This window comes from Paenibacillus sp. FSL M8-0212, assembly GCF_038004645.1.
In the GTDB taxonomy this organism is placed as follows: Bacteria; Bacillota; Bacilli; order Paenibacillales; family Paenibacillaceae; genus Paenibacillus.
In genome coordinates this window covers 1-57,671 of sequence record NZ_JBBORP010000001.1, presented here as the reverse complement: position 1 = coordinate 57,671, position 57,671 = coordinate 1, and the positions used below count along the sequence as shown (strand labels likewise).

Annotated in this window: 49 protein-coding genes and 1 pseudogene (1 of these 50 running past the window's edge); 43 read left to right on the top strand and 7 right to left on the bottom strand. The window is 46.7% G+C overall.

What is annotated here, in order from left to right; all coding sequences use genetic code 11:
- Positions 1-773, top strand: the 3' portion of a protein-coding gene (locus MKX68_RS00250; RefSeq protein ID WP_339784621.1) for a UxaA family hydrolase. Its footprint begins 742 nt before the window's first position; the window shows 773 of its 1,515 coding nt (coding positions 743-1,515); its start codon lies off the left edge, out of view; its stop codon occupies positions 771-773.
- 101 nt (positions 774-874) lie between these two features.
- On the opposite strand, the gene MKX68_RS00245 is transcribed toward MKX68_RS00250, so the two are convergent.
- The 3 genes from MKX68_RS00245 to MKX68_RS00235 all read right to left on the bottom strand — a co-directional run bounded on the left by MKX68_RS00245 (position 875) and on the right by MKX68_RS00235 (position 5,017).
- Positions 875-1,561, bottom strand: a complete 687-nt coding sequence (locus tag MKX68_RS00245; RefSeq protein WP_340908257.1) for an AlkZ-related protein — start codon at positions 1,559-1,561, stop codon at positions 875-877.
- A 33-nt stretch (positions 1,562-1,594) separates the two neighbouring features.
- Positions 1,595-2,551 carry a helix-turn-helix transcriptional regulator gene (locus MKX68_RS00240; RefSeq protein WP_338593769.1) on the bottom strand — a complete coding sequence of 319 codons (957 nt, stop codon included), beginning with the start codon at positions 2,549-2,551 and terminating at the stop codon, positions 1,595-1,597.
- Positions 2,552-2,989: 438 nt separating this feature from the next.
- Complete coding sequence (locus MKX68_RS00235) at positions 2,990-5,017, bottom strand: beta-galactosidase (RefSeq protein WP_340908255.1); 2,028 nt, start codon at positions 5,015-5,017, stop codon at positions 2,990-2,992.
- A gap of 128 nt (positions 5,018-5,145) precedes the next feature.
- Here MKX68_RS00235 and MKX68_RS00230 point away from each other — a divergent pair, with 128 nt between their 5' ends.
- From MKX68_RS00230 to coaD, 15 genes are all read left to right on the top strand, one after another.
- Positions 5,146-5,979, top strand: a complete 834-nt coding sequence (locus MKX68_RS00230; protein ID WP_340908253.1) for an AraC family transcriptional regulator — start codon at positions 5,146-5,148, stop codon at positions 5,977-5,979.
- Between the two features lie 143 nt (positions 5,980-6,122).
- Positions 6,123-6,911, top strand: a complete 789-nt coding sequence (locus MKX68_RS00225; RefSeq protein ID WP_340908250.1) for an alpha/beta hydrolase — start codon at positions 6,123-6,125, stop codon at positions 6,909-6,911.
- An 81-nt stretch (positions 6,912-6,992) separates the two neighbouring features.
- On the top strand, positions 6,993-7,658 hold the full coding sequence (locus MKX68_RS00220) for an SGNH/GDSL hydrolase family protein (RefSeq protein ID WP_339784611.1): 666 nt from the start codon (positions 6,993-6,995) through the stop codon (positions 7,656-7,658).
- Positions 7,659-7,670: 12 nt separating this feature from the next.
- Positions 7,671-8,552 (top strand): SMP-30/gluconolactonase/LRE family protein, encoded by an 882-nt coding sequence (locus tag MKX68_RS00215; RefSeq protein WP_340908248.1) that lies wholly within the window; start codon positions 7,671-7,673, stop codon positions 8,550-8,552.
- Between the two features lie 395 nt (positions 8,553-8,947).
- Positions 8,948-12,028, top strand: a complete 3,081-nt coding sequence (locus MKX68_RS00210; RefSeq protein ID WP_445671053.1) for a X2-like carbohydrate binding domain-containing protein — start codon at positions 8,948-8,950, stop codon at positions 12,026-12,028.
- Positions 12,029-12,299: 271 nt separating this feature from the next.
- Positions 12,300-13,847: a response regulator transcription factor gene (locus tag MKX68_RS00205; RefSeq protein ID WP_340908246.1), complete on the top strand. Its 1,548-nt coding sequence runs from the start codon at positions 12,300-12,302 to the stop codon at positions 13,845-13,847.
- An 18-nt stretch (positions 13,848-13,865) separates the two neighbouring features.
- Complete coding sequence (locus MKX68_RS00200; RefSeq protein ID WP_340908244.1) at positions 13,866-15,635, top strand: cache domain-containing sensor histidine kinase; 1,770 nt, start codon at positions 13,866-13,868, stop codon at positions 15,633-15,635.
- 350 nt (positions 15,636-15,985) lie between these two features.
- Entirely contained in the window at positions 15,986-17,269 is a 1,284-nt protein-coding gene (locus tag MKX68_RS00195) for an extracellular solute-binding protein (RefSeq protein WP_338594901.1), read from the top strand.
- Between the two features lie 141 nt (positions 17,270-17,410).
- Positions 17,411-18,301, top strand: coding sequence for a carbohydrate ABC transporter permease (locus MKX68_RS00190; RefSeq protein WP_036610887.1), 891 nt, complete (start codon positions 17,411-17,413; stop codon positions 18,299-18,301).
- Complete coding sequence (locus MKX68_RS00185; protein ID WP_062833750.1) at positions 18,294-19,124, top strand: carbohydrate ABC transporter permease; 831 nt, start codon at positions 18,294-18,296, stop codon at positions 19,122-19,124. The genes MKX68_RS00190 and MKX68_RS00185 overlap by 8 nt, the downstream gene beginning before the upstream one ends.
- A gap of 157 nt (positions 19,125-19,281) precedes the next feature.
- Positions 19,282-22,329, top strand: a complete 3,048-nt coding sequence (locus MKX68_RS00180; protein ID WP_340908242.1) for a glycoside hydrolase family 2 TIM barrel-domain containing protein — start codon at positions 19,282-19,284, stop codon at positions 22,327-22,329.
- A 171-nt stretch (positions 22,330-22,500) separates the two neighbouring features.
- Positions 22,501-22,806: a hypothetical protein gene (locus MKX68_RS00175; protein WP_127543817.1), complete on the top strand. Its 306-nt coding sequence runs from the start codon at positions 22,501-22,503 to the stop codon at positions 22,804-22,806.
- A 367-nt stretch (positions 22,807-23,173) separates the two neighbouring features.
- Positions 23,174-23,611, top strand: coding sequence for a hypothetical protein (locus MKX68_RS00170; RefSeq protein WP_340908239.1), 438 nt, complete (start codon positions 23,174-23,176; stop codon positions 23,609-23,611).
- A gap of 300 nt (positions 23,612-23,911) precedes the next feature.
- The gene (rsmD, locus tag MKX68_RS00165) at positions 23,912-24,520 is read left to right on the top strand and encodes a 16S rRNA (guanine(966)-N(2))-methyltransferase RsmD (protein ID WP_315936356.1); all 609 of its coding nucleotides are present in this window, start codon (positions 23,912-23,914) and stop codon (positions 24,518-24,520) included.
- A gap of 1 nt (position 24,521) precedes the next feature.
- Positions 24,522-25,028, top strand: a complete 507-nt coding sequence (gene coaD / locus MKX68_RS00160) for a pantetheine-phosphate adenylyltransferase (RefSeq protein ID WP_085981453.1) — start codon at positions 24,522-24,524, stop codon at positions 25,026-25,028.
- Here the strand turns inward: coaD and MKX68_RS00155 are convergent.
- Positions 25,006-26,343 carry a nucleoside recognition domain-containing protein gene (locus MKX68_RS00155; RefSeq protein ID WP_340908237.1) on the bottom strand — a complete coding sequence of 446 codons (1,338 nt, stop codon included), beginning with the start codon at positions 26,341-26,343 and terminating at the stop codon, positions 25,006-25,008. The two genes, coaD and MKX68_RS00155, sit on opposite strands and share 23 nt — an antisense overlap.
- A 314-nt stretch (positions 26,344-26,657) precedes the next feature.
- Between MKX68_RS00155 and MKX68_RS00150 the strand changes: the two genes are divergently transcribed.
- Positions 26,658-27,698, top strand: a complete 1,041-nt coding sequence (locus tag MKX68_RS00150; protein WP_091031961.1) for a SepM family pheromone-processing serine protease — start codon at positions 26,658-26,660, stop codon at positions 27,696-27,698.
- Between the two features lie 343 nt (positions 27,699-28,041).
- On the opposite strand, the gene MKX68_RS00145 is transcribed toward MKX68_RS00150, so the two are convergent.
- Together MKX68_RS00145 and hmpA are read right to left on the bottom strand one after the other, a co-directional pair.
- On the bottom strand, positions 28,042-29,274 hold the full coding sequence (locus MKX68_RS00145) for a nucleotidyltransferase (protein WP_340908235.1): 1,233 nt from the start codon (positions 29,272-29,274) through the stop codon (positions 28,042-28,044).
- A gap of 519 nt (positions 29,275-29,793) precedes the next feature.
- Positions 29,794-31,029, bottom strand: a complete 1,236-nt coding sequence (gene hmpA, locus MKX68_RS00140) for an NO-inducible flavohemoprotein (protein ID WP_340908233.1) — start codon at positions 31,027-31,029, stop codon at positions 29,794-29,796.
- A 460-nt stretch (positions 31,030-31,489) separates the two neighbouring features.
- Between hmpA and MKX68_RS00135 the strand changes: the two genes are divergently transcribed.
- The 21 genes from MKX68_RS00135 to MKX68_RS00035 all read left to right on the top strand — a co-directional run bounded on the left by MKX68_RS00135 (position 31,490) and on the right by MKX68_RS00035 (position 51,711).
- On the top strand, positions 31,490-31,996 hold the full coding sequence (locus tag MKX68_RS00135) for a YceD family protein (protein WP_338593788.1): 507 nt from the start codon (positions 31,490-31,492) through the stop codon (positions 31,994-31,996).
- A gap of 67 nt (positions 31,997-32,063) precedes the next feature.
- Positions 32,064-32,237, top strand: a complete 174-nt coding sequence (gene rpmF / locus MKX68_RS00130; protein WP_017689233.1) for a 50S ribosomal protein L32 — start codon at positions 32,064-32,066, stop codon at positions 32,235-32,237.
- 372 nt (positions 32,238-32,609) lie between these two features.
- Positions 32,610-33,158, top strand: coding sequence for a transcription factor FapR (gene fapR, locus MKX68_RS00125; protein ID WP_047842457.1), 549 nt, complete (start codon positions 32,610-32,612; stop codon positions 33,156-33,158).
- Positions 33,155-34,150 (top strand): phosphate acyltransferase PlsX, encoded by a 996-nt coding sequence (gene plsX, locus MKX68_RS00120; RefSeq protein ID WP_017689231.1) that lies wholly within the window; start codon positions 33,155-33,157, stop codon positions 34,148-34,150. The genes fapR and plsX overlap by 4 nt, the downstream gene beginning before the upstream one ends.
- An 8-nt stretch (positions 34,151-34,158) precedes the next feature.
- Positions 34,159-35,148, top strand: coding sequence for a beta-ketoacyl-ACP synthase III (locus tag MKX68_RS00115; RefSeq protein ID WP_338593790.1), 990 nt, complete (start codon positions 34,159-34,161; stop codon positions 35,146-35,148).
- Positions 35,149-35,173: 25 nt separating this feature from the next.
- The gene (gene fabD / locus MKX68_RS00110) at positions 35,174-36,115 is read left to right on the top strand and encodes an ACP S-malonyltransferase (protein WP_315936350.1); all 942 of its coding nucleotides are present in this window, start codon (positions 35,174-35,176) and stop codon (positions 36,113-36,115) included.
- A gap of 249 nt (positions 36,116-36,364) precedes the next feature.
- A complete protein-coding gene (fabG, locus tag MKX68_RS00105) occupies positions 36,365-37,114 on the top strand; it encodes a 3-oxoacyl-[acyl-carrier-protein] reductase (protein WP_017689228.1) in 750 nt (249 codons plus the stop codon).
- A gap of 152 nt (positions 37,115-37,266) precedes the next feature.
- Positions 37,267-37,500, top strand: coding sequence for an acyl carrier protein (acpP, locus tag MKX68_RS00100; protein WP_024630176.1), 234 nt, complete (start codon positions 37,267-37,269; stop codon positions 37,498-37,500).
- A gap of 177 nt (positions 37,501-37,677) precedes the next feature.
- On the top strand, positions 37,678-38,916 hold the full coding sequence (fabF, locus tag MKX68_RS00095) for a beta-ketoacyl-ACP synthase II (RefSeq protein ID WP_340908229.1): 1,239 nt from the start codon (positions 37,678-37,680) through the stop codon (positions 38,914-38,916).
- Between the two features lie 13 nt (positions 38,917-38,929).
- Positions 38,930-39,634, top strand: coding sequence for a ribonuclease III (gene rnc, locus MKX68_RS00090; protein ID WP_338593791.1), 705 nt, complete (start codon positions 38,930-38,932; stop codon positions 39,632-39,634).
- A gap of 410 nt (positions 39,635-40,044) precedes the next feature.
- On the top strand, positions 40,045-43,614 hold the full coding sequence (gene smc, locus MKX68_RS00085) for a chromosome segregation protein SMC (RefSeq protein WP_338593792.1): 3,570 nt from the start codon (positions 40,045-40,047) through the stop codon (positions 43,612-43,614).
- Between the two features lie 108 nt (positions 43,615-43,722).
- Positions 43,723-44,736, top strand: a complete 1,014-nt coding sequence (ftsY, locus tag MKX68_RS00080) for a signal recognition particle-docking protein FtsY (protein WP_091031943.1) — start codon at positions 43,723-43,725, stop codon at positions 44,734-44,736.
- A 147-nt stretch (positions 44,737-44,883) separates the two neighbouring features.
- On the top strand, positions 44,884-45,531 hold the full coding sequence (gene trhA, locus MKX68_RS00075; RefSeq protein WP_315936347.1) for a PAQR family membrane homeostasis protein TrhA: 648 nt from the start codon (positions 44,884-44,886) through the stop codon (positions 45,529-45,531).
- A 261-nt stretch (positions 45,532-45,792) separates the two neighbouring features.
- Entirely contained in the window at positions 45,793-46,143 is a 351-nt protein-coding gene (gene ylxM / locus MKX68_RS00070; protein WP_017689221.1) for a YlxM family DNA-binding protein, read from the top strand.
- A gap of 62 nt (positions 46,144-46,205) precedes the next feature.
- Entirely contained in the window at positions 46,206-47,582 is a 1,377-nt protein-coding gene (gene ffh, locus MKX68_RS00065) for a signal recognition particle protein (protein ID WP_062833767.1), read from the top strand.
- A 53-nt stretch (positions 47,583-47,635) separates the two neighbouring features.
- Positions 47,636-47,908, top strand: coding sequence for a 30S ribosomal protein S16 (gene rpsP, locus MKX68_RS00060; RefSeq protein WP_017689219.1), 273 nt, complete (start codon positions 47,636-47,638; stop codon positions 47,906-47,908).
- A gap of 23 nt (positions 47,909-47,931) precedes the next feature.
- Entirely contained in the window at positions 47,932-48,162 is a 231-nt protein-coding gene (locus MKX68_RS00055; protein WP_024630185.1) for a KH domain-containing protein, read from the top strand.
- A gap of 301 nt (positions 48,163-48,463) precedes the next feature.
- Positions 48,464-48,976, top strand: coding sequence for a ribosome maturation factor RimM (rimM, locus tag MKX68_RS00050; protein WP_091031941.1), 513 nt, complete (start codon positions 48,464-48,466; stop codon positions 48,974-48,976).
- A gap of 1 nt (position 48,977) precedes the next feature.
- Entirely contained in the window at positions 48,978-49,745 is a 768-nt protein-coding gene (gene trmD / locus MKX68_RS00045; protein ID WP_339309127.1) for a tRNA (guanosine(37)-N1)-methyltransferase TrmD, read from the top strand.
- A 187-nt stretch (positions 49,746-49,932) separates the two neighbouring features.
- Positions 49,933-50,307 carry a VOC family protein gene (locus tag MKX68_RS00040; RefSeq protein ID WP_289391993.1) on the top strand — a complete coding sequence of 125 codons (375 nt, stop codon included), beginning with the start codon at positions 49,933-49,935 and terminating at the stop codon, positions 50,305-50,307.
- Positions 50,308-50,463: 156 nt separating this feature from the next.
- On the top strand, positions 50,464-51,711 hold the full coding sequence (locus MKX68_RS00035) for a hypothetical protein (protein ID WP_340908223.1): 1,248 nt from the start codon (positions 50,464-50,466) through the stop codon (positions 51,709-51,711).
- A gap of 3 nt (positions 51,712-51,714) precedes the next feature.
- Here MKX68_RS00035 and MKX68_RS00030 read toward each other — a convergent pair whose 3' ends face one another.
- Positions 51,715-52,680 carry a polysaccharide deacetylase family protein gene (locus tag MKX68_RS00030; protein ID WP_339784587.1) on the bottom strand — a complete coding sequence of 322 codons (966 nt, stop codon included), beginning with the start codon at positions 52,678-52,680 and terminating at the stop codon, positions 51,715-51,717.
- A 350-nt stretch (positions 52,681-53,030) separates the two neighbouring features.
- On the opposite strand from MKX68_RS00030, the gene rplS reads away from it, so the two are divergent.
- The 5 genes and pseudogenes from rplS to MKX68_RS00005 all read left to right on the top strand — a co-directional run.
- Positions 53,031-53,372 carry a 50S ribosomal protein L19 gene (gene rplS / locus MKX68_RS00025; protein ID WP_024630190.1) on the top strand — a complete coding sequence of 114 codons (342 nt, stop codon included), beginning with the start codon at positions 53,031-53,033 and terminating at the stop codon, positions 53,370-53,372.
- 357 nt (positions 53,373-53,729) lie between these two features.
- Positions 53,730-54,350, top strand: a complete 621-nt coding sequence (gene lepB / locus MKX68_RS00020; RefSeq protein ID WP_017689211.1) for a signal peptidase I — start codon at positions 53,730-53,732, stop codon at positions 54,348-54,350.
- Between the two features lie 30 nt (positions 54,351-54,380).
- Complete coding sequence (ylqF, locus tag MKX68_RS00015) at positions 54,381-55,244, top strand: ribosome biogenesis GTPase YlqF (protein ID WP_062833774.1); 864 nt, start codon at positions 54,381-54,383, stop codon at positions 55,242-55,244.
- A gap of 463 nt (positions 55,245-55,707) precedes the next feature.
- Complete coding sequence (locus MKX68_RS00010; RefSeq protein WP_289391997.1) at positions 55,708-56,409, top strand: ribonuclease HII; 702 nt, start codon at positions 55,708-55,710, stop codon at positions 56,407-56,409.
- A gap of 30 nt (positions 56,410-56,439) precedes the next feature.
- Positions 56,440-57,671: pseudogene (locus MKX68_RS00005) on the top strand (hypothetical protein); the annotation flags it as partial.

Genomic DNA, 57,671 nt, shown 5'->3' with positions numbered 1-57,671 from the left:
AACTTGTGGAGATCGCTGAACATGAACAACGGCAGCCGCTTCCGCTCAGCAAACTCAAAATTGGTTTGAAGTGTGGCGGTTCCGATGGTTTATCTGGCATTACAGCCAATCCGCTGGTCGGTGCAGTTGCTGATATGCTGGTTGCTGCCGGGGGTACGGCTATTCTGACGGAAGTTCCGGAGATGTTTGGTGCGGAGACAATCTTAATGAACCGGGCTGCCAATGAGCAGGTATTTCATGATTTGGTGGACCTCGTGAACGGCTTCAAGCAATATTTTGTGAACCATGGCCAGAACATCTATGAGAATCCTTCCCCTGGTAATAAGGCTGGTGGCATCACAACGCTGGAGGAAAAGTCACTTGGATGTACGCAAAAGGGAGGACGTTCTTCCGTAGTTGACGTTCTACGCTATGGCAAACGTGTAACTCAAACCGGTCTGAACATTGTAGAAGCACCGGGGAATGACCTGGTATCTGTAACGGCACTGTCTGCAGCGGGTGCACATATTGTGCTCTTCACAACAGGGCGGGGGACTCCCTTCGGAGGTCCGGTACCTACCGTCAAGATTGCGACCCAATCCGATCTGGCTAATCGCAAAAAACACTGGATTGACTTCAACGCAGGCCAGTTGTTGGAGGGGCAGACGATGGATGAGGTCAAAGTACAGCTGTTCGGCCAGCTGATTGACATTGCTTCAGGACGGTCACATACACTCAGTGAGCAGCATGGATTCCGGGAGATTGCCATATTCAAGGATGGCGTGATTCTCTAAATTCATTCTGGCTGGATGTTGTTTATCGTCTACGATGCATTATAGGGTGAACCACAGCCAATTCCGGTTGAAATTTGCACTACAACCGGGATTGGCTTTATTTAGATTGCACGGATGCCAAGTGCTTTGAAGATGCTTGATAATGCGGCGGGTGAAGCATGTTGCTGTAGTTGCGCAGCCAACAGTTCACGCGCCTCTTCTACGCTGCCTTCGAATGGCTTAATGCCATGACGCTGCATCCAGTGATCTGCGGTCTCATATGCGGAGCTGTTCCATGCGACTTTGCCTTCGGCGAGTCCCTCTTTTTCTTTGGTTCCACTGATCACAATGGCTGCACAGCCCTGAAGGTCCAGAAGTCCACGGTCAAATGTTTTTTTGTCCTCTTTTGCCCCGAAATCAGCTTGTGATCGCAAGGCACGTCCATCGATGCCTTCCTGTTCTGCAACTAAGGCATGGAGTTTGAACGCTTCACGGGAGAGCAGACCCGCTTCATACTGTTCCTTGATGGTTTTGGAGTCGGCAAGCAGTCGGTGTACCCAAGGGAAGTACTCAGATGAGACAAGAAGCGCTTTCTTTTTAACAAATTTTCCATATGCAGCAATGCCCTCTTTAGCCAGGCGTGAACGCCATAACCAGGGATCGAGTTCATCATCCTTGTGCCAATGTTCTTTGGGGGTTAGCGATGACAGCGAAGGATAATCGGCAAATAGTGGTGCCAGAGGCAGCAGCCCTATAGACTGGATACGCTGTACTGCTTGTTCGTACGTTATAACGGCTTCATAAGTCATGATATCAGTAGGCTCCTTTTGTGTTTAGTCAAGCTACGACTTGGTTGAAGCAAGGTATCTCCGGCTCACTTCCTCGGCATGCTGACGAATCTCACTGCGAAGTTGGAGGGGTTCAATCACTTCAGCTTCACGTCCCAATCGGTAAAAGAATCGTACGGCCCAGTCCCATTCCCCTGGTGGACAAAGGAATGATAATTCCCAGAGGTCCGGGGCAATTTCAATCATCTTTTCACCAATATGCTCGTCCTGTTCAGCTTCAATCATTCCCCGGTAACTCAGTTGTGCCTTAACTAGTGTTGGCGGCTGTTCTGGAGGGATCGGCTTGCTCTGCTGTTGCTCCGCCTGTTCGTGAAACACCAGTGCATCCTGTGGTTCGATCGCCTTGACTTCGATAATTCGGTCAACCCGGAACAGACGTTGTTCACCATGTTCGATCGAATATGCTTCACAGTACCAGAAGCCGGAGGAAGCATATACCCGTGAGGGACAGATATGCAACCACCGCTGACGTGTTGCGGAGCGATATAACACACTAAGCCACCCGTGTTCGGGTATGCATGCCAGCAGTGCGTCCAGATGAGGAAGAATGTAATTGCGGTCTGGAATATGATGATGCAGCTGTTTGAGCATGGGATCAATTCGCGACATGATATCATCCGGAATGATGGCCTTAACTTTGTTCATCAGGGTCCAGCGTTTCTCATGAAAGGGTGTATCCGCGTAGCGACTTAGACCTTCAAGAGCGAATATGAGCGTCGCTGCTTCTACCGGGTCCAGCTGTAATGGGGGTAATACGTAACCCTCCATAAGTCTGAAACCGCCTCCCGGACCGGAAATGGCAATAATGGGCACATTCATCTCGGAGAGGGACTGAATATCCCGAAGAATCGTGCGACGGGAAACCTCAAATTTCTCGCCTAATGAGTGTGCCGTTTCGTGACCATGCTGTAATGCCATTACGATGGCAGCAAGCCGATTTGTTCTGTTCATGTCAGCCACTCCGTTTCGATCTGCGCCGCCGGAAAGTGATGTCGTAGTAATATTTCTATTGTAACAACGAATAAGTGACATCATGAGTGTCACCAATATTTCAACTGTTCATTATTTTATAATGGATCAGCATCAGGATTCACAAGCATGTTCCGGCAGGCTTTGTTAAAATGTGTTTCTCGTCCAATTCGCTTTGCATACTGATATTTCCTTCTATCAAAAAGACCACAGATCATGCCAAAAACCCGCATCCGGTGTAAACGGATACGGGAAGTAGCAGCTTTTGGCTTACAGAAGACGATAAAGGTCTGAAATCTATACCAATATGCTCGCTGAAGACAATAACAAGTATAAAAGGAATGAATATGTGACACTTTGTATCACGGGTATTTCCATCACATTGTTTCATTCCGAATGATTCCAATTAAGCGAAATCCCTTATTTCATTTCGAGCAATTGCACCCCACGGGCTTCAATCTCAACACTTCCCGAAAGCTCACGATTGGTGAGCAGATCATGTGCCTTAGCTGTTCCCAGATCATAGGATTGCGTGGTTGCGTTATGGTTCATGACAAACAGGTAGGGTTTGCCGTCTTTGGTTCGTGCGCTTACTTCAACACCTTCTGGTGTCTCGAGCAAGGACTCTACGTTCTTGGCTGCTGCAAGCTGTCCCAGCAAACCATCCAGGAAGCGCTCATCCGGGTCGGATGCAACGTACCAGGCGTCACCTTGACCAAAGGTATTACGTGTCACAACAGGCATGCCTTTATAAAAGTCGTCTCCATACTCCGCGATGACTTCGGCTCCTTCACTGTGCAGCAGGTCACACAACATGCCGCAGCCATACTCTCCTTCAAGATCTCCGTAGGCTTCTTTGAGGACTATGCTGTTCTTTTGCTCAGGCAGCAGGGCATCAATTTCTTCCACCCAGATTCCGAGCAGCTTACGTAACTCTCCCGGATATCCACCTGTAGTCACGAGATCGTTCTCGTTGACAATGCCGCTGAAGAAGGTTGTCAGGAATGTTCCGCCTGCTTCAACATACTTCTCCAGTTTGGCGGCAAACCCTGGTTTAACCATGTAAAGGACAGGCGCGAGAACGATGTCGTATTTGCTAATATCCGTATCCACACTGACGATATCTACCTGTATGTTGCGACGGAAGAAGGCTGCGTAGTATTTATGGATCTGATCCACATAGTTCAGGGCAACCGTAGGTCCGCTTGATTTTTCGATGGCCCACCAGTTATCCCAGTCGAACACAATCGCTACTTTGGATTCAACAGATGCATCCAGTGTGGTATCTCCAAGGATCTGCAATTCCTTGCCCAGCTCAGCGACTTCGCGGAATACACGTGTATTCTCGTGTCCAGCATGCTCAATAACTGCACCATGATACTTCTCACAGGCACCAATGGAGCGGCGAAGCTGGAAGAACATAATGGTATCGGCCCCGTGCGCAACAGATTGATAACTCCACAGACGCATGACACCTGGACGTTTCAGTGAGTTATATGGCTGCCAGTTCTGCTGACTTGGTGTTTGCTCCATAAGCATGAACGGTTGACCATCTTTCAGTCCGCGCATAAGGTCATGAGCCATTGCCGTGAAGCTGACGGGTGTTGCGAGACCGGGATAGCTGTCCCAGGATACAATATCCAAATATTTTGCCCATTTGAAATAATCCAATTGCTTGAAAAATCCCATCAGATTGGTAGTCACAACGGAGTCCGGAATGTGTTTTTTGATCGCATCGTACTCCAACCGATAACAGTCCAGCATGCTGTCTGAGTTGAAGCGGGAGTAGTCCAGCGAGATTCCTTGGAACGTTGAATTGTTGTTACCCCAATGTTCACTCAGGTTGCTCGGCAGTACAATCTCGTCCCAATCGTAGAAGGTATGCCCCCAGAAATTCGTGTTCCATGCTTTGTTGACCTGTTCCAGAGTCTGATAGCGTTCTTTCAGATATACGCGGAATGCTTTCTCACAGTTCTCACAGTAACACTCACCGCCATATTCATTGGAGATGTGCCATACGAGAACAGCGGGGTGATCCTTGTATCGTTCAGCTAGTTTATCTGCAATCTTCTCGGAATATTTGCGATAGGTCGGGCTGTTGGGACAGGAATTATGGCGCCCACCGAATTTGCGTTTGCGTCCATCGGCATCTACACGAAGCACGTCTGGATATTTCTTTGCCATCCAAGCCGGATGGGCAGCAGTGCTTGTTGCAAGGCATATATAGACACCATTTTCATATAAACGATTAATGAGTTGGTCGAGTTCTTCAAAATGGTAAGTAACTTCATCAGGCTGAATTAGTGCCCATGAAAATACGTTAATTGTGGCAATATCAATGCCTGCCAATTGGAACATGCGCAGGTCTTCAAGGTGGGTTTCGTGATCCCACTGTTCCGGGTTATAATCGCCCCCGTAGAACATTTTGGGCAGTTTGCTGCTAATCAATGTGTTCACCTCTTGTATAAGAATAATCCTATACTATATGATACATATGACTTTTAAAATATAATAAAAGTAATGACTCATATAAGAATACGGAACTCTATTTCAGCGTATACCCAAGGAGGCATCCCATGTTTATCTCCCCCCGACATCAACGATATTTCATGACATCACGTGATCACCCGCTGCCCCTTTATATTGAGAGCCTAGGTTATAACGGCAATCAGGAGAAGGTGTCCAGACCTGTGGGGTATCCCTGTTACCATTGGCTTCAGACAGTAAAGGGAGCCGGAGAATTCAAGTTTGCCGGGTCCACCGTCATACTGGGGGAAGCATCCGGTATTTTGTTACCGCCGAATGAACCGCATGAATATGTGCGCGCCCAAGGGGAGTGGGAGACATTCTATATTACATTTGGCGGTTCCCAGTGTCCTGCAATCTTGGAGTCACTTAGTCTGGGTGAAGCGGCGTTCTATCAGTGGGAGCAGAACAGTCCTTTCAATGATTACGGCCAGGAAGTGCTGGATTCAATCAGAAGTGATCAGGATTTATCGGGACTTGAAGCGTCAGCGGATATATACCGATTTCTGATTTTGCTGAAAAAACATGGCATGACGGGCAATCGTTCTTCCATCTCACATGCCGTGGAGAGACTCGCTCCGCTCATTGCATTCATGGAACAGCATTATGCGAATCCCGAGATTGGGCTCGAACATATGGCTGACCTCACGGGGATCTCATCCAGACATCTGAATACCTTGTTCAAGCAGTCCTTTGGCATGACAGCCTACAGTTATTTTATTTTGCTGCGCATTCGCAAAGCCAAGGAAATCATGACCGCAGAACATAGACCCACGATTAGGGAAACTGCAGTTAGGGTAGGGTTTCGAGATGCAAGCCATTTTGTTGCAACCTTTCGCAGGATTGAGGGGGTGACTCCTGAACAGTTCCGTAATTTGTACTAACATGTACCCAAATGAACAAAAAGTGATGCCAGGAAGGTATTGATGCCTTAGGGGCATTACCGTTATGATGGTATCGATTCCTGAGATTCGAAAACGTTTAAACGGACCCATGGTTCCGTTCTATTTGGAGAGGATGATTGAAGATGACAACAACGATACCTTTATGGGATCATGCTGCACCTTATGCAGCCCAGGGCCATGAAGACGAAATGCCACATTTGATTCCATTTATTCAGCCCGGTTCCGAGAGCGCTGTCATTGTGTGTCCAGGGGGCGGCTATGGATTTTTGGCTGATCACGAAGGTGCTCCAATAGCCGAATTGTTGAACCGTGCAGGCATTAGTGCGTATGTCCTGAAATATCGGGTGGCGCCTCACCAGCATCCTGCACCGATAACAGATGGTCAGCGTGCCATACGTTATGTTCGTGCTCATGCTGAGCGGTATGGCATCAACCCTGCCAAGATTGCAGTACTTGGTTTCTCCGCAGGCGGACATCTTACTGCAACACTGGGAACGCTGTATGACGAGGGACAACCGGATCATGAGGATCCGATTGAACGTCAAAGTTCACGCCCGGACCGAGTCATTCTCTGTTATCCGGTCATTACGATGGAGTCCTATGGACATGCCGGTTCTCGTGAGAATTTGCTTGGATCTGACGCGACTGCCGAGCAGATTAAGGCTTTTAGCGCGGAGCAGCAGGTGAGAGCGGATGCTCCCGAAGCGTTCATCTGGCACACCAGCGCTGACCAGGCAGTGCCTGTAGAGAATAGCTTGCGTTACGCACTTGCATTGGGCGAGCATGGCATTCCCTATGATTTGCACGTTTTTGAGAAAGGTTCACATGGTCTTGGGTTGGCTGAGGACAACCATGCGATTCGGGTATGGTCGGATCTGTGTCTCACATGGCTCAAGAATCAAGGCTGGTAATCACTGAATGATAACAAGTTAACGGTCCTGACTAATCAATTATTCTTATATTAGCGCTTTAGAGCGAAGGAGAAAATGAAGATGAAATTGCAGAAAAATGACAAGCTTCTGTTTATCGGAGATTCGATTACGGATTGTGGTCGGGAACATCCTGTAGGCGAAGGCAGTTCAGGTCTGGGCCATGGTTACGTAGCGCAAGTCTATGCGCTCTTGCGCTCCATCTATCCGGAATTGATGTTGCGTGTCCAGAATGTGGGTAATGGTGGAAATACGATTCGTGATCTGAAACAGCGCTGGGATCGTGATGTGCTGGACCTTAAACCGGACTGGCTGACGATCATGATCGGCATTAACGATGTATGGCGTCAGTTCGACAACCCATTGTCAACAGAATCACATGTGTTTCTTGAAGAATACGAATCGACATTGCGTGAACTGGTGGCTTCGGTTCGTCCCAACCTGAAAGGTCTGGTACTGATGACTCCTTATTATCTTGAGGCCAATCCGGAAGACCCGATGCGGGCAACGATGGATATCTACGGAGAAGCGGTACGCAGGGTAGCCAGTGAGTATGATGCGGTGTATGTGGATACACAGGCTGCATTTGCTCCATTTTGGGATCATTTCTATACGTCTGTGTTGACTTATGACCGGGTACATCCGGATGCAACGGGCCATATGGTACTGTCCAAAGCATTCTTGGATGCCATCGGATTCGAATGGTCAGGCGGCGTCAAATCTGAATAAGGACGTGATGGCATGAGCGACGTAACTGTAGCAGTACAAACCCCGGCATTACTGGGGGAAGGTCCAAGCTGGGATGCGGAGAACAATCGATTATTGTGGGTAGATATTGAAAGTTTTAAGGTGCATGTGTATGATCCGGCTACAGGGCAGGATCAGGCTTATGATGTCGGTGAACATGTCGGGGCTGTTGTTCCCTATCGTGGTGACGAAGTTGTGGTTGCTTTACGCAGTGGATTCTACACTTATAACTTACTTACGGGTGCGCGTCATGCCATTGAGGACCCCGAACAAGATAAGGATACCAATCGTTTTAATGATGGCAAGTGTGATGCGCAGGGCCGCTTCTGGGCAGGCACGATGAGCATGAATAATGAAAGCCAAGCCGGATCACTGTATTGTTTGGAGCAAGGACACCCCGTTCGCACAATGGTACAAGGTGTATCTACATCCAACGGCTTGGGCTGGAGTCCGGATCGGCAGACCATGTATTACATTGATACCCCGACACGTTCTATTGACCGGTTTGATTTTGATCTGACGGCAGGTACGATACAAAATCGGACAAGTGTCATTCACATACCGGAGGAATTTGGTTTTCCGGATGGGATGACGGTTGATGCTGAAGGTATGCTGTGGGTTGCGCATTGGGGCGGAGGAAGAGTCACTCGCTGGAACCCGCATACATCAGAACTGTTGCAACAGATCGAGGTGCCGGCAGATCAGGTAACATCCTGCTGTTTTGGTGGACCGGATCTCGAAGAGTTATACATTACAACAGCACGCATTGGGATTAAGGAAGAACGTCTGAAAGAGACACCGGATGCGGGCTCACTTTTTGTCATCAGACCGGGGGTTAAAGGGCAGGAGACTCACGCTTATGGTAGCCAGCAATAAACAGGTGCCAATCATGTAGTTAACCTTTATCTGGTTTGCCAAGTGAGAAACGATTCCATTTTTTTACACTTATATGAAATTTCGAAAGATGCTGTTCTAACAGCATCTTTTTTTTGTTGTTTAAACGATTTTGAACACTGAAAATATTTTACAAAAAACGGAATTTCGACAGAGGGGTTTGGGGATTGCCAGCGAATGTTATTTATTGAAAGTATTATCCAGATAAACGCGAATCAAGAACAATTATGTAAGCGCTTAACAGTATGGTTGTAAGGAGGTGAGGCTTCTTGTAATAAGAGATGCATTGATTCGTCTGGCACGCCATCATCAGCACGATGAGACAGCGGGGATAGACCGAAATGCAGTAACGAAGTAGAAGAGGAGGATAAGTTGATATGAGAACGTTTATGGGGAAATTGCGAATGATGAGTCTGACGGTTGCCGTAGTAACCGCTTCGCTGGGAGGACTTGTTGGAACGACAGCGGCGGCACCAAGTGAAGCCTATGAGTGGAAAAATGTAGTGACTGGTGCAGGTGGCGGATTTGTGCCGGGCATTATTTTCAACGAGTCGGAAAAGGATCTGATCTATGCCCGTACGGATATCGGGGGAGCCTATCGCTGGAATGCGGCCAACGAGAGTTGGATACCTCTAACGGATTTTGTCGGCTGGGATGACTGGAACAAGAATGGTGTGGACGCACTGGCTACGGACCCGGTTGATCCCGATCGGGTGTATATGGCCGTTGGGACGTATACGAATTCGTGGGACCAAAATAATGGCTCCATCTTGCGCTCTACGGACCGGGGAGATACATGGCAGACCACAACACTTCCGTTCAAAGTGGGCGGCAACATGCCGGGACGTTCAATGGGAGAACGCCTGACCGTGGACCCGAATGATAACAGTATTCTGTATTTCGGTGCACGAAGTGGTCATGGGTTATGGAAAAGTACCGATTACGGTGTGACCTGGAACGAAGTCACAAGCTTCCCGAATCCGGGAAATTATGTGCAAGATCCTTCGAATGAATATACCAGTGACATCGTAGGTCTGGCATGGGTTACGTTTGACAAAACAACAGGTTCGGCAGGGCAGGCAACCCAGACAATCTATGTGGGTGTTGCGGATAAAGATCAAAGTGTATATCGCAGCACAAATGGTGGCCTGACTTGGTCAGCTGTTGCTGGTCAACCTACAGGTTATATCCCGCATCATGGTGTGCTCGATTCAGACGGAAGCCTCTATATTACGTACAGCGATGGTGTTGGACCCTATGATGGGGAAAAAGGTGATGTGTGGAAACTGAATACGTCGACAGGTGTCTGGACCAACATCAGCCCTGTTCCAAGCAGCAGCACGGATAATTATTTTGGATATGGTGGATTGGCTGTTGATGCACAGAATCCCGGTACATTGATGGTTGCGACGTTGAATTCCTGGTGGCCGGATGCCACCTTGTTCCGCAGTACAGATGGCGGAGCGACGTGGACACGCATATGGGAATTTGAAGGGTATCCGAACCGCAAGTTACGTTATACACAGGATATTTCGGCAGCGCCATGGCTCACATTTGGCACCAATCCTGCCCCACCCGAAACAACCCCGAAACTGGGCTGGATGATCGGTGATCTGGAGATTGATCCGTTTGATTCCGATCGCATGATGTATGGAACGGGTGCTACGATCTATGGAACGAAGAACCTGACAGACTGGGATGATGATAAGAAAATCAATATTTCAGTGATGGCAAAAGGGGTTGAGGAGATTGCCGTACTGGATCTGATCAGCCCGCCAAGCGGTGCACATTTGATAAGCGGAGTGGGAGATGTCTCGGGATTCCGTCATAACAATCTGGATCAGGCGCCAGCAACCATATTTACGAGCCCGAACTATTCTTCCACAGAAAGTCTGGATTTTGCAGAGTTAAGTCCAAATACGATGGTTCGCGTAGGTAAAGCAGATTATGCTGCTGATCCAAATGCAAAATCCATTGGTTTGTCCAGTGACGGAGGTACTACGTGGTATAAGGCCAATGCAGAACCTGCTGGCACAACTGGAGGGGGTACCGTAGCCATCTCTGCGAATGGTAACCGACTCGTATGGAGCACATCAGATAAAGGTGTACATTATTCGACTGGCGGCAATTCATGGACGGCAAGTACGGGCATACCTGCACAGGCAAAAGTGATTTCGGATCGTGTCAATCCAAACAAATTCTATGGATTTGCAGCCGGTAAAATCTATGTGAGTGTGAATGGTGGTGCTTCCTTCACGGCATCACCTGCGACCGGACTTCCGATGGAAGGAAATTCTGATCTGGATGCCGTTCCAGGTGTTGAAGGGGAACTCTGGTTTGCAGGTGGAAGTGAGGAAGAAGGTCCTTACGGATTATGGCATTCCACAGATTCAGGAACGACATTCACGAAGCTTGCCAATGTAGAGGAAGCAGACAGTATCGGATTCGGTAAAGCGGCCCCTGGTCAGAGCGTTGTGGCGTTATACACGGTTGCACAGATCGATGGAACACGTGGATTCTTTCGCTCCGATGACGGTGGTGCCAATTGGGTTCGTATCAATGATGATCAGCATCAGTATGCTCGTGTAACTACAATTACGGGTGATCCTCGTTTGTATGGAAGAGTATATCTCGGAACAAATGGCCGGGGAATTTTGTATGCTGACCGTGTTGGAGGTAACAATGGCGGAGGAGACGGCGGGGGTACACCAGTGACCAACTCTGCGATTACACCGATTACAGCCGAATTTGATCGCAAAGCAGGCAATCAGGTTAATATTCCAGTCACGTTAACACTTAACGGCAATACACTTACATCCATTCGCAACGGGAATGCAACGCTGGTTTCAGGTACAGATTACACGTTAACAGGCAATGAGGTCGTATTAAGTAAAAACTACCTGGCTTCACTGCCAAATGGCACAGCGACGCTAACCTTTCAATTCAGCGCAGGCGCTCCTGCGACCTTGAATCTGCTCATTAAAGACACGACAGCTGCACCTGTTGGAACCATACGCATTGAGATGTTTAACAGCAACACTTCAGCGACGGGCAGCTCGATTAGTCCCAAATTCAAACTGACAAACACAGGTACTACAGCCTTGAATCTGTCTGATGTAAAGATCAGATACTACTACACGATAAACGGTGAACAGCCTCAGAACTTCTTCGCTGACTGGGCAACAGCTGGCAGTTCGAATGTAACAGGCACGTTCAGTGCGCTCAATCCAGTTCGGACTGGTGCTGACCACGTGCTTGAGATTGGATTCTCAGCTTCCGCTGGAACTCTGAATGCGGGACAAAGCACGGAAATCCACACTCGCATCTCCAAGAACAATTGGACCAACTATACGCAAACGGATGATTATTCTTTTGCAGGTAGTCAGACTTCCTATGCGGACTGGACCAAAGTTACCGGTTATGTCGCGGGAAGTCTCCAATGGGGAATTGAACCATAAGTGAGTGATTTAACGAAATAAAGGATTGAAATAGAGGTCCTGATTCGCCAAATGATCGAATGGCGAGTCGGGGCTTCTTATTTTGTCGAAATATAGTGTAAAATATAGATAGTTACCATTGCTTAAAGGATCGTTTTAGGATATAAAAAGATGTACAATCAATTTTAAATTAATGTAACCGCTAACACTGGAAAGTGTTTATAACCGATATATAATAGTTGGTATAGCCTGTACAGATATAGAGGAAAGATTAGACAAGGGGGTCGCGATCATGAACCGGTTGTGCAAGGTGCTGATTGTTGACGATGAGTTTCTGGTAAGGCAGGGCATAAAGCACCATATGAACTGGGAAGCGGAAGGATTTATCATTGTGGGAGAAGCTTCCAACGGTGAAGAAGGATTACAGCAGGTGAATCTGTTAAAACCGGATATTGTGATTACCGACATTGTCATGCCTGTCATGGATGGCGAAACGTTTGTCCGTACACTAAAAGCCAGTAATCCGCAGATTGAAGTTATTGTACTTAGCAGCTTCAGTGAATTCGAGTATGTACGTTCAACGCTTCAGCACGGGGCAGCCGATTATATACTGAAACCCAAGCTGGATACGAATGAATTATTGCAAGTCCTTCAACGCACAGCGGGTAAAATTCCCGAGCTACAGTTCGAACCTTCGCACGATGGCTGGAGGCTTGGGCAACTGATGGAGAAGATGCTGTCCGGATTTACACTGGATGAAGATAGCGAAATGCCGATGATTCGAGATACCTTTCCGTATGAATCCTTTCGCTTGCTGGTGTATAAACCCGTGGGTGCTGGAGGGAATCCACTGAAGATGGATCAGGAACAGATGGAATCCAAGCTCCGCAGTGATCTGCCTGAAGTAGAATGTGCAATGGTTCCCGCAGAGGGTACATTACCTGTGATGCTTCTTAATGTCGATCCTGCGAGAGATCAATGGATGCTTGAACGGATCAGACAGTTGGCCAGTGAAAATGCAGCAGGAGAAGGCAGTCCTGGTTGGGTGCTTAGTGAAAGCTTTACTTCATTTGAACAGATGGGTGTTGTTTACCGGGAACGCCTGGTTAAGCTGATTGAATATCGCTTCTATTATAAGGATCGACCAATCCTGGTGTATGGCGAACTGCCTCCAATGCATCCCGCAGGTTACCAGTTTAATGTGAATATGTTTTTGCAGCATGTGAAGCGTAACAGGGTCGAAGCGGCAAGGGAGTATTTACAGGATCATGCGGCAACACTTGGACGGGATTATATTGCCGATGTGTTTGAGATCAAATCATTTCTCGGTAACTTGATCTTTAACGTGACCATTACCCTCGCGGATATGGATGTCCAATCTGCCGGGCTGGAAGAGAGCAAATATACGTATTTTAAAAATGTGGACGGGGCTTCGAGTCTGGACGAAGTTATGACTGTGCTTGACCAATTCATGACCGAAGTTCAGGAGTGCACCGTTGGTGCGGGTGGAAAACGAAGTGATCCCAACATGAAGATGCTGCTGGATTACATGCATGAGCACTTTGATCAGCCGCTCGGGCTTGCTGAAGTAGCCAAGCATTTTCATTTTAATCCATCGTATTTATCCAGTTATTTCTCATCGCACAAAAAAGAAGGATTTAATGAATACTTGAATAAAATTCGGATTGAAAAAGCCGAGGAACTGCTCCGATCCGATGATGTAACGATCTCTGAGATTAGCAGTATGGTAGGCTATTCCGATCATAGTTACTTTTGCAAAGTGTTCAAAAAATTCACCGGATTATCACCAAGCCGATACCGGCGCAAATTCTGGGCATAAAGTCAGAAGGATAAGATCATGAAGAAATGGATGAACCAATTATCTCGTCTCGGATTGTTTCCCAAGTTGTTTCTGGTTATGGTGGTCAGTATTGTCCTCGTTGCTGTACTCATCTTATGGACGACCATTCACATGTCAACCAATCTGTTTACTGAGACGTTCAGTATCACAAACTCCAAGGTGCTTAATCAGATCAAAACAAATTTTGAATCCTTTAATGAGGCCATTGCTGCCGTATCGAATAATGTGACGCAGAGTGGATCGATCCGAGGATTCCTGTCCGAAGGAGATGCCGATTCCCTCACGATGGCCAAATCCTTCTATAATATGAGGGAAACGATGGATCGAATTCAATCCATCACAGAATCCTACGAAGTAGGGATAACAATTATCGGGATTAATGGACGGAGCTATTCCACGAATCGTGCTCACCTTCAGTTGTCCGTGGATGAATTGAAGCAGGAGCCAATTACGATGGAAGCAGCTGAGACGCCGAGTCGTCTTATCTTTGATGTTTACCAAAACGAGGCGACGCTCGGGAGTCAGCAGATGATCTCTGCGACGAAGGCGTTGACGGACCGAACACGCAGCCGGATATACGGTACGCTCTATGTCACGATGAGAGAAGACATATTCCGGCAATTTTACAGCAGCTTTACAAGTCGTGGCAATGATGTGGTCATTATGAATGAAAAAGGTGAGATTGTATCATCGAATCGTGAAGACTGGATCGGAACAACTCAGCTGGATTTGCTATCGTATGCCCGAGAAATGAACAACAACTCTCCGAGAAGTATTAATGCTCGGGTGATGGATCAGGATAGCGTTGTGCTATCCGAGTATCTACCGTTCTATCGGTTTTATATTGTCAATGTAGTGGATAAGGATCTGGCGATGGGTCAACTTATCGACATGAAGACTGTTGCCCTGATCTGTGCAGCTATCGTTGTGGGGGCACTCATCCTCGTGTTTCTCATCACCAGCCAGATTACCAAGTCACTGCGCAGACTTGTGAGGCAGATGTCCAACATTACAAAAAGTGATCTGGACAACTACATTCCGGTGAGTGGGAGCTACGAGAGCAGGCAGCTTGGCCATGCTTACAATTACATGCTTGATGAACTGCATGATTATGTGGATCAGTTAGTACAGACACAGCATGAACAACGTAACGCAGAGCTTGCGGCATTACAGAGTCAGATTAATCCTCACTTCTTGTACAATACACTTGCATCTGTCAAAGTTCTGGTGCAACAAGGCAACAAAGACAGGGCTGCGGAGACCATTAACGCATTAATTGGATTGCTGCAAAATACGATCAGTGATGTGAGTCAAACTGTTACAGTGGAGCAAGAAGTCGAGAATTTGAAAAATTATGTCTTCATTAATCACGTCAGATATGGTGGCCGGATTAAAGCAGCTTTCTACGTTGCTCCGGATTGTACACACTATCATGTACCCAAACTGGTGATCCAGCCGTTTATCGAGAATGCGTTTTTCCATGGATTTATCAAGAAAGAAACGGGTACGATTCATGTCATGGTTTCCAGAGCGGGAGAATCACTCATCTGTGAGATTATGGACAATGGTGATGGAATTGAAGGGCTTGTCATGGGAGAAACATTGCCCAATCCAAAAAACAATCGTCAACTATTCAGTGGTATCGGTATTCGCAATGTACATGACCGTATTGAGTTATTATATGGTTCACCTTACGGTGTCACGATTATGAGCAATGTCGGTGAAGGGACGAGAGTAACGGTTACATTGCCTTTAATCACGAGTTGAATCGAAACCCGATTCGATTGAATACACTTAAAATCGAGATCCCTCGCTTCTGTTTTCTACAGAGGCGGGGGATTTTCACGTGTCAGAGAAAGTGGGTGAAATCATTTTTGTACTATTTCAAGATCAAGAAATTACAAAATCAAAAGAAATTACAAAAAACCAAATTTAATGCAAACGGTTTCTGTAAAGGTTTTCATTGTGGCAATAAGATGACAAATCCGTACAAAATTATTACTAACGAATGGAGATATGGGAATGATAAGATGAATACATCGAAAGCAACCGCTTTCAGAAAACGCAAACAAATTACACACAAAGAGGTCGAAGGGGAGTTGAATATTTTGAAAAAAATGTGGGTATTGATGCTCGTTACAGTACTGCTGTTGTCCGCATGTTCATCCGGTGGCGGAGGTAATTCCGCTAGTGGTGGTGACGAAAAAACAAACGAAATTACGGTCTGGGCTTGGGACAAAGCTTTTAACGTAGCTGCAATGGAAACAGCAAAAGAAGCATATCAAAAAGCAAATCCTGATGTGAAAATTAACATCATTGAATACGCTCAAGCTGATATCATTCAGAAACTGAACACAGGTCTTAACTCCGGAACTGCCAGCGGTCTTCCAAACGTAGTTCTGATTGAAGACTATCGTTCACAAAGCTTCTTGAATGCATATCCTGATGCGTTCAAAGATCTGTCTTCCAGTATCACGGCTTCCGATTTTGCAGATTACAAACTCGGACCAACAGCTTTTGATGGCAAACAATACGGAGTACCATTTGACTCCGGTGTTGCTGGTTTGTACTACAGAACAGATCTGCTGGAGCAAGCTGGCTACAAAGCAGCTGACCTGCAAGACATCACTTGGGATGACTACATCCAAATTGGTAAAGACGTAAAAGCTAAAACAGGTAAAGAGCTTCTTTCTCTTGACCCGAATGACCTTGGTTTGATTCGTATGATGATCCAAACTGCAGGTAAATGGTATTCCGCAGAAGATGGTAAAACACCTGACATTGCTAATAATGCTGCTCTGAAAGAAGCGTTTATTACTTACAAAGCAATGATGGATGCCAACATTGTTAAATTGCACTCTGACTGGAGTCAATTCGTTGCCAACGCCAATAACGGTAGCGTAGCAACAATTCCTACAGGTAACTGGTTCTCACCATCTGTACGTCAAGAAGCTTCCCAATCCGGTAAATGGGCTATAGCTCCAATGCCGAAAATGGCTGGTCAACCAAACTCTGTTCACGCATCCAACTTGGGTGGAAGCTCTTGGTATGTTATGAATAACGTTCCTGGTGCAGATCAAGCAGCTGATTTTGTAGCAAAAACATTTGGTTCTGACAAACAATTGTATCAAGATCTGTTGAACAACATCGGCGCAATTGGTACGTACAAACCAGCAGTTGATGGTGATGCGTATGCCAAAGCAGACGAGTACTTCGGCGGACAAAAAATCTTCACAGACTTTGCGAATTGGACGAAAGAAATTCCAAGCGTAAACTATGGTATCAACACATATGCCATTGAAGATATTCTGGTAGTAGAAATGCAAGCATTCCTGAACGGTAAATCAATCGATGACGTTCTGGCTGATGCACAAAAACAAGCTGAAGCACAATTAAACTAAGATACCCAAGGTAACTTATAGAACCCTAGGAAACATCGGAGCCGTCTCCCATGTCCGGCGCAAGTCGAACCGGATATGGCGAGAGGCTCCGTGGGTTCTACCCATGTTCCATGGAGAGAGAGGAGCCATACTGTGAAAGCCATGAATACAGGAGACAGTCTCCAAAAGAAAAATAATTTGACTGGATGGGCTTTTGTTTTGCTGGCTGTTGTCGGGATTGTTGCATTTTACTTCTACCCGATGATCCAAGCGCTGCTCTTATCGTTCAAGTCTGGTGTAGGAGCCAATCTTGAATTTTCGGGCCTTTCTAACTACAAAAGATTGTTAGTTGATACAACGTTCCGTACAGCATTATCGAATACATTTATCTACTTGATCATTCAAGTGCCTGTAATGATTATTCTCGGTTTGTTTATTTCCGTATTGCTGAATGACAGCACACTACGCTTCCGGAGCTTCTTCCGTACAGCGATTTTCTTGCCTTGTGTAACTTCATTGGTAGCGTACTCTGTTGTATTCAAATATTTGTTCGCACCAGATGGAATGGTGAATCAATTCCTTATGGGCTTGCACATTATTGGCGATCCAATTCAATGGATCACAGACCCGTTCTGGGCTAAAATTACGATCATAATCGCCGTTACTTGGCGTTGGACCGGATATAACATGATTTTCTATCTGTCATCCCTGCAAAACATCGATCAATCGATCTATGAAGCTGCAAGAATTGACGGAGCGAATGCTTTTACACAATTCTTCAAAATCACAGTACCTTTGCTCAAACCGATTATCCTCTTTACGTCAATCACATCAACGATTGGTACATTGCAAATCTTCGATGAGATCATGAATATTACCAAAGGTGGTCCAGGTAATGCGACCATGTCGATTTCACAATACATCTACAACCTTTCGTTCAAATATTCACCGGACTTCGGTTATGCAGCAACAGTGTCGTATTCCATCGTAATCTTGATTATTGTATTGTCCATCATCCAGTTTAAAGTGGCAGGTGATAATAAAAATGGCTAAAGCTAAAGCAAAACGGATTTTCACATATGTGTTCCTATCCATCGTCGCCTTTGTATCCATTTTCCCTTTCTTCTGGATGCTGGTCAGTTCAACAAATGCATCAGTCGATGTCACCAAGGGTAGACTGCTGCCGGGTTCAGCTTTCATTGATAACTTTAACAAACTGATTGATTCGACAAATCTGGTACAGGCTCTCGGAAACTCGGCGATTATCTCTGTAATCTCCACTGTCTTGGCACTGTTTATTGGTTCCATGGCAGGTTATGGCTTCGAGGTATATCGCACGAAGTCCCGTGATGTCGTGTTTAATATCCTGTTGTTATCCATGATGATCCCGTTTGCAGCGATCATGGTACCACTGTATCGTATGTTTGCAACAATCTCGGGAGTTGCACCGGTTATTGGAATCAACACGATGGCAGCAGTGATCCTGCCAACCATCGCAACAGCGTTCCTGATCTTTTTCTTCCGTCAGAACACCAAAATGTTCCCGAAAGACTTGCTGGAAGCTGGACGTATTGATGGTTTGAGTGAACTCGGCATCTTCTTGAAGATCTATATGCCAACCATGAAAACAACATATGCAGCGGCAGCAATCATTACATTCATGAGTAGCTGGAACAACTATCTGTGGCCACTCATTGTATTGCAAACACCTGACCAACAAACGATTCCACTGTTGATCTCAAATCTAGGTGCTGGTTATTCTCCGGATTACGGAGTAATCATGACAGCAATCGTGATTGCAACACTGCCTACAGCAATCGTTTTCTTCATCATGCAGAAACATTTTGTTGCAGGTATGGTAGGTTCCGTGAAGTAATGAAAACAGCATAATCCGTGCAAATGACGGGTGCAGGAAAGAAGAGAGGGCGCTGTTATGGCGTACCTCTGTCTTTTTTGTTTATGTAAAGCAAAAGGAAACCCAGAGTAAACCTTGAATAAGTCAAACTATAACGTTTTAAAGGGAGAGAGAGCCGATGAAAGCAACAAAGGCAGATATCAGCTGGTTGGGGGACGTAAGTGTATTTGAGGTGAACCGTCTTCATGCCTATTCCGATCACCGTTATTACCAAACAATGGACGAGGCTGTAGGTTCAGGCGCGATGTCCATGCGTTATGATCTGAATGGTACGTGGAAATTCAACTATGCAATTCGTCCGGACAGCCGTTCTGAGTTTTTCTATACATCCGATTTTTCCAGTGAAGGCTGGGATGATATTGAAGTTCCGGGGCATATCCAACTACAAGGATACGGACAGATTCAATATGTAAATACACAATATCCTTGGGATGGACTGAACGAAATTCGTCCGCCGGCATTGCCGCAGGATAAAAATCCGGTTGGAAGTTACATTCGCACATTCCACCTGCCGACAGGTTGGGAGTCGAATCCGGTATATATTTCTTTCCAAGGTGTAGAGTCTGCATTCTATGTATGGCTTAATGGACAATTCGTAGGATACGGGGAAGACAGCTTTACGCCATCTGATTTTGACCTGACGCCATTCCTTCAGGATGGAGAAAACAAACTCGCTGTTGAGGTGTATCAACGCAGCACAGGCAGCTGGCTGGAAGACCAGGATTTCTGGCGTTTCTCCGGTATTTTCAGAGATGTGTATCTGTATACGGTCCCAACTGCACACGTTCGTGATGTTCATGTTCGCACAGATCTGGACAAGTCCTATACGAACGGTACACTTCAACTAGATTTGAAACTGGAAGGAAAAGCGGTTGCTGGAGCACGTGTAGAGGCTGAACTTCGTGATCGTGAAGGTAATACCGTTAAAACGTTTGAATCCAAGGTTAACGATGGACAAGTAAGTCTTCGTGAAGATATTGGTACAGTGAATCTGTGGAGCGCAGAGATTCCATACTTGTACCGCCTTTATATTCGTGTATATGATGCTGCGGGTACACTGGTTGAGGTTGTTCCTCAAGCCGTTGGTTTCCGTACTTTTGAAATGATCGATAAAGTGATGCACATCAACGGTAAACGTATCGTATTCAAAGGTGTGAATCGCCATGAGTTCAACCCGCGTCGTGGACGTGCAGTTACGAAGGAAGATATGCTGTGGGATGTTCGTACGATCAAACAGAATAATATGAATGCTGTACGTACGTCACACTATCCAAACCAAAGTCTGTGGTATGAGCTGTGTGATGAATATGGATTGTATGTTATTGATGAGATGAACCTGGAGACACACGGATCTTGGCAGAAACTTGGTGCCGTTGAGCCTTCATGGGTTATTCCAGGTGACAAACCGGAATGGCATGATATCGTTATGGACCGCGCTGTATCCATGGTGGAGCGTGACAAAAACCATCCGTCCATTCTGATCTGGTCTTGTGGTAATGAATCACATGGTGGTGAAGTCATCTACAAAGTATCCCAATACTTCAAATCAGCTGATCCAACACGTCTGGTACATTACGAAGGTGTATTCCATGATCGCCGTTTCGATGAAACAAGTGATATGGAGACTCGCATGTATGCCAAACCGGCGGACATTGAGGAATTCCTGAATGCAAACCCGACGAAACCTTATATCAGCTGTGAGTACATGCATGCCATGGGTAACTCTATTGGCGGTATGCACAAGTATACGGAGTTGGAAGACAAATATCCGATGTATCAAGGTGGTTTCATCTGGGATTACATCGACCAATCCATTTATAAAAAAGATCGTTACGGCAAAGAGTTCCTCGCTTATGGCGGAGATTTCGGTGATCGTCCATCAGACTATTCGTTCTGTGGCAACGGTATTGTCCATGCTGACCGTAAAGTAACTGCGAAAATGCAGGAGGTCAAATTCCTTTACCAGAACATCAAGTTGTTCCCGGATCGTGAAGGTGTTAAAATCGTGAACGGTAATCTGTTCGCAGATACATCTGCGCTGGAACTGGTATACAGCCTGGAGCGCGAGGGACATGAAGTGCTGCGTGGAACATTGGAAGTGAACGTGGATGCACAAAGCGAGACGGTAGTGAAACTTCCGCTGGGTGCAGAAGCTCTAGCGGGCGGCGAGTACGCTGTGAACACTGCATTTGTGTTAAAAGAAGCTACACTGTGGGCTGACAAAGGTGAAGAAGTGGCATTTGGACAGTTTATTTTCACAAAGGATCAGGTAAATGATGCAGTTGAAGTCGACTTGAACCTTGTAAGTGATGTACAGGTGGTTGAAGGTGACGTTAACATTGGTGTTCGTGCTGGCAAGACACATGCGCTGTTCTCCAAACAATTCGGTACACTGGTTTCCCTAAAATTGTCCGGTCGTGAGACGATTGCTGTGCCACCTGCACCGCTCTTCTGGCGTGCAATGACGGATAATGACAAAGGTATGGCGATGGGCTTCGAACTGGGTGCCTGGTATGCAGCGAGCCTGATGCCACGTCCTGTAGAGTGGAAAGCGGAACAGAAACCGGATCAATACCGGATCGAGTTCACGTACAAGCTTAACATTTCGGAGGATGTACAAGTAAAAGTGGTATATACCGTTCATGCAGATGGAAGCGTACGTGTGCATAATACGTACAAAGGTACAGCTGGATTGCCAAACCTGCCAATTCATGCATTGTCCTTCAGAACATCACCTGATTTCGAAAACGTGGAATGGCTGGCGATGGGACCCGAAGAAAATTATGCAGACCGCGCATTTGGCGCACGTCTCGGTATCCACGGCAGCAAGGTAGCTGATACCATGGCTCCATATCTGGTACCACAGGAATCAGGCAACCGTACGGGCGTACGTTGGGCCAAATTGACAGACAACGCGGGACGTGGCTTCAAAATTGAAGCATCCGGAACTCCAGTCGAGCTGAATGTCTCACCATATACAGCATTTGAGCTGGAGAACGCACAACATGCGTACGAATTGCCCCCTGTGCACTATACGGTCGTGACTGTAGCAGGTAAACAAATGGGTGTTGGCGGTGATGATAGCTGGGGTGCTCCGGTTCATCCGGAATACCTGATCCCTTCGGACGGCGAACTAACATTTGAATTTGTCATTCGTGCACTGTAATTAAAAGGATCGTACAGAATAAAGAATGTATCCTATAAAGAACAGAGGTCTTCGCTCGTCGGAGGCCTCTGTTTTGTTATGTCAACGAACAGCTTGAGAGGCTTTGTATGAAACCGTTCTCTCTCCAACCTCGTAATGTACGAGACAGGAAACATAAGAGGGGGGTTCAAGATGAGTAAAAAAGCAAAGACAGGTATATGGGTGACGGTGTTGGTCTTCTTGGGTATCATTGTTGGATGTTTCATATGGTATTTCAATACCGCTTCAGGTGAACGTGCACTCAAAACGATGAGGTCCAATAACTCGGGTGGCCTGGAGAGGATTGTTAAAGTGTACAGCAATAATGGTGAATTGATTCAGACCTATGATGGCAAAATTGACGTGGAAGATACGGAATACGGCAATAAAGTATTATTTGATCTCAATGGGAAACGTGTTGTGATCTATAATGCAACGATTGTTGTTGAAGAGAAGTAAAGCAAAATTAAGGAAATGATATAAGGGTCGGGTGAGATTTTTTATGGTGGATATGTACCTCATAATCCTTGTTGCTATCTTGGGAATGATCCTGTTTTATAGTTTGATCGCTTATTTCTTAATTCGTTTCATTTCAAAAAAAGCATTCAAGCTGACGTTAACCAAATATGAAATGACGGAGATTATAACCTGGCTCGCCGTGTTGTTTATTACCTTCATGATGATTAAGAATGGTTCGATAAATCTTCTTTTGCCGGTTGTTTTGCTTATCATTCCATTGATCAATTTGCGAAGGTCTAATCGGAAACATCGAGAGCTGAACTCGTGAGGTCTTGCTACGTTGGGGTAATGAACAAGGAGGAGTTTAGTGATGATTTTGGGCCGATCAACTGACACTTCAGGTTTAACGCAAGTTGCCAATCTTTCGGATGAGTTGCAGTCTGTTTTTGATCAAGCAGAAAGCAAATATCAAATAGTTAATATTGAACTATTCTTTGTTTTCAGGTGTCTCCCTGAAGAATACGATAGAAGATCCACCGTTAGGCATGTGAAGAAGGAAAATGTCATCTATTTTGATCTGGTGTTCAATGAGGATCGGTATAAGACATTAAGCAAAAGCAAACAACGGTATGCATTAAGCCATGAGTTTTATGCGTTTTTGAGTGAAAAGATCCAGAAATACAAGATTGAACATCTAAAAGTGAATGAGTTTATCGCAGATATGGGCATGTGGCTGAGGGAGATTGGATGGTTGCAGACCGAAGAGCAAGCCGAAATAAGTGAATTTGAAGAAAAGTATAACTAACAAAATAAAGTGATATAAACAACAAAAATAGGCCCTCTTTCGAGGGCCTACTTTTCATGGGAGAGGAGAAACCGGACGAAGAGCTTATGGGGAAACGTAAGTCTTCTCCGCGGTTGTCTACGACACTTGTGATGTCGATAATTATAGAATCGCCCGATTGTTTCCTTTTTATACATATGCGTCAACAATTCGTCAACAATTTTCCAAGGGAAATGAAGACCGCACATTTTTCAAACTGAACCCGAGTGTGGTACGATAGTCGTATCAATAAACTTACATAGAGAAAAGGTGACTCGTCAAGTGAGAGTGGTATCTGGGAGTGCAAAAGGCAGGCCGCTGAAGGCTGTTCCTGGCACGGGTACGCGGCCAACCACCGACAAGGTGAAGGAAGCGTTATTTAGCATGGTTGGTCCTTATTTTGAGGGCGGCACAGCATTGGATCTGTTTGCAGGCAGTGGAGGTCTCGGTATTGAGGCGCTGAGCCGCGGCATGGACAAGGCTGTTTTTGTTGATTTGGAATCAAAAAGTATTGAAGTCATCCGCATGAATCTGAAGGCAACCAAGCTGGAAGACCAGGCGGCCGTATATCGTAATGATGCAGGTCGGGCATTGAAGGCACTCGCCAAGCGAGGCACAACGTTTGATCTGGTATTTCTCGACCCGCCATATCGCATGAAGAACGGGCACGAGTTGATGCTGACCATGCACGAACTGGATCTTCTGGAACCCGAAGCAACCATCGTGCTTGAATATGAATCCAAACATGATTACCCTGAGCAATTCGGCCCGTTTGAACAAACGCGCAAGGCTTTGTATGGGGAGACGGCAGTATCCATCTATTATTATGCGCCTGAAGCGGTTGAAGATGGAGAAGCCATTACACCGGAAGAGGAGGCTCCTCATGACTGAAATGATACACCGACAGGAACGGATTGCCGTATATCCTGGAAGTTTTGATCCCGTAACGATGGGGCATCTGGATATTATCGCCAGAGCGTCGAAGCAATTTGATCGCGTCATTGTGGCTGTGTTGAACAATATGAGCAAAAATCCGCTGTTTACGGTGGAGGAACGTAAAGAATTGATTACGGAAGTAACCCGCCATCTACCCAATGTGGAGGTGGACAGTTTCCGTGATCTGACAGCCAATTACGTCCGGCAAAAGGAAGCTCAGGTCATCGTTCGAGGTATACGCTCGGTAACTGATTTTGAATACGAATTGCAATTGGCATCGACCAACAGCAAGTTGAATCCGGATGCGGAAACGATATTTATGATGACAAATCCGAAGTATTCCTATTTAAGTTCCAGCATCGTGAAAGAAATCGCTCATTATCATGGAGATGTTACAGATCTTGTCTCACCTGAAGTGGAAGCTGCGCTCCGTCAGAAAATCAGCGAGAAAACCGGCGGTTAAACCAGAAGGTAAGACCCGACAGACTAACCATGACTGCAAGAAGTAACGCAAGACCCATGCATGCAGCAGGGAAGACACTCCAAATGGTGTTGATCGTGTATGTGTTACCAGGACTATGTATGAGTAGCCAACCAAATGGTGTTGAGAGGTCCTGCTCTGCATTCGTCTGTAATGTGGTCCAGACTTCTGTGCTATAACGGCTGAACGGCATCCATAGGAACAGACTGATGAAAAAGGCAATTAATCCATGAGTCAGACGAACTCCGGCAAAGTACAACATCGATTTGCTGCTTGGACCAGTTGTTTTCAGGACAGCAGAGACTTGCAGATGGGAGCATAAACCACCCCATCCCAGAACGGCTGCAAGCAGAGACATGAGCAGCGCGGGTGTAAGTGAAGTCTGGCTCAAATGATAGGTGCCCAGGTGAAGCTCAAAGAAGGCTGGCCACAGTGCAGCAGAGGACCCGGGAGTCAGATATAGGGAGACCAACCGGATAAACACGGCAAAACCGATCATGTATCCACCAGTCATCATCAGGGTCTGTACAGCTTGGGATACGGTGTCACCGAGCAGTTTGCCAAATCCTCTTCCATCACGACGATGGGCTTCTCTGGCTGCGATCATCATATCAGACCATACACTGCGTCGTTTGAACGTTGCGTGGTGGGGTGCAGATGAGCGACTTGTGGAACTTGCAGGACTTGCAGGCTGAGAATCAAGAGAGCTCTTATCTGCTTGTACGGCTGTCGAGCCAACCCTGTCTTTCTGGTTACCCGGTGCGGGCAGGAGACGCGTGGCAAGAATGGCAGCAATCCAGCCGCTGATCCAGTGGACCACGAGTAGAAAATATCCGGCCGCTGGCTGGTGGAGAAAAGCAGCACCAACGACCAGTATGATCATCATTGGATTGGCAAAATGAGATGCCGCCGCAAGGACAACCGCCTGCTTGGCGGTAATTTGTCTATCCTGAAATAAACGGGATACTGCATCTGCTCCTGCGGGGAATCCGCCGCACATGCCAACGGCAATCGCCAGACCTGCGTTGCCTGGAAGCCTAAACCAGCGTTGCATTAACGGTCCGAGCAAGGCGCCGATCGCGTGGGTGAAGCCAAACGCAGTGAGCATTTGGGATAACATGAGGAACGGGAGCATGGCAGGGAAGATGATTTTCCACCATATATCCAGACCTTGAATAGAGGCGTCAAACGCTTCTTTGGGGGAAGCAACTACTGCAATGACCAACATTAAAGCGCCGGTGCTTAGGATTATCGTTCGTAACGGGCCAGAATCTCTAACCTCGCTCTGTAATGTCATCGTTTCACCTCATATCAGATAACGCCGATTTGGCATCTGAATCGTTATGGACGGCCGAATGACGCCCGAAGGGCGGTTCGGCCTTGACCGGACAGGCTATTGTATACAGCGGCCTATCCGGCCTGTACCATTGTATGCACAAGGACCAGAGTGTTAGACTTGAAAAAAATGATTAAACAAGATGAGCTGAGTATCTGCATTATAAGGAGCGTGAATCTAACCGACGAATGGAAGTGTTCACAAGGTGGAATTACGATCGCTGATTAGTGTAGAGTTCAGCTTATATAGAGATACAAAGAACGGAGGCTCATGCGATGAATCGGATTCGGAAATCTGGCGGATTCAGAGCTTCGATCTTTGTGATCGTGGTGGCTCTGGTCGTCTATGTTGCCGTGTACATGCCAACGCCGTATATCATATATATGCCTGGCAGTGCAGACGAAGTAAAACCAATGGTAACCGTTAAGGGTGGAGACCAGGAAGAACGCGGTGTGTTCATGATGACAACCGTGTCGGCAACATATGCCAATGTGTTTTTGCTAGGAACCTCTTTGTTCAACAAAAATGCTCAAGTGGATAAAAAGGAAGACCGACTGCGCGGCAAAAGCGAAGCGGAATATTCTGCCGAACAGGTGTGGTTCATGAGTGACTCACAATCCTCCGCAATGGAGGCTGCATATGAGCAGGCTGGTGTGACTTACTCTATTGTACCTGAACATATCTTTGTATTTGGACTGTCTGAAGATCCAAAACCGGAAGGAGATATTGCTCCGGGAGATATCATTCTGGGAGTGAATGGAACAGCTACGCCGGATAATACGGTGCTTTCTGCCCAGTTAAAAGATAAAAAGGTTGGAGATACAGTCGAAATGCAACTGGAACGTGGTGGAGAGACCATTAGCCGGGACGTGAAACTGATTCAGGTAAAAGATAGTAAAACGGGTGAAACCCGCCCGGGACTCGGCGTTATGATTGGTGCAGTTCAGAAGGTGAAAGCCGAAGATCCGGACAAACAGATCTCCTTTACCGATACCCAGGTTGGTGGTCCGTCTGCCGGATTGATGTTTACTTTGGAGATCTATAACCAGTTAACACCTGGAGATCTGACCAAAGGTCATCGAATTGCGGGTACAGGTACCATTACCAAGGACGGTGTGGTGGGTGCCATTGGTGGTGTAGTGCACAAGATTGTAGCTGCTGATCGAAAAGAAGCGGAGATCTTCTTTGTGCCGAAGGATAACTATAAGGAAGCAGCAGCCAAGGCTGAACAGATCGGCACCAAAATGAAACTTGTGCCTGTGAGCACGGTGGATGATGCGTTGGCTTATCTGAAAACCTTATCCGTGAAATCATAGGTTATAATCGGGCGGGAAGAGATCGAGCCAACGTTGAACCGGATGGATAAGTACGGATGAAATCGGAATAATTGATTAAAGTGGAATGAAGTGTGATCAAGAGATTTGAGAAGATCAATAGACTCACTAGACCCACAAGACTCAAAGGGATTAAAATAACTAAAAGAATTAAGAGAACAAGAGAAGTGAATAAGGAGATCCCCTTGTTGCGAGGTGCCTGAGCGGCGCGCAGCAAGGGGATTTTTTAATTGTATAGTTGAGTAACGAATAGTGGACATCAATGATCTGTTTGATGATGGAATAAAAAGCTCCATAGAGATGAAGCCTTATGGTCAAAAGCTGATTACAGTCTCACCGGAGACTCATAATAATCACTGAACATCTTGCGTGTGTCCCTATGCTCGCAAGCGAGCCCATACGCAACCTGAGCTTGTATATCCAATTCCAGCTGGTTGTGTGTGAACGTCGACGGTTTCAGCACAACTGGAAGCGATGCAGTTTTCTTCATTTGTTTAAGCAGGCTCTGCCCTTGAGCATTAAATCCGAGGACTCGGAGATATCCGGGTCCGGCAGCCAATTGCTCTGGTGAACACTCGGCTTTGGTGTGATTCAGGAGCAGGTGGGCGAGCATACGCTGGAGTTTGGTGCGTGTGTATCGTTTGGTCTTCAGTGCATTCAGGAGTGCTTCGACTGAAGGCTCCGGGAGCTGAGCGAGTGCACGGCTCAGCCGGTGTTCCAGGCCTTCCGTGACTTCTGCGATGCGTTCCAGCTCGGAGGCACGGCGGGTGGCCGCAAGGTGCAACAGCGGCTGTGCAAAGCGCTCCCAGTGTATGGGAGCGCGCCCTTCCTGCCATTCGCGATGCAGAATGGCAAGGGTCGCCGCCGGCACGTATGGCGCGGCGGCGTTGGGCCCGTCCGCCATCAGGAGGCGGCGGACGGCTGTGGCACTGGCGATCGCCCCCGGCCCGGGCGTCGCCTCATGATACGCGGCACCGGTACGCGCCGCCGTAAAGGGCTGGATCGCGCTGCCAAGTCGTTGCAGCGCGATCAGGTAGTGCAGCCCAAGCGAATTGTTGGGCTGCTCCAGCAGTGCAGCGGCGTCGTGAGCATCGACGCCGCCGGGCGCCAGTGCCGCCGCCGCGCCTGCGTACGCGGCGGGGTAGCTGGCGCCTTCCCGCAGGCGGCGCGCGATGTCCTCGCGCATCCCTGCGGGCTCTACAGCCAGCACGCGCGCAATGCGCTGCAGGCTGTCCAGGTTGCCAGACTCGCTGCCAAAGCAGAGCGAGTCCACAATGCCGGTGCGGTGCAGCAGCGATACCGCACCGAAGGCAAACCATTCCGCCGGTTGTACCGCGTACGCAACCGGCAGTTCAAGCACGAGATCGGCGCCTGCGTGCAGCGCCATCTCGGTGCGCGCCCTTTTACCCACGATGGCGGGTTCGCCACGCTGGAGAAAAGGGCCGCTCATGACTGCAACAACGGCGTCTGCGCCGCTTAGCCGCCGAGCTTCTTGCAAATGATAAACATGCCCATTGTGCAAGGGGTTATATTCAACAATGACGCCTACGGCTTTCATGATTAGAGGTACTCCTTTCGATTGGATAACCGAGTATGTATAACATCCATTCCATCATAGGGGATGTCATGTATTAGATCAAATCATGCACCAATTCAGACAAGAAAAAGGGGCTGTCTCAAAAGGAATTCCGCCTCGCTCCAAGCGCTAACGAATCTACCGCACCTTAAAAGGCGGATCGTTAACGTTTTTAAGATTTAACGAACCTCAGTAAGGCTATTTCGTCATAAAACGTCACCAAAATCGAAAAATTGACCGAATAGACGAAATAACATCTCTGTGATTCGTTAGATTTCAGATTTGGGCAAATGGGAGCAAATAGCGTGTCTCAGGATCATTAAAACAAAGTAACACAAACAAGGGATATCCCCTGTCATATTCACGACTTATGGGACATCCCTGTAAGTGTAGAGAACAACTTCTTCATCTTTAATAAATCATCATAATAGGACGCTTACCCATACACTTATATACATTAGGAAGTTAACCGAATAATCACATCTCACAATCTCAGAACACCTAGACACTTTCCGGCGCGGGAGATAGACTTGCTTTCGGCCCAAAAAATTCATAATGAATGTTGTCCGCTGCCACACCAAGCGCCAAAAGCTCTGTATACACTACCCGCATGAACGAAACCGGTCCACACAGATAATAGGTGGCATCCAGTTCATCAATCACCTGGCGAAGCCAGACCGCATCCATATAACCTTCCTTATGAAAATACTCATTTTCATGATCAGAATCCTCAGGTTGAGTATAACAATAATAAGCTTTAACGCCCTGATTACGTTTGGCCAGACTGTTCACATGATCACGGAACGCGTGCGATTGACCATTGGGACTTGCATGCAAAAATGTAATGGTACAATTCTCATTCAAGTTAACCAGCGTATTTAACATGCTGATCATGGGCGTCAGACCGACACCGCCACTCAGGAGAACAACAGGTCGTTTATCGTCTGCATTCAGCGTGAAGTCGCCAGCAGGAGCGGATAGCTCCACCAGACTGCCTTCTTCAATGTGATCGTGGAGATACATGGATATAACTCCGTCAGGGCGCTCTAACACACCTCGCTCACGCTTAACGGAAATGCGATAGTAAGGTTTACCCGGGGTGTCTGAAAGGCTATACTGACGAATCTGGGTAAATGACTGTGCCTCCGGCTGGATTTTGATACTGATGTATTGTCCCGGTTCATAACTGGCAATGGGCTGACCATCATCTGGAACGAGGTAAAAGGACGTGATGACTTCACTTTCCTGCACTTTCTTGGCAACCTTGAAGGTACGAAATCCTTCCCAGCCACCCCTCTGGTTTTCCGTTTCCGCATACATGTCCTGTTCGATCCCGATAAAGGCGCCTGCAATGACATTGTAGGCTTCGCCCCATGCCGTGATAATCTCATCCGTTGCCGCGTCTCCAAGGACATCTTTGATGGCTTGTAGCAGATAGGTGCCGACAATCGCATATTGCTCGGGAACGATACCCAGGCTGCGATGTTTATGTGCAACTTGTCGAACGGCATGCAGGATGGAGGACAGATTATCGATATGCAAGGCAGCGGTGTATACCATGTTGGCGAGAGCGGCTTGCTGTCGTCCCTGTTTCTGATTTGCGTGATTGAAAATATTTAGCAGTTCCGGATGTGCTGTAAACATCGTTTCATAGAAATGGCGTGTGATCGCTTCGCCGTGGACTTCAAGTACGGGTACTGTAGACTTAATGACTCTAATGGTGTGCTCACTTAACATACATTTTCCCTCCCGAATGATATGAAATAGTTGGATAATAAACGGTTATGGAGCAGATCGTGCTTTGGTTTATAGCAAGTATAGGTAGGGGGCAAAAGGGTCTGTGTGATATAGATCACACTAAACGTTAACGAAATGTGACCGCTGTTTGCAAGGAACTGCAACTAAAATGACGACTTGTAGTTTATCGTGATGTGAGTCTATAATAGACCAGATGGAGTAAACGGTTCTGAGCCATTGGTTTTAAAAAGGGTGTAAAGTTAAAAGTGTTGACAAACGTCTTGAAAAATCGGTATAATGATTTTTGTTTGTTAAGTCAATTTCATAATACTTTTAACGATGAATCGTCAGAATACATACAGTCAGGATATATTGCTTTACAAAAGCAGGCTTGACCTGTATAACTGTCGTGATACGTTTGACATGAATTATGAGATTGGTTTCGTTTGGAGTGATGGAAATGTTAATGCCATTTCGCAAAGTGGCTACCAGTGATGGTCCCCTGAAGTTTAACGAACAGTGGGATATCAAGGAACTGGTTTCTAACCGACAAGATATCACAGCCGTTACCCCGCTGACTGCGGACTTATCTGCAGAATTCAGAGAAGGTGACGTTGTGGATGTTCATGGCAAGCTGACAGTAGGAATGGACATGTTGTGCTCCCGTTGTCTTAAGCCGATCAATGAACATTTTCATATTGATTTTCATGAGCAATTCAAGCAGGGAAAACAGCCAGAGGAATTACACGAAGACGACGATACGCTCTATGTGGATGGGGATAGCGTTGATCTGAAAGGTTATGCCGAGGAAGCTTTTCTGCTGGATCTTCCGTTTATACCGCTATGTAGCGATACATGCAAAGGGTTATGCCCCAAGTGTGGCCATGAGCTGAACGAAGGTGACTGCGGTTGTGATAACCAGGTTATCGATCCGCGGCTTGCAGGGCTCAAGGATTTTTTTAAATGAGCATGATTGAAAATCGAACATTTTAAGACTACCTGCAAAGGTTGATTTTGATAAGGAGGTGGGAATAATGGCAGTACCTCAACGGAGAACGTCCAAGACGCGTCGCGACAAACGTCGCACTCACTTTAAATTGGCTGTACCGGGCATGGTGAAATGTGAACAATGTGGCGAACTTAAACTTAGTCACCACGTGTGCAAAGTGTGCGGAACGTACAAAGCAAGAGAGATCATCTCTCAATAATAGTTGGACATTAAGTAGCACTTCATTTCGATGAGGTGCTACTTTTTTTGGATTAGAGAGTGTAGGTAGAGTGAGCTAACTAGCATGAAATCCTTGCTCCACAAGGGTGAATTGTTTTTGTTAGGCCAGTCTTTCTTTTTGACACGGGATGAGATATACTATAGTTTAGTACCAGGTTCTAAGATTTGACGTTACATATAGATGAACCATAATCCGTTTGAGAACGACCCTGGTGACCAGGGATGCAACTATAGAAGCAACACGAAAGAATGGTTGAACTGGCCGGACGGGACGGTTCCGTAAACGATACAGCGGGGGGTGTCAGGCATCGAACGTGTACCGAAGAGACAGAGGCAACAGCAGTTAACCAAAATGATAGAAGAGAACCCGTTTGTGACGGATCAGGAGCTTACACGCCAATTGAAGGTGAGTATTCAGACGATTCGTCTTGACAGGCTGGAACTTGGAATACCCGAACTTCGGGAGCGGATGAAACTGATGGCAGAGCTCTCGTATGATCAGGTACGCTCGTTGCCCTTGCATGAGATAATCGGTGATATTGTGGATCTGCAACTGGACAAAAGCGGGATTTCCCTGTTTGAGATTAAGGAAGAACACGTGTTTTCCAGAACAGGCATTGCACGTGGACACTATGTCTTTGCGCAGGCTAACTCCTTGGCTGTAGCGATTATTAATGACGAGATCGCGTTGACTGCATCAGCAGACATTCGCTTTGTCCGTTCGGTTCATTTGGGAGAGAAATGTATTGCAAAGGCTTATGTGCGATCGATTCCGGGTCAAAAGGGCAAAGCCAAAGTGGAAGTATTCACTTATGTAGGTGAAGAAATGGTGTTTCAAGGCAACTTTGTAATCTACCATTCAGGTGGAGAAGACAGCGGAGAAGGAGGTCATTTGGAATGAAAATCGTCATTGATGCCATGGGAGGCGACAATGCACCTGCATCAACGGTAGAAGGTGCAATTGCCGCAGCCACGGAATGGGCGGATACACAGATCGTCCTGATCGGCGATGAAGCCAAGCTGGAGCCTCTTTTGAGTCAGTCAGGTGTGAGACCTGCCAATCTTACGGTCCGGCATGCTTCCGAAGTTATTGGTTCGGATGATGAACCCGTCAAAGCAGTCCGTCGCAAGAAGGATGCCTCCATGGTGGTCGCTGGCCGCATGCTGAAAGAGGGCGAAGCGGACGCGATGATCTCGGCGGGAAATACTGGAGCGTTGATGACAGCGGGTTTGCTTGTTGTAGGTCGCATGGAAGGCATTGAACGTCCGGCGCTAGCGCCTATGATTCCAACGATTGATGATGTAGGTGTACTTGCGCTGGATCTTGGAGCGAATATGGATGCCAAACCGGAGCACCTTGCACAGTATGGCCTGATGGGCAGTTTGTATCGGCAAAAAGTACAGGGCATTGAGTCCCCGCGAGTGGGCTTGCTCAATGTAGGAACAGAGCCAGGCAAGGGAAATGAGTTAACCAAACATGCATACCCTTTACTGGAACAACTCCCAATTCGGTTTGTCGGTAATGTTGAGGCACGTGATGTGCTGACTGGTGCTTGTGATGTGCTTGTATGTGACGGTTTTGCAGGGAATATCCTGCTGAAATCGCTAGAGGGCACAGCAGGTGCCATTTTCGCCTTGCTTAAGGAACAATTTTCATCTTCTCTCAAAAGTAAACTGGCTGCAGCTGTACTAATGCCTGAGCTGCGTGGGTTGAAACGAAAGCTGGATTATACGGAGCATGGCGGAGCGCCGCTCCTCGGTTTGAGCAGACTGGTTGTGAAAAGTCATGGATCTGCTGATGGCAATGCCATCAAAAATGCTGTGCGCCAAGCTCGGATTGCAGTGCAGAATCAGCTGGTAGAGAGTATATCTAAGGAAATTAGCGGGAAGTGAGTGACGATATGAATAATTTGCGCCCAGTAGGGGTTATTGGTACAGGGAAATATGTGCCTGAGAAAATTTTGACAAATAGCGACCTGGAGAAAATGGTCGATACCAATGACGAGTGGATCGTCAGTCGTACAGGAATCAAAGAGCGTCACATCGCTGCACCCGATCAGGCAACTTCTGATCTGGCATATGAAGCGGCTATTAAAGCCCTTGAATCTGCAGGCATGACAGGCAGTGATCTTGATCTGATCATTGTTGCAACCATTACCCCGGATTCTTCGTTCCCATCGACAGCCTGCATCTTGCAGGACAAATTGGGTGCAAAAGGTGCCGCGGCATTTGACCTGTCGGCTGCTTGTTCCGGATTTGTATACGGTTTGGCTAGTGCTACGAGCTTCATCCAAAGCGGTATGTACAACAATGCACTTGTGATTGGTGCGGACTGCTTGTCTCGTATTACGGATTATACAGACCGTAACACTTGTGTCCTCTTTGGTGATGGAGCAGGGGCGGTAGTCGTTGGTGAAGTTCCGGAAGGTCGCGGATTCAAAGCGTTCGATCTCGGTGCCGAAGGTGCTGGCGGTAGTCTTCTTCAGATGGAAGGCGGCGGTTCCCGTCTGCCTGCTACTGCAGAGACCGTTGAAAATAAAAAACATTATATCAACATGAACGGTCGTGAAGTGTTTAAGTTTGCGGTACGTGTCATGGGGACGGCTACCATTGAGGTATTACGCAAGGCTGGTATGGAGCGTACGGATGTGGATCTGTTTGTTCCTCACCAAGCGAATATTCGGATTATCCAATCTGCGATGCAACGACTTGAACTTCCTGAAGAAAAGGTTGTAGTCAACGTGGATAAGTATGCAAACACATCGGCTGCTTCCATCCCGCTTGCTCTGGTAGAAGCAGCAGAGGAAGGTCGCATGAAAGCTGGAGATACCGTTCTGATGGTTGGATTCGGTGGCGGTTTGACATGGGGTGCATCGGTACTCGTTTGGTAAAATAGACATCTGGGAGATGAATGAGATGGGTAAAATAGCATTTGTATTTCCCGGACAGGGATCACAGGCTGTAGGCATGGCCAAGGACGCGTATGAGTCCGTGCCTGCGGCAACCGAGATTTTTCGCACAGCAGATGAAACATTGGGTTTCTCGCTGAGCAACCTTGTATTTGAAGGACCGGAGACCGAGTTGAAACAGACATCAAATACACAACCGGCTCTGTTGACAGCAAGTATTGCCTTGCTTGAAGCTTTCAAAGAAAAAGGAATTCAGCCTGACTATACGGCTGGACACAGTCTGGGAGAATACAGTGCACTGGTGGCAGCGGGCGTTCTTTCGTTTGCTGACGCAGTGAGCACTGTGCGGGCGCGTGGTCAGTATATGGAGCAGGCAGTACCGGGTGGACAAGGAGCGATGGCTGCTGTGTTGGGTGCGGATCGGGAAGCGCTGGGGGTGCTTTGCCGTGACGTATCTGAAAGTGGTCATGCGGTTGAACTTGCCAACATGAATTGTCCGGGACAAATCGTCATTTCTGGTGTAAAGGAAGGCGTAGCTGCTGTCGCGGAACGAGTGAAAGAAGCAGGCGGTAAACGCGCTATTACACTTGAAGTAAGCGGTCCGTTCCACTCTTCGTTGATGAAGGGTGCAGCTGAGAAGCTGGCAGAGAAACTGAAAACCGTTACGTTCTCACCGGCAGCGGTCCCTGTAGTCGCTAATGTGACTGCAAGACCTGCAGAGGATGGACAGGTTCAGGATTTGTTGACAGCTCAGGTCTATTCTCCTGTATTATGGGAAGACAGTGTGACATGGCTTATTGAGCAAGGCGTGGATACGTTCATCGAGATTGGATCTGGCAGTGTATTGACCGGTTTGATTAAAAAAACAGATAAAACCGTAAAACTGTACAATGTGAACAGTCTTGAAACGCTCGAAGCAACGGCAAGTGAATTAGAAGGAATTATATGAGTTAAACTAAACTTTTTACACGAGAACGGAGAGGACAGAAAAAACCTGAAGAAGCGGAGCGTTCGCCTAAAAGCTTTCTGAAAGAAAGCTACATCGGAAGCATACGCTATCACCGGATTTTCCCTTTAGAAAAGGGAATCAAAAAAATCTGGGGATAACAGCGATCGGAAGGTTATTCTGTCATCGGAGTGGCAAGTGTAAACATTCTTTGGTTGAACTGATATAGATTTGGGGAAAGGAGGAATGATTATGTCTAAACCATTAGAAGGTAAAAATGCACTCGTTACCGGGGCATCCCGGGGCATTGGGCGCAGTATTGCACTGGCACTTGCAGAAGCTGGAGCGAACGTAGCCGTGAATTATGCGGGTAGCCAAGCGGCAGCTGAGGAAGTGGCGGAAGCGATTCGTGCCAAAGGAGTCAAGGCGATTACACTTCAAGCCAATGTTGGTCTGATGGATGAAGCTGAACAAATGGTCAAAGCTACTCTCGAAGCATGGGGCAACGTTGATATTCTGGTGAACAATGCTGGTATTACCCGTGATAATCTGATCATGCGTATGAAAGAGGAAGAATTCGATCAGGTTATTGAAACCAATCTCAAAGGTGTGTTTAACTGCCTTAAGGCGGTTACACGTCCAATGATGAAACAACGGTCGGGAAGAATTATCAATATCTCCTCGGTTGTAGGTGTGCTCGGTAATGCTGGACAAGCGAACTATGTTGCTGCCAAAGCAGGAGTCATTGGCCTGACAAAGGCATCTGCTCGTGAACTGGCTTCTCGTGGAATCACAGTTAACTGTGTTGCACCAGGTTTCATTGAGACAGATATGACAAAAGAGTTGTCCCAGGAGCTGGTGGACGGTATGCTAAGTGGTATTCCGTTGTCCCGTTTGGGTCAGCCGGATGAAATCGCCGGTGTAGTCACGTTCCTGGCTTCACAGGCTTCATCTTATATGACAGGGCAGACGCTGCATGTTGATGGTGGCATGTACATGTAATTCTTCCCGGACTTGAACAATAGTCGGGGAACAGGCGCTGGACGATCCGAAATGCCGGAAAAAGGCCGGGTTCCCCGGCCGGGAGCCGCATATGTCTTCTATGGCATTTTGCCTGCGATTCTCGTATAATACCAAAGAAGGAGGTGAACCGGATGTCCGATGTATTGGAGCGTGTAAAACGCATCGTCGTCGACCGCTTGGGCGCAGACGAAGCTGAAGTTACACTTGAAGCATCTTTCAAAGAAGATTTGGGTGCTGATTCTTTGGATGTAGTGGAATTGGTCATGGAATTGGAAGATGAATTTGATTTGGAAATCTCTGATGAAGATGCAGAAAAAATCACGACCGTAGGTGAAGTTGTAAACTACATACAATCTCATACCTAAAGTCATTTTTAGTCCCGCACATGTTTTCGAACAGGCGGGACTTCTCATCATTCATTGGTTTTTCTCATTCCGCAAGCAGCTCTACTCAAGCAGGCCTATCTTGGTTGAATAGATGTCTGTTTGCGGATATTCCCACAAAATACTTGCGTAATGCAGTCGATATAGAGGTGACTCGGTTTGAAACAAAGAGTAGTAATTACCGGAATGGGCGTAATGACATCGCTCGGAAAAGATTTGGAAACGTTCTGGGGCAGTTTAATGGCAGGAAAGTCCGGAATTTCTCAGATTGAGGCGTTTGATGTTAGTGAGTACACGACACAGATTGCAGCCGAGATCAAGGATTTCAACCCGGAAGAATATATGGATCGCAAGGATGCTCGCAAAATGGACCGTTTTGTACAGTTCGCTGTGGCAGCCGGTTTCAAAGCCGTTGAAGACAGTGGTCTGAAAATTAACGAGAATATTGATGCAGAGCGTTTTGGTGTATCCATCGGATCAGGTATTGGTGGATTGGGTACGTGGGAGGATCAACATAACGCATTGTTGCAAAAAGGTCCAAAACGGGTAAGCCCATTCTTTATTCCCATGATGATCTCCAACATGGCTTCAGGCCAAATGTCCATTTCACTTGGCGCCAAAGGTCCTAACATTAACGTTGTTACCGCTTGTGCAACAGGTACACACTCTATTGGGGATTCCTTCAAGCTGATTGCCAATGGTGATGCAGATGCCATGATCTGTGGTGGTGCGGAAGCAACAATCAGACCAACGGGTCTTGCAGGGTTCTGTGCGATGCGCGCAATGTCTACACGTAATGATGATCCTGCGAAGTCAAGCCGTCCTTTTGATACAGAACGTGATGGTTTTGTTATGGGCGAAGGCGCTGGTGTTCTGATTCTGGAATCCCTGGAGCATGCTCAAAAACGTGGTGCACGCATTTATGGTGAAGTGATCGGTTACGGTCTGACAGGTGATGCACATCACATGACAGAACCAGATCCGGACGGAGCAGCACGTTGCATGAAGATGGCACTTCGTAATGCGGGTATTGAGCCTGAAGAAGTGGACTACATTAATGCACACGGAACTTCGACGCCTGTAGGCGACAGATCCGAAACGCTTGCCATCAAAAAGGCGTTTGGTGATCATGCGTACAAGATCGCCGTGAGTTCCACTAAATCCATGACGGGCCACATGCTTGGCGCTGCTGGTGGTGTAGAAGCGGTCATCTGCGGATTGTCACTGACACATCAGACACTGGCTCCAACGATTAACCTGGAAAATCAGGACCCGGAATGTGATCTGGATTATGTTCCAAATGTTCCACGTCAAACCAAAGTTAATATTGCCATGTCCAATTCATTTGGATTCGGCGGTCACAATGCCACCATTATTCTCAAAAAATTTGAAGCATAAGGGGCTAGTTCGTTTGAGTGAAGATCTGAAGCAGTTACAACATAAACTTCAAATCAAATTTGACAACAGGCAGCTTTTAAAACAAGCGTTTACCCATGCTTCTTATGTAAACGAACACCGGTTCAGTCAGCATCAGGACAACGAGCGTCTGGAGTTTCTGGGCGATGCGGTACTGGAACTGACTGTATCGGAATACTTGTATCATTTGTTTCCTAACCGTCCGGAAGGCGAATTAACTAAGCTGCGGGCATCCATTGTCTGTGAGCCTTCCCTCGTCAAATTTGCTGAAGCGTTGGGTTTTGGGCAGTATGTACTTCTTGGTAAAGGTGAGGAACTAACTGGAGGACGGACACGGCCGGCTCTGTTGGCGGATGTGTTTGAATCTTTCATTGGTGCATTGTATCTGGATCAGGGGCTTGCGCCTGTCCGGGCATTTCTCGACCAGCATGTCTTCCCATTAATTGTATTGGGCAGCAAGCTGCAAATGAGTGATTACAAAACGGAACTGCAGGAACTTACTCAGCATCACAATATGGGAGCTTTGGAATACCGTATCGTTGAGGAACGGGGACCTGCCCATGAACGTGAGTTTGTCTCGGAGGTCCATATGGGTCAAGAAAGGCTCGGCAGAGGTACAGGACGTTCCAAAAAGGAAGCGGAACAACAGGCTGCATCTGCAGCACTTGATCGACTGAAGCTTCCGGAAGCCGGAGCTTAACCGATAGCGCATAGACAAACGAAGAGCAAAGAGCAGCCCGCGGGTCCGCCCCGGCGGAAGTAATCGGCCGGACTGCTTTTTGCTCTTTTTTTTGTAAAGAGGTTCAGGCGGAGTTTGCCTGATCGTTAACTAATAAGTTGAACCGTATTTTACACAAAACGAAGAGTGCAGAACCAATCTGAAGAAGCGAAGCTAAAAGCTTTCTGAAAGAAAGCTACATCGGAAGCATATGCTCCGCATTTATCAACGGATTTTTCCCTTGGATAAGGGAATCAAGAAAATCTGGGGATAAGAGCGATCGGAGGATGGTACTGCAATTGGAGTGATCATGTGTAATGACAATGGTTCAATTTATTTAGGCGCTTGAATGCAATACTTGAAATTTGCAAGAGGAGGTGACGAGAAACCCTATGTTTTTAAAACGGATCGAATTGGGTGGATTCAAGTCATTCGCCGACAAAACGGAGATGGAGTTCGTTCGTGGCATTACGGCTGTTGTAGGTCCGAACGGAAGTGGCAAGAGTAATATATCGGACGGAATTCGCTGGGTTCTGGGGGAACAAAGTGCCAAGTCGCTGCGTGGTGGCAAGATGGAAGATATCATCTTTGCAGGCAGTGACGCACGGAAAGCCGTTAATTTCGGTGAAGTGTCGCTAACGCTTGATAACGAGGATCACGCACTTGCATTGGATTTCGGTGAGGTGACGGTGACTCGTCGTGTACATCGCAGCGGAGATAGTGAATATTTTATTAACAAGCAATCTTGTCGTTTGAAGGATATCACGGAGTTGTTTATGGATACCGGCATTGGTAAGGAAGCCTACTCGATTATTGGACAGGGGCGAATCGAAGAGATTCTGAGTACCCGTTCAGAGGATCGCAGAGGTATCTTTGAAGAAGCTTCAGGTATCGTTAAATATAAATCCCGCAAGCGGGATGCGACGCGCAAACTGGATGAGACAGAGCAGAATTTGCTGCGTATTCATGATCTGGTGACTGAACTGGAAGATCAGATTGGACCGCTAAAAGAACAATCAGAGAAAGCGATCCACTATAAGGAACTTCGTTCTCAGCTCAAATCACAGGAAATTTCCATGTATGTGTACCAGATCGAACAGATTCATGCTTCCTGGAGTAAAGCGAATGAGCGCCTGCAATCCCTAAAACAGGAAGAGGTTGGACTCGCAGCGATTGTCTCTACCCATGATGCCAAGCTGGAAAATGATCGGAATGCGCTGCGTATCCTGGAAACAGAGACAGAGCAACTGCAAGCCGCTTTATTACAATTCAGTGAAGCGACAGAGAAAAGTGAAGGGCTTGGAGAATTGCTCAAGGAGCGCTCCCACCATCTGCAAACAAATCAGGAGCAGCTCAAAGTAACACTTGCTGCCAGTGAAGAGAGACATTCCGAACGGGAAACCGAGCTGCTTGCACTACGTGAGAAGTTTGGCAAGCTTGAGCATGAACTGAATGATGTGAGAAATCAGTTGTCCCAGGAAGAAGCCAAACTCATCGGTGTTACAGGTGGCATTAGTCAGCAGCAAGAGGAAAGCCTCAAAGGCAACTTGCTGGAACTGATGAATCAGATGGCCCAGACACGAAATGAAATTCGTTACGTGGACCAGCAGAAAGAAACGCTGGAGCGCAGAATGAATCGCGCGGCTGAAGAATCAGGCAAATGGGAAGAGCAGAAAGAGACACTGGAAAGTCGCAAAGCGGACATTGAGAAAAAAGTTGTTCGCTTGGGCAAAGAAATCAGTGACCTACGTGGTGGTTACATTACGGAAAGTGAACGACTCCAGTCGCTGCAGAAGCTGCTCGAAGAAAGTCGGGGCACAGTTCGTAAATGGGAACAGAAGCGTGAAGCTCAGGTCTCCCGCCGCGATACGATGAAAGAGATGCAGGATGATTTTGACGGATTCATGCTGGGTGTCAAGGAAGTCCTCAAGGCTTCGCGTAAAGGTACGCTGAGCGGTGTTCATGGAGCTGTGGCTGAACTCGTCAAAGTTCCCGAGAAGATTGAACTTGCGGTAGAGACAGCGATGGGAGCATCCTTGCAACATGTGGTCATGGAAAATGAATCAGTTTCCAGACAGGCAATTGCTTTCCTGAAGCAACGCCAGTTGGGGCGTGCAACGTTCCTTCCTCTGGATGTCATTCGTCCTCGTGCCATTGGAGCGGCTGAACGTTCCATGATCGAAGGTATGGAGGGTTTTGTGGGGATCGGTGCTGATCTTGTACAATTCGAATCCAAGTACGCTTCAATCATTGGCAGTCTGTTAGGTAATGTTATTATTGCCGAAACGTTGGAGGTCGCCAATAAAATTGCGGCTCGCTGCCAGTATCGTTTCCGGGTAGTGACGCTTGAAGGTGACGTGGTTAATGCGGGTGGTTCCATGACAGGTGGTAGCCAGCACAAGAAAAATGTGAGTCTGCTCAGCCGGAAACGGCAGCTGGACCAGCTCGATCAGGATATTTTGGATACCGAAAATCAGATCGTGAAACTGCATCGCAGTGTGGATGATGTAAAAGTTCAACTGGAGCAGTGTCAGGACAAGTTGGACGAACTTCGTCAGTCCGGTGATGATACCCGAAATGCAGAACAGCAGGCTTCGATGGAAATGAAGCAGGTAGAGCACGAGCTTCGCCACGTGCTAGAACAGGTTGCCGTTGCCGGGCAGGAAAAGAGCGGATTCACCGAAGAAATCAAAGAGCTGGATACAGCTCGCATCGTCGCTGTGAAGAAGTTAGAGCAGCTTGAAGAGGAAGAAAAAGCAACGCATCGTGCCATTCATGCAGCTGAGTTTGCCCGGAAAGCCAATGAATCCGCGAAGGAAGAATTGCAGAGTCAACTCACCGAATTAAAAGTGCGCGAAGGTAAGCTTGATCAGGAGCGATTCTCCAATGGGGAACAATTGCGGCGTCTGGAGCGGGAAGTAGAGTCGCTGGTCAAAGATCTGCGTCAGAATCGCACGTTGTTAGCTTCGATGGAAGCAGATCTCAAGAAAACACAGACCGAGAGTGTCAAGCAGATTGAAGATCTGAACCAGTACAAGCTGAAAAAAGCGGAAGCTTCCCAGGAGCTGGACTTCAAACGTGCTGCCCGAAGTGAGTTGTCGAAAAAGCTTGAGCTTGCCGAGAGCGAAACGAAGGAGCAGCGCACGCAGTTGAAAGCTGTGGAAGAGCAGATGCGACAGACGGAAATTTCCGTAAACCGGTTGGACGTTGAGCTGGAAAATATACTGCGGAAGCTAACGGATGAATACGAACTGGGCTATGAACTGGCCAAAGAGCGTTATCCTGTGCCGGAAGATGTAGAGCATACACAGGCAGAGGTACAAAAGCTCAAACGCAGTATATCCGCCCTGGGTGATGTTAACCTGGGAGCGATTGAGGAGTTCCAGCGGGTCAATGAGCGATACGAGTTCCTGAGTGAACAGAAGAATGACCTGGTGGAAGCAAAAACAACGTTGTATCAGGTTATTCGGGAAATGGAAGACGAGATGGCGAAGCGATTCAAGATCACGTTTGATGCCATCCGCCGTGAGTTCGGTACCGTGTTTACCAAACTGTTTGGCGGGGGACGTGCTGACCTTGTTCTGATGGACCCGGAGCGTTTGCTAGAAACGGGAATAGATATTGTGGCTCAGCCACCAGGCAAGAAACTGCAAAACCTGCAACTGTTATCTGGTGGGGAGCGGGCTTTGACGGCAATGGCTTTGTTATTTGCCATTCTGCATGTCAAACCTGTACCATTCTGCGTGCTGGATGAAGTTGAGGCAGCACTGGACGAAGCTAACGTGGTACGTTTTGCCCAGTACTTGCGTGAATTCTCCGAACAGACACAGTTCATCGTTGTTACCCATCGTAAAGGTACGATGGAAGAGGCTGATGTGCTGTATGGTGTTACGATGGAAGAGGGCGGAGTATCCAAGCTCGTTTCGGTTAAACTGGAAGATGAGGAAGCAGTAATTGCCTGATCTGATCCAAACCTGCGAGACAAACGAACTCATTGTAATTATTGAAAATCATTCAGATTGAGCATTTTTGCAAAAGCGCTTAGATTATGTACACGATGGAGGGGCTTTATGAGTTTTTTTAAAAAGCTGAGAGACAGCATTGCAAGCAAAACGGAGTCGGTCACCAAACAGTTCAAGGATGGATTGGAAAAGACACGTAAAGGGTTAGTGGAAAAAGTGTCAGATCTCGTTATCCGCCGTAAAAAAATCGATGAAGAGTTCTATGAAGAACTGGAAGAGATTTTGATCGGAGCAGACGTTGGCGTGAATACAGTCATGAATCTGATCGAAGACCTGCGCGTTGAGGTGAAAAAACGCAAAATCGAGGACGCGGCTGAGCTGCAGCCTGTACTGTCTGAGAAACTGACGGATCTTCTTCGCGGTGAACAGAATAATGAATTGAAAATGAATCCGGATGGCATTACCGTTATTTTGTTCGTTGGTGTTAACGGTGTTGGTAAAACAACAACGATTGGCAAGCTGGCGCATCGATTTAAACAGCAAGGTAAAAAAGTCATCATGGCAGCTGGAGATACGTTCCGTGCCGGAGCCATCGAACAGCTGGAAGTATGGGGACAACGTGCCGGTGTCGATGTTATCAAACAGCAATCTGGTTCTGATCCAGCAGCGGTTATGTATGATGCGGTACAGGCAGCTAAACAACGGGGTGCGGATGTTCTCCTCTGTGATACAGCAGGTCGTCTGCAAAACAAATCGAACCTGATGGACGAGCTTAACAAGATATATCGTGTCATTCAGCGTGAAATTCCTGATGCTCCGCATGAAGTACTGATGGTACTGGATGCAACAACAGGTCAAAATGCTTTGAACCAAGCCAAACTTTTCGGTGAGAAAAGCGGCGTAACTGGCCTCGTACTTACAAAACTGGATGGAACAGCCAAAGGTGGAATCGTTGTTGCGATCCGTCAGGAGCTGGACTTGCCAGTGAAACTCGTGGGGCTGGGTGAGAAAATTGATGATCTACAGCCGTTTGATTCGGAGCAATTTGTGCATGCTTTGTTCGCCGGATTGATCCAGGAACAGCCAGCTGAGAGTGCTGAAGAAGAGGAAGCTAATTCCTAGAAGCATTAATTAATAGGTTGAATTTAATAGCGTTAATCGTAATTGCCAGTGATATACGTGATAAGTGTCACGTGTAATGTCACTGGCAATACGTGTATAATGAGAATAAAGCAGGCAATGCTAAAGGGTTAGAAAGGACGGTTGAAAATGGCCAATACTCATACCTATTCTCGCCGTGAAGAAGTCGCCAATGCGGTGACACATGGAATCGGCGCTGCACTCAGTGTAGCTGCACTGGTGATATTGATTGTATTTTCAAGTATGAAAGGCACAGCTTGGCATGTGGTCAGTTTCACGATCTACGGGATCACCATGCTGCTGCTCTATACGAGTTCTACACTCGTGCATGCATGGAAAGATGGAAAAGTGAAAGATTTATTTGAGATTTTCGACCATTCTTCCATTTATTTGTTTATTGCGGGATCGTACACTCCGCTTTTGTTTATTGCTGTTCGGGGTACACTTGGATGGACCCTGTTCGGTATAATCTGGGGAGTCGCATTATTCGGCGTGATCTTTAAGGCGTTTTTCACGAAAAAGTTTTTATTCATGTCGACGATTTTCTATATTGCGATGGGCTGGCTCATCGTTATTGCCTGGCAACCGCTTATGGCTGCCATTCCTACAGGTGGAATTGTGCTGCTGGTTGCTGGAGGCCTGATGTATACACTGGGTACGCTTTTTTATATGTGGCGTGGATTTCCTTACCACCATGCGATTTGGCATCTCTTTGTGCTAGCAGGCAGTATTCTTCATTTCTTTATGGTACTGCTCTACCTGACACCACTTCGCTAGAACACCGTAAACGAATGCATCTCCACGAACTGAGAAGCATTCGTTTTTCTTCTACATAGAGGTGGATCGTAGAGATACAGACAGGATTTGCTTGTAGTGAAAAAGAGTATAAACCACCCGTTAAACATCGAAATAACATATCATCAGAGCTGTTTTTATTGTGACAAGTATTTTTGCTTGACAACCTGATTTGTTTTAGGTATTATTAGGAACGTTGCAAGAGTGTAAAGTGTTTTTCCTTGACGAAGGGAGTGCCCCGATGTGAGTCAAGAAAACCGGCTTGAGAAGACAAACCGGATAAACTTGCTGTTTGCTTTTTATGAATTGTTACTTACCGAGAAACAGCAGACTTTTCTAAAGTATTACTTTCATGACGATTTCTCACTTGGTGAAATTGCAGCCGAGTTTGAGATCAGCCGCCAGGCGGTATACGAGCATATCAAGCGTGCCGAACAAGTGCTGGAAAATTACGAAAGCAAGCTGGGCTTGCTGGAAAAGCATGAACGGCGTAATCGCAATCTTGAAGATTTGCAAAATGCATTGGAACGCGCAGGCGTCTCCATTGATAACAACAAACAAATACACGATATCGTTGCTCAGCTTAGTGAATGAAAATTGGCTGAGCGGAACGTATCGGTCTTGAACACAGTATTAAAGCTTAAGGAGGTGGGATCATGGCATTTGAAGGATTAACGACCCGATTACAGAATGTGTTCAGCAAGCTGCGCGGAAAAGGCAAGGTGTCTGATGAAGATGTAGCCGAGGCTATGCGCGAGGTACGTCTGGCATTGCTCGAAGCGGATGTAAACTTCAAAGTGGTCAAGGAATTCATCGCCAAGGTGAAAGAGAAGGCTGTTGGCAAAGAAGTGATGGAGAGCTTCACGCCAGGAATGGTCATCATCGACATCGTTAACAAGGAACTAACGGATTTGATGGGTGGAAGCCAGGCCAAACTGGCTAAAGCGAACAAACCGCCTACGGTGCTGATGATGGTTGGTTTGCAGGGTGCTGGTAAAACAACCACATCGGGTAAACTGGCTAAAATGCTGCAAAAGCAAAACAGCAGACCATTGCTTGTTGCAGGAGATATTTATCGTCCGGCAGCGATCAAACAGTTGCAAGTACTCGGCGAGCAGATCAAAGCGCCGGTATTCACACTGGGAGATCAGACAAGCCCTGTTGAGATCGCACGTCAAGGTCTTCAACATGCTAAAGATAATGGTAATGACTATGTTATTATCGATACAGCTGGACGTCTGCATGTTGATGAAGAACTGATGGAAGAACTTCGCCAGATTCACAGCGTAGTGAATCCGGATGAAGTACTGCTTGTCGTAGACAGTATGACAGGTCAGGATGCGGTTAACGTAGCAGAACACTTTAACCAGCAGCTTAATCTGACAGGTGTTGTCCTGACAAAGCTGGATGGCGATACTCGTGGTGGTGCTGCGCTTTCTGTCAAAGCAGTTACGGGTTGTCCAATCAAGTTTGCTTCCCTTGGAGAGAAACTTGACGCTTTGGAGCCGTTCCACCCGGAACGTATGGCTTCACGGATACTCGGTATGGGTGATATGTTATCTCTGATTGAGAAAGCACAATTAAACATTGATACCGATAAAGCCAAGGAAATGGAACGGAAGATGCGTAATGCAGAATTCACGTTTGAAGATTTTCTGGAGCAGATGGATCAGGTGAAAAAGCTGGGACCAATCGATCAGATCATGGATATGATCCCCGGCATGGGCAAGATGAAACAAGCCAAGGACCTGAAGGTTGATGATAAACAGATGGGCCGGATCGAAGCGATCGTTTACTCAATGACGACCGAAGAGAAACGCAACCCGGACATGATCAACCATAGCCGTCGGAAGCGTATTGCTACCGGAAGCGGAACATCTCTGGCTGAAGTAAATCGTCTGATCAAGCAATTTGATGAGATGCGCCGCATGATGAAACAGTTCTCGGATATGATGGGACCTAAAGGCGGCAAAAATAAAGCGATGAAGCAGCTTAAAGGTATGGGCAAAGGAATGAAGTTTCCTTTCCGTTGATTTAAGCGAAGCTGGATCATATACAGATTTCATTGAAGGAGGTGAATTTTCAAATGGCAGTTCGTATTCGTCTGAAACGTATGGGTGCTCACAAAGCTCCTTTCTACCGCGTAGTGGTATCGGATTCCCGTTCCCCACGTGACGGTCGTTTTATCGAGGAGATCGGTTACTACAACCCGGTTGAACAACCGGCTGTTGTTAAGATCGATGAAGATAAAGCATTGGCATGGCTTCAAAACGGTGCACAAGCATCTGACACTGTCCGCAACTTGCTTAGCAAAGCGGGCGTGATGAAGAAGTTCCACGAGTCTAAATTATCTAAATAAAGTGCTGATTCGGAGGGTCATCTATGGAAGAATTAGTAAGCATAATTGCTAAGGCTTTAGTCGATCATCCGGAAGATGTGGCGGTTCGGACGGTTGAGAAAGACCGGCTTGTCGTTTATGAGTTAACCGTTCATCCTGACGATGTCGGGAAGGTAATTGGTAAACAGGGACGAATCGCGAAATCACTTCGTACGGTCGTCACATCAGCAGCAGTTAAGATGGATAAACGGGTTACCGTTGATATCATATCTTAAAGATATACGAAAGGGGGTTAGGATGCATGTCCTAGCCCCTTTTCGTGCATGCTGAACTTAATAGGTTGGATTAGATATTGAATTAAAATATTTTTGGATATGAGTGACTTCGGAGCAGTGCAGGGGACGGGATCGATTCTGGAGAAGCGTTAGCGTTCGCCTTTATCACCTCATTTTCACCTTTTAAAGTAAGTTCAAAAAATGAGGGGGTAACAGCGATCGAAAGAACGAACCGTCGTCGAAACGACCGTACGAGAGTCGAAGTAGCTATTTAGTTTGATTTAATTTCGTAGGAGGATTTATGGCAGAGTTTATGAATGTAGGTAAAATCGTTAATACGCATGGAATTCGCGGTGAGGTGAGAATCATGCCTTTAACCGATTTCCCGGAAGTGCGTTTCGCGAAAAATGCAGAGTTGTTTTTCTTTACACCAGATAATCATCCAGTCATGGTTAACGTGGAATCTTCACGTTTGCATAAAAATATGTATATTCTTCGTCTGAAAGAGTACGGCAACATTAATGAAGTAGAAAAGTTTAAAGGCGGCATGGCCAAAGTGTTAAAAGAGAACCTGGCTGAGCTGGACGAAGGTGAATACTACTTCCATCAAATCGTTGGGTGTTCGGTCATCACCGAAGAGGGTGAAACGCTTGGAACCATCTCTGAAATTTTGACGCCGGGTGCCAATGATGTGTGGGTTGTCAAAACGCCAGCTGGTAAAGAAGTGCTGATTCCCGTTATTGATGATGTAGTACTTGATGTGGACATCGAACAGAAGCAAGTGAAGATTCACCTGATGGAAGGGCTGCTATAACATGAAAGTGGATGTATTAACGCTATTCCCGGAGATGTTTGACGGTGTGTTCGGAGCAAGCATTCTGGGCAAAGCTCAAACGAAGGGACTCGTATCCCTTGGTGCAACCAACTTCCGAAATTATGCGACCAATAAACATAATACAGTAGATGATGCCCCTTACGGCGGAGGTGGGGGCATGGTGCTGAAACCAGATCCGATCTTTGCTGCTGTAGAAGATGTTCTGGAGCAACGCGGAGAAGCTGCGGCATCGATGAAAGCTCCACGTATCATTCTAATGTGTCCGCAAGGTGAGACGTTTACACAGAAAAAAGCAGAAGAACTTGTGCAGGAAGATCATCTGATTTTTATATGTGGACATTATGAAGGTTACGATGAGCGTATTCGCGAATTTCTCGTGACGGATGAACTATCCATTGGTGATTACGTACTCACGGGTGGGGAGTTGCCTGCTATGGTTGCCATCGATAGTATCGTACGTCTTATACCTGGTGTGCTTGGTAATGAGACAAGTGCCGTAACGGATTCATTCAGTACTGGACTCCTCGAATATCCACACTACACACGTCCACCCGAGTTTAGGGGCATGAAAGTACCGGATATGCTGTTGTCGGGACATCACCTTAACATTGAGGCATGGCGCAGAGAACAGTCGTTGCTTCGTACGCTGGAGCGCAGACCGGAGATGTTGGAAACGGCCGATTTGACGGATAAAGAGCGAGTTTGGTTGAAAAAGATGCGCTCAAACCGTGAAAATAGCACAGAGTAAGTATTTGTATCGTATAAACACGTAAATATTATTTTCCAGAGTTCGAAAGGGCCAACCTTGATACTAAAGGTTGGCTTTTTTTGTGTACATTGAAAAGAGAACTGGATTTTCATTAGTCTATTCTATAAAATACAAGTATAATTAATGGAACTAAGTTTCATTAAGTGAAACGAAAGGCGGTGTGAGAATGACTTACAATATTATTGGTCTTGATCATATTCAGCTCGCAGCACCAGAAGGTTGTGAAGCGGAGGCACGTCATTTTTTCAATAACGTGTTAGGCTGGACGGAGATTCCCAAACCTGAAATTCTGAGAAAACGGGGTGGTGTATGGTTCGAGTGTGGCAGACACCAAGTGCATATTGGGGTACAAAAAGATTTTATTCCCGCCACAAAAGCTCATCCGGCATTTCATGTACAACATTTGGATCAGTTACGTGATCATCTCATTCATAACCAAATTCATATTGTCGATGACGAAGCAAGAGCAGATGAAGGTGTACGACGATTCTATATAAATGATCCTTTTGGCAATCGTCTTGAGTTTTTAGAGTGGGTTTAAATCATTCCTTTAAATTGGTTATTGTTGACCGAGGTACTTTTTTGCAGCTTTGAACATTTTTGCATGAGCACATAATAGGGTTGTAAAAATCAGGGGTTTTCTTTATGTTGAACTCAGCTGTAATGGAATGTTAACGATACGCTGAGGAGGAAGATGATGAGCAATCAGCCTTATGAAATCGCCAGAGCAGATATTAGCGAAGCTGGAGAACGCTGCAAAATGCTTTTGGGAGATCTGAATGGGGATGGCAGACTTGAAATGTTGCTGGTACAGGCAGATGGGGGTATAGACGATCGGTATGTCCCGCATCAGGTATGTTGTTTGACTGCGTTTGATCTGGAAGGAACATTACTATGGCAGGTCGGAACTCCTGATCCTGATGCAGGTGGTCCGGGTTCAGACTATCCCGCTCAGATCGCAGATTGGGATGGAGATGGAAATAATGAAGTATTGTGTGTCATGGACAAACAATTTCTCGTGTTGGATGGCCGGACCGGAGAGATCAAAGAAACACGTGATCTGCCAGGTGATGAAGCACATGACTGCATTATTCTCGCCAACCTGACGGGCCACCAACAGAAAATGGACATTATACTGAAAGACCGCTATAAGACGTTATGGGCACTTGACCATGATTTTAATTTGTTGTGGAAGCATGAGGGAAACCCAGGACATTTTCCATGGGTATATGATATCGATGGAGATGGGAAAGATGAAGTGATGGCGGGATATGACATGCTGGATCATGATGGGACGTTATTATGGTCTTGTCATAATCTCGATGATCATGCTGACTGTATATGGTTTGGAGACGTTGACGGTGATGGGGAAGTTGAGGTTGTTATCGGTGGCAGTGTGACGGTCATGATGGACCGCTATGGTAATGAGAAGTGGCGTTATGAAGATTCGATTGAATCACAACATATTGCACTGGGCCATTTTTGTTCTGGAATGAAAGGTTTACAGATTGCAGGTCTGGACCGGATTGTCCGAGGGGATGAGAATGGTAAGGATGGAATGTTCATGCTGGATAGTACAGGGCAAGAAATTTGGAAAGAAAATCGCAAGACTCGTGGCTGGTTAACCATTATAGAGCCTGTATGTAACTGGGATGAGGGTGGACTCGATTATATTTTGGCGTATCGCCGAGGTGGAGATGTGTTGCCTTCTTTGGTAGATGGAGACATGAAAACGGTTACTGAATTCCCGAAAGAGGGATATGCGGTGCATGCAGACCTGGTTCAGACGGGGAAAGAACAGATCATCATCTATGACGCAGAGGAAGCAGTGATTTATTCCAGCTCTCCGATGACATTATCACTTACCGATGCAAAAAGAGCCAAGCCACAGCCCAAAAGGCTGTATAGCTCGACTCTGTATCCGGGCGGTGAAGTTAAAGTGTAAATTTTACTGGTCATTCTCCGATGCAGATGATTCGTTCTGCGGACTGGATTCGGGTTGAAGCAAGGTCGCCAAATCAGTACCTGTGGTGACCGTCAAGCGAGGCAGCTTCATGGGATGATCTCCTGGATGCACAAATCCAGACTTTACGGTAAAGGCCATGCGATATCCATGTTGTTGTAACTTGTAGATCATCTGTGTACTGGTATAACCAAAAGGATATGCCAGATAAGGTGTGTCTATTCCGGTTTGCTTCATACGCTGGATATCATCATCCAGAAGACTGGTGTCCAGACCGACAGGCACACTGTTACCACAGCGCATAAATCCCTTGTGATGCAGGTTATAGGTATGGCTGTTGAATTCAAATACGTCGGTTGCCACCTGCATCTCTGGCTTGGAGATGAAACTGTTAATGGCGGGCTCAAATTCCGAAGGTTGCTCCTGAATTTTACTGCCTATGACAAACAGCGAGGCATGAAAATTATATTGCTGAAGCACAGGGTAAGCTAATGTATAATTGTTCTGGTATCCGTCATCAAAGGTAATTACAATGGACTTCTGTGGTAAGGATAACTTTCCATTAACATATTGTTCAAGCTGATCCAGTGTAATTGTTCGGTAGCCTTCATCATGCAGGTATTTCATATTTTGCTCAAAATCCTCCAGATTAATGATGGATTTATTATCTGTCTCATGATTATTCAATTTGGGCTCTATGTAATGATACATCAGTACAGGAACTTCTGTAGCAGTACCTTGTTCAATCTTGAAGTTAGAACGATCCAGCGCAGATTGGTTAGAGAAGTCAGTGTGTGACAGCTCGAATGCTTTACGTTTGACTATGTCCCAGGATGTGCAGGCTTTGTGTGACAGTGCATTCGTTGGATGAGTTACGGCATATGCATACAGTGTAATGGAGCATATGAGCATGGCGAGTAAGGCAAGTGTGATCTTTTTCCAATATTTCATGAGTCTTGGGGTTCTCCTTTTAAAGTGGTCATTAAGTTATATCATAGACGATATTTCTACACGGGAAGTTACAGTATTTTTTCCTGTATCAGGTTGACTTGCAGATGAGAGTGTTGATTCACGGTCCAATATGAGAGAATGTATTTTAGAATGAAGTCAACATGTGATGGATGAGTTTCAGAGCGGCAGATTGAACAATAGGCATTTGTTTTATTTCTCTTGTGTTTTGATATGCTGCGTGATACAATAAGTCTGTTATGTGGAATACGGCGGTCCTCTATGGATAATGAAGGAGACAAGGTGATCTCTGGAAGAAGTATGAACGCCTGTACGGAAGGAGGGAGTCATAGATGAATATCGTTCAAGCGATTACACAAGAACAACTTCGTAAGGATATTCCGAGTTTTCGTCCTGGTGACACTTTGAAAGTGCACGTTAAGGTAATAGAGGGAACTCGTGAGCGTATCCAATTGTTCGAAGGTGTTGTGATTAAACGCCGTGGTGGTGGAATCAGTGAGACTTTTACAGTTCGTAAAATTTCTTACGGTGTAGGTGTGGAAAGAGCTTTCCCGCTTCATTCCCCAAAAATCGATAGAATCGAAGTGGCTCGCCGTGGTAAAGTGCGTCGTGCGAAGCTTTATTATCTTCGTGAACTACGCGGTAAAGCAGCGAGAATTAAAGAAATTCGTTAATATAACGGATACCGGGAAGGGCTTGGAGACAAGCCCTTTTCGTTTTTGTCCGGGAAAAGTTGAACCGGAGGTACACTTCCGAGTAAAATGGTATGGCAACACATGCGGGGAATAGTCCGGGAGGCTTGTAAAATCAGTTATTGAAGTGCGTGTTCAAAAGACCGGTTTTAGTACCGACTTTTTGAACAACCTCTTGAAGGCATTTGAATTGTGGATTAAATGTACTGTAATGCTTGGTGTAAGATTACATAACTGATGTGAATGTTTTGTATCCATCCATGGAGTTATTGGAACGATACAGAATGCTGGATGTGTGTACTGCTATAAACATGTACTGTGAAGAGAGGAAGATCTTGAATGGAACAAGAAGTTCAACATGACCGGGGCAATCCTGCCGAAGAGAAAAACAGTCGATCCAAAAAAGCCAAAAATGAAATTGTTGAATGGCTTAAAGCCATTGTTATCGCATTAGTTCTCGTCATTCTGATTCGGTGGTTGCTCTTCAAACCGTTTGTTGTGGACGGTCCGTCCATGCAGCCGAACTTTGAAACGGGTGAACGTGTGATCGTCAACGAGATCTTATATGATATCAGAGAACCGAAGCGCGGTGAAGTTATCGTCTTCCACGTACCATCCGAAGGTCGAGATTTCATTAAACGTGTTATTGCTGTTGAAGGTGATACCGTTGAGGTTCAGGACGATACCGTGATGGTTAACGGCAAAAAGGTTGATGAAACGTATATTCAAGGAGCCATTGATGCAGCTGAAGCAAATGGTGGAACCTATAACGTGAAGGATTTCCCGAATGAGCAGTTTCCTGATGGCAAAGTGCCGGCGGGTCATGTATTTGTTATGGGAGATAACCGTCCAAATAGTACAGACAGCCGTATGATCGGTTATGTTTCGTTAAAAGATATTATTGGTCGTGCAGATGTTATTTTCTGGCCGATCGGTGAGATTAAGTGGATCAACCACTGAAACTGAAGTAAATAATGAGGTGAAGACAAGGTGACGATACAATGGTTTCCAGGTCATATGACTCGAGCCAGACGCCAGATTCAGGATAAGTTAAAGCTCATCGACGTGGTCATCGAACTATTGGATGCCCGTCTGCCTGTCTCCAGCCGTAATCCGATGATTGACGAAATATTGCTGGATAAACCCCGGATGATTTTGTTGAACAAATCGGATTTGGCAGATGCTAAAGTGACGCAAGAATGGATTGAATATTTCAAAAAAGAAGGAATTACCGCTTTTCCTGTAGATGCTTCGACGGGAACCAATGTTAAAGATATTCCCGTGCAGGCCAAGCTTCTTCTTAAAGAAAAAATTGACCGTCAAATTGCTAAAGGGATTAATCCTCGTGCGGTTCGCGGGTTGATCGTAGGGATTCCCAATGTAGGTAAATCAACACTGATTAACCGACTGGCTGGACGGAGTATTGCGTTAACAGGAGATCGTCCTGGTGTGACGAAGGGGCAACAGTGGATCAAGGTAGGCAAAGAAATGGAGTTATTGGATACTCCGGGTATTCTGTGGCCTAAGTTCGAAGATCAAAATGTAGGTTATCGTCTTGCCGTAACAGGTGCAATCAAAGAGGAAATTCTGAATGCAGAGGATATTGCCTTTTTTGGAATCAGTTACCTGATGCGTTATTACTGGGACGCTTTGGAAGAGAGATACGGACTTCAGGAGTTCTCCAAGGATGCAGATGATTCAGACAGTGTTATTGCGATTATGGAACAAGTCGGCCGTGTCCGTGGATGTGTTGTAAGCGGTGGACGCATTGATCTGGAAAAGGCATCACGAGCATTTCTGCGTGAACTGCGCGCGGGTAAAATGGGACGTTTTTCTATGGAAGCTCCCTATTAAAAAAATGGACTCTACACGATGAAGATCATTATCTTTATCTGTTCATTTCATATATACAAGTGCCGAAAGAAGCGGCCGTTACCGGATTACCCGGAGCGGTCGTTTTTTTGTGTATACAAACGCGGAAGTAGCGCTGGAACATATGTCGAAACGATAAAATGGAAGAGGATTGAAGAACAGTACGCTTTATGGAATTGGCTGGCCTATATATCAGGTGCGTCTAAATCGTGCTATGATGAATGGTGGTGCAATTTAGATTAGTCGAGGTCTGATATATTCAATTTAAACCATCAAATACCGATAAATGAAGACATCACTATCTTTATATTGTAAATCTCAAATAAAAGTTTTGCTGAGAGTGACAGGTTGTACAGAACAAAAGACAGAGGATCTACGTCTATATTATAAAAAAGTTGTAAGTGATACGCATGCTGAAAAAGCGTGGGTAGAGGAGATGAGCGTTATGGTTGAAAATAATGAAGAGATCGGGTTGAATCTACTGGATACCCCGGTTGGACCGAAGAAGAAAAAAGAAGCCAGTGAACCTCGAGACCTGCTGATCTACGAGCGGGAGTATTGGGACAGTGGATTTGAACGTATTGCTGGTATTGATGAGGTAGGACGGGGATGCTTGTTTGGGGATGTTGTCGCAGCGGCGGTTATTTTACCGAAGGATCTCATTCTGGAAGGTGTGAATGACTCCAAGAAATTGACGGAGAAAAAACGTGATGCACTATATGACGTCATTATGGAAAAGGCGCTGGCGGTAGGTATCGGGTACGCGGATGCAGAGACGATTGATCGGCTTAATATCAAGCAGGCGGCGAGACTCGCGATGAAACGAGCTGTTGAAGCATTGGGAGAAACGCCTGATTATATGCTGGTGGATGCCGAGAAGGTGGATCTGAATGTACCTCAACTGTCCATTATTAAAGGTGACGCCAATAGTCAATCGATCGCAGCGGCATCGATTATTGCCAAGGTAACGCGAGATCGACTATGTAAGGAAGAATGGGATACGTTATATCCGGAATATGGTTTGTCGATACATAAAGGATATGCAACAAAAGTTCATCGGGAGCAAATTATGGCATTGGGGGCAACCCCGATGCATCGACGCAGTTTTCTGGGCAACCTGCTTGGAGAGCAGCAATCTTTGTTTTAACACAGGTTTGAAGGAAGGAGGGGGAGAGATTTGAATATCGGTTCCATGATTAAGGGGTTAATGGGAGATAGTAAGCCCGGCAATGCCAAACCGCTTGAATTAAAGGAAGGTCAGGTGGTTCGTGGCTCCGTCGTTAGTGTATCCGATGATGGAGGAGAAGCAGTTCTGCAGATTCAAGGTGTGCAGGTGCGCGCCAAGTTGGAGACTCCACTCCGTCCGGGTGAGACCACGTTGCTTCAAGTGCAGCCTCCAGGTGAAAATGGCATAACGGTAATGAAACCTATGGCTGGAACACTTGCTGAGCTGCCACAAGCTTCGCTGAACAACCTGCTTAAGGATGTAGGACTGCCGGATACAAAAGGGAACCGGGAACTGTTACTTGCCATGCAGCGTAGCGGTTTGCCGCTCACGAAGGATAATGTGGCTATGGTCCAGAATATGATGACTGCCAAACCTGCACAGGTCCCTGTGGAAGAATGGGTACAGGCGACAGGGATTGCTTTTCAGCGTGGGCTTCCGGTTACGGCGGAAACAGTAAAAGGATTACACCAGACGGTGTTTGGCCCCCCTCTGCATCAGTTGTTAAGCGGGTTGGCTGATCAGTTGGAAACGATGCTGACACAAACAACAGGTAAACCGGTATTGCCTGGAGAACAATCTGCTACGTTGAAACCAGCAGTCATGGCTGGTGCACCTGTAGTACCAAATGCATCACAGACGGAAGAAGGATTGGCTGCATCAGGCAATGGTCGTCAGGTGACTGGAACCGGAACACCTGCTTTGTCAACGCAACAAGGACAAGGGGCGTTGGCAGGAGCTATATCCATGACAGATGGCGGGGCAGAGGATGCAGGTACTGCGGTGAAAGGAAACCAGCAGACCGGCGCAGGAAATGCTGAAGCCGGGGCAAAGGCAGTTGCAAGCAACGTTGAAACGGCTGGCAAAGGGGCTGCGGGTATTCCGTCTGGAAGCGGAATACCTGGCGAGAGCCCGCGCGGGACTGATGCGGGCCAAGCTGGGAGCCGCCCGGGTACACCAGGGGCGGCAGCTGAATCTGTGGCTGGCCGTGCAAGTGCAGGCCAGCCTGAAGCAGGCTCGGCCGGGCGAACTGACGGCCGCGCTGATACGCCTGCTGCTGCGGGGACTCCGTCCGCAGCAGGCCAGGCGGCGCCAGCAGCGCCTACGGCAGCGCAGCTGGCGCCCAAGCTGCTGGCGCTGCTGGACGCCCTGCGCAGCGCGTCCACTGCCGCACCGGCACAGCC

What these genes read in the sequence shown, in the direction of transcription:
- MKX68_RS00245 (WP_340908257.1), bottom strand. Translation starts at nt 1,561, where the DNA reads ATGACTTATGAAGCCGTTATAACGTACGAACAAGCAGTACAGCGTATC.
- MKX68_RS00240 (WP_338593769.1), bottom strand. Translation starts at nt 2,551, where the DNA reads ATGAACAGAACAAATCGGCTTGCTGCCATCGTAATGGCATTACAGCAT.
- MKX68_RS00230 (WP_340908253.1), top strand. Translation starts at nt 5,146, where the DNA reads ATGTTTATCTCCCCCCGACATCAACGATATTTCATGACATCACGTGAT.
- MKX68_RS00225 (WP_340908250.1), top strand. Translation starts at nt 6,123, where the DNA reads ATGACAACAACGATACCTTTATGGGATCATGCTGCACCTTATGCAGCC.
- MKX68_RS00220 (WP_339784611.1), top strand. Translation starts at nt 6,993, where the DNA reads ATGAAATTGCAGAAAAATGACAAGCTTCTGTTTATCGGAGATTCGATT.
- MKX68_RS00215 (WP_340908248.1), top strand. Translation starts at nt 7,671, where the DNA reads ATGAGCGACGTAACTGTAGCAGTACAAACCCCGGCATTACTGGGGGAA.
- MKX68_RS00210 (WP_445671053.1), top strand. Translation starts at nt 8,948, where the DNA reads ATGAGAACGTTTATGGGGAAATTGCGAATGATGAGTCTGACGGTTGCC.
- MKX68_RS00205 (WP_340908246.1), top strand. Translation starts at nt 12,300, where the DNA reads ATGAACCGGTTGTGCAAGGTGCTGATTGTTGACGATGAGTTTCTGGTA.
- MKX68_RS00200 (WP_340908244.1), top strand. Translation starts at nt 13,866, where the DNA reads ATGAAGAAATGGATGAACCAATTATCTCGTCTCGGATTGTTTCCCAAG.
- MKX68_RS00195 (WP_338594901.1), top strand. Translation starts at nt 15,986, where the DNA reads ATGTGGGTATTGATGCTCGTTACAGTACTGCTGTTGTCCGCATGTTCA.
- MKX68_RS00190 (WP_036610887.1), top strand. Translation starts at nt 17,411, where the DNA reads ATGAATACAGGAGACAGTCTCCAAAAGAAAAATAATTTGACTGGATGG.
- MKX68_RS00185 (WP_062833750.1), top strand. Translation starts at nt 18,294, where the DNA reads ATGGCTAAAGCTAAAGCAAAACGGATTTTCACATATGTGTTCCTATCC.
- MKX68_RS00180 (WP_340908242.1), top strand. Translation starts at nt 19,282, where the DNA reads ATGAAAGCAACAAAGGCAGATATCAGCTGGTTGGGGGACGTAAGTGTA.
- MKX68_RS00175 (WP_127543817.1), top strand. Translation starts at nt 22,501, where the DNA reads ATGAGTAAAAAAGCAAAGACAGGTATATGGGTGACGGTGTTGGTCTTC.
- coaD (WP_085981453.1), top strand. Translation starts at nt 24,522, where the DNA reads ATGATACACCGACAGGAACGGATTGCCGTATATCCTGGAAGTTTTGAT.
- MKX68_RS00155 (WP_340908237.1), bottom strand. Translation starts at nt 26,343, where the DNA reads ATGACATTACAGAGCGAGGTTAGAGATTCTGGCCCGTTACGAACGATA.
- MKX68_RS00150 (WP_091031961.1), top strand. Translation starts at nt 26,658, where the DNA reads ATGAATCGGATTCGGAAATCTGGCGGATTCAGAGCTTCGATCTTTGTG.
- MKX68_RS00145 (WP_340908235.1), bottom strand. Translation starts at nt 29,274, where the DNA reads ATGAAAGCCGTAGGCGTCATTGTTGAATATAACCCCTTGCACAATGGG.
- hmpA (WP_340908233.1), bottom strand. Translation starts at nt 31,029, where the DNA reads ATGTTAAGTGAGCACACCATTAGAGTCATTAAGTCTACAGTACCCGTA.
- MKX68_RS00135 (WP_338593788.1), top strand. Translation starts at nt 31,490, where the DNA reads ATGTTAATGCCATTTCGCAAAGTGGCTACCAGTGATGGTCCCCTGAAG.
- rpmF (WP_017689233.1), top strand. Translation starts at nt 32,064, where the DNA reads ATGGCAGTACCTCAACGGAGAACGTCCAAGACGCGTCGCGACAAACGT.
- fapR (WP_047842457.1), top strand. Translation starts at nt 32,610, where the DNA reads ATGATAGAAGAGAACCCGTTTGTGACGGATCAGGAGCTTACACGCCAA.
- plsX (WP_017689231.1), top strand. Translation starts at nt 33,155, where the DNA reads ATGAAAATCGTCATTGATGCCATGGGAGGCGACAATGCACCTGCATCA.
- MKX68_RS00115 (WP_338593790.1), top strand. Translation starts at nt 34,159, where the DNA reads ATGAATAATTTGCGCCCAGTAGGGGTTATTGGTACAGGGAAATATGTG.
- fabD (WP_315936350.1), top strand. Translation starts at nt 35,174, where the DNA reads ATGGGTAAAATAGCATTTGTATTTCCCGGACAGGGATCACAGGCTGTA.
- fabG (WP_017689228.1), top strand. Translation starts at nt 36,365, where the DNA reads ATGTCTAAACCATTAGAAGGTAAAAATGCACTCGTTACCGGGGCATCC.
- acpP (WP_024630176.1), top strand. Translation starts at nt 37,267, where the DNA reads ATGTCCGATGTATTGGAGCGTGTAAAACGCATCGTCGTCGACCGCTTG.
- smc (WP_338593792.1), top strand. Translation starts at nt 40,045, where the DNA reads ATGTTTTTAAAACGGATCGAATTGGGTGGATTCAAGTCATTCGCCGAC.
- ftsY (WP_091031943.1), top strand. Translation starts at nt 43,723, where the DNA reads ATGAGTTTTTTTAAAAAGCTGAGAGACAGCATTGCAAGCAAAACGGAG.
- trhA (WP_315936347.1), top strand. Translation starts at nt 44,884, where the DNA reads ATGGCCAATACTCATACCTATTCTCGCCGTGAAGAAGTCGCCAATGCG.
- ffh (WP_062833767.1), top strand. Translation starts at nt 46,206, where the DNA reads ATGGCATTTGAAGGATTAACGACCCGATTACAGAATGTGTTCAGCAAG.
- rpsP (WP_017689219.1), top strand. Translation starts at nt 47,636, where the DNA reads ATGGCAGTTCGTATTCGTCTGAAACGTATGGGTGCTCACAAAGCTCCT.
- MKX68_RS00055 (WP_024630185.1), top strand. Translation starts at nt 47,932, where the DNA reads ATGGAAGAATTAGTAAGCATAATTGCTAAGGCTTTAGTCGATCATCCG.
- rimM (WP_091031941.1), top strand. Translation starts at nt 48,464, where the DNA reads ATGGCAGAGTTTATGAATGTAGGTAAAATCGTTAATACGCATGGAATT.
- trmD (WP_339309127.1), top strand. Translation starts at nt 48,978, where the DNA reads ATGAAAGTGGATGTATTAACGCTATTCCCGGAGATGTTTGACGGTGTG.
- MKX68_RS00040 (WP_289391993.1), top strand. Translation starts at nt 49,933, where the DNA reads ATGACTTACAATATTATTGGTCTTGATCATATTCAGCTCGCAGCACCA.
- MKX68_RS00035 (WP_340908223.1), top strand. Translation starts at nt 50,464, where the DNA reads ATGAGCAATCAGCCTTATGAAATCGCCAGAGCAGATATTAGCGAAGCT.
- MKX68_RS00030 (WP_339784587.1), bottom strand. Translation starts at nt 52,680, where the DNA reads ATGAAATATTGGAAAAAGATCACACTTGCCTTACTCGCCATGCTCATA.
- rplS (WP_024630190.1), top strand. Translation starts at nt 53,031, where the DNA reads ATGAATATCGTTCAAGCGATTACACAAGAACAACTTCGTAAGGATATT.
- lepB (WP_017689211.1), top strand. Translation starts at nt 53,730, where the DNA reads ATGGAACAAGAAGTTCAACATGACCGGGGCAATCCTGCCGAAGAGAAA.
- MKX68_RS00010 (WP_289391997.1), top strand. Translation starts at nt 55,708, where the DNA reads ATGGTTGAAAATAATGAAGAGATCGGGTTGAATCTACTGGATACCCCG.